Origin of the sequence: Streptomyces sp. OZ13, assembly GCF_052068155.1 — a bacterium.
GTDB lineage: Bacteria > Actinomycetota > Actinomycetes > Streptomycetales > Streptomycetaceae > Streptomyces.
On record NZ_JBQHCZ010000022.1, the window covers coordinates 1 to 54,704 of the forward strand.

Annotated in this window: 54 protein-coding genes and 3 pseudogenes (1 of these 57 running past the window's edge); 26 read left to right on the forward strand and 31 right to left on the reverse strand. The window is 70.7% G+C overall.

The window, feature by feature from the left end; genetic code table 11:
* Nucleotides 1-939 precede the first annotated feature (939 nt).
* The 3 genes and pseudogenes from ACTMTU_RS32840 to ACTMTU_RS32850 all read right to left on the reverse strand — a co-directional run.
* Nucleotides 940-1,998, reverse strand: a complete 1,059-nt coding sequence (locus tag ACTMTU_RS32840) for a type III polyketide synthase (protein WP_441267081.1) — start codon at nt 1,996-1,998, stop codon at nt 940-942.
* Between the two features lie 498 nt (nt 1,999-2,496).
* Entirely contained in the window at nt 2,497-3,702 is a 1,206-nt protein-coding gene (locus ACTMTU_RS32845; RefSeq protein ID WP_441267082.1) for a cytochrome P450, read from the reverse strand.
* A gap of 252 nt (nt 3,703-3,954) precedes the next feature.
* A pseudogene (locus ACTMTU_RS32850) lies at nt 3,955-4,086 on the reverse strand (hypothetical protein); the annotation flags it as partial.
* A gap of 41 nt (nt 4,087-4,127) precedes the next feature.
* Between ACTMTU_RS32850 and ACTMTU_RS32855 the strand changes: the two are divergent.
* From ACTMTU_RS32855 to ACTMTU_RS32865, 3 genes and pseudogenes are all read left to right on the forward strand, one after another.
* Nucleotides 4,128-4,496, forward strand: a complete 369-nt coding sequence (locus tag ACTMTU_RS32855; RefSeq protein WP_441267083.1) for a hypothetical protein — start codon at nt 4,128-4,130, stop codon at nt 4,494-4,496.
* A gap of 202 nt (nt 4,497-4,698) precedes the next feature.
* Nucleotides 4,699-4,839: pseudogene (locus tag ACTMTU_RS32860) on the forward strand (NADP-dependent oxidoreductase); the annotation flags it as partial.
* A gap of 17 nt (nt 4,840-4,856) precedes the next feature.
* Nucleotides 4,857-7,721 (forward strand): hypothetical protein, encoded by a 2,865-nt coding sequence (locus ACTMTU_RS32865; RefSeq protein WP_441267084.1) that lies wholly within the window; start codon nt 4,857-4,859, stop codon nt 7,719-7,721.
* Between the two features lie 145 nt (nt 7,722-7,866).
* On the opposite strand, the gene ACTMTU_RS32870 is transcribed toward ACTMTU_RS32865, so the two are convergent.
* The 4 genes from ACTMTU_RS32870 to ACTMTU_RS32885 are packed head-to-tail and all read right to left on the reverse strand — an operon-like array spanning nt 7,867 to nt 11,343.
* Complete coding sequence (locus ACTMTU_RS32870) at nt 7,867-9,099, reverse strand: cytochrome P450 family protein (protein ID WP_441267085.1); 1,233 nt, start codon at nt 9,097-9,099, stop codon at nt 7,867-7,869.
* Nucleotides 9,096-10,124, reverse strand: a complete 1,029-nt coding sequence (locus ACTMTU_RS32875; protein WP_441267086.1) for an amidohydrolase family protein — start codon at nt 10,122-10,124, stop codon at nt 9,096-9,098. Before ACTMTU_RS32875 ends, ACTMTU_RS32870 begins: the two co-directional genes overlap by 4 nt.
* On the reverse strand, nt 10,121-11,008 hold the full coding sequence (locus tag ACTMTU_RS32880) for an NAD(P)-dependent oxidoreductase (RefSeq protein WP_441267087.1): 888 nt from the start codon (nt 11,006-11,008) through the stop codon (nt 10,121-10,123). The genes ACTMTU_RS32875 and ACTMTU_RS32880 overlap by 4 nt, the downstream gene beginning before the upstream one ends.
* Nucleotides 11,005-11,343, reverse strand: coding sequence for an antibiotic biosynthesis monooxygenase family protein (locus ACTMTU_RS32885; RefSeq protein WP_441267088.1), 339 nt, complete (start codon nt 11,341-11,343; stop codon nt 11,005-11,007). Before ACTMTU_RS32885 ends, ACTMTU_RS32880 begins: the two co-directional genes overlap by 4 nt.
* Before the next feature lie 720 nt (nt 11,344-12,063).
* Between ACTMTU_RS32885 and ACTMTU_RS32890 the strand changes: the two genes are divergently transcribed.
* On the forward strand, nt 12,064-12,600 hold the full coding sequence (locus ACTMTU_RS32890) for a hypothetical protein (protein ID WP_441267089.1): 537 nt from the start codon (nt 12,064-12,066) through the stop codon (nt 12,598-12,600).
* Between the two features lie 136 nt (nt 12,601-12,736).
* Here the strand turns inward: ACTMTU_RS32890 and ACTMTU_RS32895 are convergent, their stop codons facing one another.
* Nucleotides 12,737-12,838, reverse strand: coding sequence for a hypothetical protein (locus ACTMTU_RS32895; protein WP_441267171.1), 102 nt, complete (start codon nt 12,836-12,838; stop codon nt 12,737-12,739).
* Here ACTMTU_RS32895 and ACTMTU_RS32900 point away from each other — a divergent pair.
* Nucleotides 12,837-13,178: a TetR family transcriptional regulator C-terminal domain-containing protein gene (locus tag ACTMTU_RS32900; RefSeq protein ID WP_441267172.1), complete on the forward strand. Its 342-nt coding sequence runs from the start codon at nt 12,837-12,839 to the stop codon at nt 13,176-13,178. The two genes, ACTMTU_RS32895 and ACTMTU_RS32900, sit on opposite strands and share 2 nt — an antisense overlap.
* Nucleotides 13,126-13,374: pseudogene (locus ACTMTU_RS32905) on the forward strand (ArsR/SmtB family transcription factor); the annotation flags it as partial. The gene ACTMTU_RS32900 and the pseudogene ACTMTU_RS32905, both read left to right, overlap by 53 nt.
* Nucleotides 13,375-13,643: 269 nt before the next feature.
* On the opposite strand, the gene ACTMTU_RS32910 reads toward ACTMTU_RS32905, so the two are convergent.
* Nucleotides 13,644-14,384: an alpha/beta hydrolase gene (locus ACTMTU_RS32910; RefSeq protein WP_441267090.1), complete on the reverse strand. Its 741-nt coding sequence runs from the start codon at nt 14,382-14,384 to the stop codon at nt 13,644-13,646.
* A 178-nt stretch (nt 14,385-14,562) separates the two neighbouring features.
* Here ACTMTU_RS32910 and ACTMTU_RS32915 point away from each other — a divergent pair, with 178 nt between their 5' ends.
* Nucleotides 14,563-14,754 carry an SRPBCC domain-containing protein gene (locus ACTMTU_RS32915; protein WP_441267091.1) on the forward strand — a complete coding sequence of 64 codons (192 nt, stop codon included), beginning with the start codon at nt 14,563-14,565 and terminating at the stop codon, nt 14,752-14,754.
* A gap of 222 nt (nt 14,755-14,976) precedes the next feature.
* Here ACTMTU_RS32915 and ACTMTU_RS32920 read toward each other — a convergent pair whose 3' ends face one another.
* The 4 genes from ACTMTU_RS32920 to ACTMTU_RS32935 form a co-directional block, all read right to left on the reverse strand.
* Complete coding sequence (locus ACTMTU_RS32920; RefSeq protein WP_441267092.1) at nt 14,977-15,387, reverse strand: RidA family protein; 411 nt, start codon at nt 15,385-15,387, stop codon at nt 14,977-14,979.
* 476 nt (nt 15,388-15,863) lie between these two features.
* Nucleotides 15,864-16,172, reverse strand: coding sequence for a hypothetical protein (locus tag ACTMTU_RS32925; protein ID WP_441267093.1), 309 nt, complete (start codon nt 16,170-16,172; stop codon nt 15,864-15,866).
* A gap of 137 nt (nt 16,173-16,309) precedes the next feature.
* The gene (locus ACTMTU_RS32930) at nt 16,310-16,576 is read right to left on the reverse strand and encodes a hypothetical protein (protein ID WP_441267094.1); all 267 of its coding nucleotides are present in this window, start codon (nt 16,574-16,576) and stop codon (nt 16,310-16,312) included.
* A gap of 325 nt (nt 16,577-16,901) precedes the next feature.
* On the reverse strand, nt 16,902-17,240 hold the full coding sequence (locus ACTMTU_RS32935) for a MerR family transcriptional regulator (RefSeq protein ID WP_441267095.1): 339 nt from the start codon (nt 17,238-17,240) through the stop codon (nt 16,902-16,904).
* Nucleotides 17,241-18,549: 1,309 nt separating this feature from the next.
* Here ACTMTU_RS32935 and ACTMTU_RS32940 point away from each other — a divergent pair.
* On the forward strand, nt 18,550-19,224 hold the full coding sequence (locus tag ACTMTU_RS32940) for an alpha/beta fold hydrolase (RefSeq protein ID WP_441267173.1): 675 nt from the start codon (nt 18,550-18,552) through the stop codon (nt 19,222-19,224).
* 31 nt (nt 19,225-19,255) lie between these two features.
* Complete coding sequence (locus tag ACTMTU_RS32945; protein WP_441267096.1) at nt 19,256-19,846, forward strand: alpha/beta hydrolase; 591 nt, start codon at nt 19,256-19,258, stop codon at nt 19,844-19,846.
* Nucleotides 19,847-19,913: 67 nt separating this feature from the next.
* On the opposite strand, the gene ACTMTU_RS32950 is transcribed toward ACTMTU_RS32945, so the two are convergent.
* Nucleotides 19,914-20,093 (reverse strand): hypothetical protein, encoded by a 180-nt coding sequence (locus ACTMTU_RS32950; RefSeq protein WP_441267097.1) that lies wholly within the window; start codon nt 20,091-20,093, stop codon nt 19,914-19,916.
* Nucleotides 20,094-20,530: 437 nt separating this feature from the next.
* Here ACTMTU_RS32950 and ACTMTU_RS32955 point away from each other — a divergent pair, with 437 nt between their 5' ends.
* Entirely contained in the window at nt 20,531-20,716 is a 186-nt protein-coding gene (locus ACTMTU_RS32955; protein ID WP_441267098.1) for a hypothetical protein, read from the forward strand.
* On the opposite strand, the gene ACTMTU_RS32960 is transcribed toward ACTMTU_RS32955, so the two are convergent.
* The 3 genes from ACTMTU_RS32960 to ACTMTU_RS32970 all read right to left on the reverse strand — a co-directional run bounded on the left by ACTMTU_RS32960 (nt 20,713) and on the right by ACTMTU_RS32970 (nt 24,430).
* Nucleotides 20,713-22,341: an IS200/IS605 family accessory protein TnpB-related protein gene (locus ACTMTU_RS32960; protein ID WP_441267174.1), complete on the reverse strand. Its 1,629-nt coding sequence runs from the start codon at nt 22,339-22,341 to the stop codon at nt 20,713-20,715. The two genes, ACTMTU_RS32955 and ACTMTU_RS32960, sit on opposite strands and share 4 nt — an antisense overlap.
* Before the next feature lie 348 nt (nt 22,342-22,689).
* A complete protein-coding gene (locus ACTMTU_RS32965) occupies nt 22,690-23,331 on the reverse strand; it encodes a dihydrofolate reductase family protein (protein WP_441267099.1) in 642 nt (213 codons plus the stop codon).
* A gap of 136 nt (nt 23,332-23,467) precedes the next feature.
* Nucleotides 23,468-24,430 (reverse strand): alpha/beta hydrolase family protein, encoded by a 963-nt coding sequence (locus ACTMTU_RS32970; protein WP_441267100.1) that lies wholly within the window; start codon nt 24,428-24,430, stop codon nt 23,468-23,470.
* Between the two features lie 168 nt (nt 24,431-24,598).
* On the opposite strand from ACTMTU_RS32970, the gene ACTMTU_RS32975 reads away from it, so the two are divergent.
* The 3 genes from ACTMTU_RS32975 (at nt 24,599) to ACTMTU_RS32985 (ending at nt 26,612) form a co-directional block, all read left to right on the forward strand.
* The gene (locus tag ACTMTU_RS32975; RefSeq protein WP_441267101.1) at nt 24,599-25,195 is read left to right on the forward strand and encodes a TetR/AcrR family transcriptional regulator; all 597 of its coding nucleotides are present in this window, start codon (nt 24,599-24,601) and stop codon (nt 25,193-25,195) included.
* Between the two features lie 500 nt (nt 25,196-25,695).
* Nucleotides 25,696-26,217, forward strand: a complete 522-nt coding sequence (locus ACTMTU_RS32980; protein ID WP_441267102.1) for a cupin domain-containing protein — start codon at nt 25,696-25,698, stop codon at nt 26,215-26,217.
* Nucleotides 26,187-26,612 carry a VOC family protein gene (locus ACTMTU_RS32985; protein WP_441267103.1) on the forward strand — a complete coding sequence of 142 codons (426 nt, stop codon included), beginning with the start codon at nt 26,187-26,189 and terminating at the stop codon, nt 26,610-26,612. Before ACTMTU_RS32980 ends, ACTMTU_RS32985 begins: the two co-directional genes overlap by 31 nt.
* 61 nt (nt 26,613-26,673) lie before the next feature.
* Here the strand turns inward: ACTMTU_RS32985 and ACTMTU_RS32990 are convergent, their stop codons facing one another.
* Together ACTMTU_RS32990 and ACTMTU_RS32995 are read right to left on the reverse strand one after the other, a co-directional pair.
* The gene (locus ACTMTU_RS32990) at nt 26,674-28,038 is read right to left on the reverse strand and encodes a hypothetical protein (RefSeq protein WP_441267104.1); all 1,365 of its coding nucleotides are present in this window, start codon (nt 28,036-28,038) and stop codon (nt 26,674-26,676) included.
* 278 nt (nt 28,039-28,316) lie between these two features.
* Nucleotides 28,317-29,669, reverse strand: a complete 1,353-nt coding sequence (locus ACTMTU_RS32995; RefSeq protein ID WP_441267105.1) for a glutamine synthetase family protein — start codon at nt 29,667-29,669, stop codon at nt 28,317-28,319.
* A 324-nt stretch (nt 29,670-29,993) separates the two neighbouring features.
* On the opposite strand from ACTMTU_RS32995, the gene ACTMTU_RS33000 reads away from it, so the two are divergent.
* Both ACTMTU_RS33000 and ACTMTU_RS33005 read left to right on the forward strand, forming a co-directional pair.
* Complete coding sequence (locus ACTMTU_RS33000; RefSeq protein WP_441267106.1) at nt 29,994-30,518, forward strand: VOC family protein; 525 nt, start codon at nt 29,994-29,996, stop codon at nt 30,516-30,518.
* A 70-nt stretch (nt 30,519-30,588) separates the two neighbouring features.
* Nucleotides 30,589-31,737, forward strand: coding sequence for a winged helix DNA-binding domain-containing protein (locus ACTMTU_RS33005; RefSeq protein WP_441267107.1), 1,149 nt, complete (start codon nt 30,589-30,591; stop codon nt 31,735-31,737).
* 37 nt (nt 31,738-31,774) lie between these two features.
* On the opposite strand, the gene ACTMTU_RS33010 is transcribed toward ACTMTU_RS33005, so the two are convergent.
* From ACTMTU_RS33010 to ACTMTU_RS33020, 3 genes are all read right to left on the reverse strand, one after another.
* A complete protein-coding gene (locus ACTMTU_RS33010) occupies nt 31,775-33,064 on the reverse strand; it encodes an RNA polymerase sigma factor (protein ID WP_441267108.1) in 1,290 nt (429 codons plus the stop codon).
* 5 nt (nt 33,065-33,069) lie between these two features.
* Nucleotides 33,070-33,420 carry a YciI family protein gene (locus ACTMTU_RS33015; protein WP_441267109.1) on the reverse strand — a complete coding sequence of 117 codons (351 nt, stop codon included), beginning with the start codon at nt 33,418-33,420 and terminating at the stop codon, nt 33,070-33,072.
* 257 nt (nt 33,421-33,677) lie between these two features.
* Entirely contained in the window at nt 33,678-34,430 is a 753-nt protein-coding gene (locus ACTMTU_RS33020) for an AraC family transcriptional regulator (RefSeq protein ID WP_441267110.1), read from the reverse strand.
* A gap of 54 nt (nt 34,431-34,484) precedes the next feature.
* On the opposite strand from ACTMTU_RS33020, the gene ACTMTU_RS33025 reads away from it, so the two are divergent.
* The gene (locus tag ACTMTU_RS33025) at nt 34,485-35,702 is read left to right on the forward strand and encodes an MFS transporter (RefSeq protein ID WP_441267111.1); all 1,218 of its coding nucleotides are present in this window, start codon (nt 34,485-34,487) and stop codon (nt 35,700-35,702) included.
* Between the two features lie 61 nt (nt 35,703-35,763).
* Here ACTMTU_RS33025 and ACTMTU_RS33030 read toward each other — a convergent pair whose 3' ends face one another.
* Nucleotides 35,764-36,297 carry a GNAT family N-acetyltransferase gene (locus tag ACTMTU_RS33030; RefSeq protein WP_441267112.1) on the reverse strand — a complete coding sequence of 178 codons (534 nt, stop codon included), beginning with the start codon at nt 36,295-36,297 and terminating at the stop codon, nt 35,764-35,766.
* Nucleotides 36,298-36,517: 220 nt separating this feature from the next.
* Between ACTMTU_RS33030 and ACTMTU_RS33035 the strand changes: the two genes are divergently transcribed.
* On the forward strand, nt 36,518-37,921 hold the full coding sequence (locus ACTMTU_RS33035; protein ID WP_441267113.1) for a DEAD/DEAH box helicase: 1,404 nt from the start codon (nt 36,518-36,520) through the stop codon (nt 37,919-37,921).
* Between the two features lie 136 nt (nt 37,922-38,057).
* Here the strand turns inward: ACTMTU_RS33035 and ctaD are convergent, their stop codons facing one another.
* Nucleotides 38,058-39,791, reverse strand: coding sequence for an aa3-type cytochrome oxidase subunit I (gene ctaD, locus ACTMTU_RS33040; protein ID WP_441267114.1), 1,734 nt, complete (start codon nt 39,789-39,791; stop codon nt 38,058-38,060).
* Between the two features lie 229 nt (nt 39,792-40,020).
* Nucleotides 40,021-41,649, reverse strand: coding sequence for an alpha/beta hydrolase (locus ACTMTU_RS33045; RefSeq protein WP_441267115.1), 1,629 nt, complete (start codon nt 41,647-41,649; stop codon nt 40,021-40,023).
* A gap of 355 nt (nt 41,650-42,004) precedes the next feature.
* Between ACTMTU_RS33045 and ACTMTU_RS33050 the strand changes: the two genes are divergently transcribed.
* Nucleotides 42,005-42,796: a class I SAM-dependent methyltransferase gene (locus ACTMTU_RS33050; protein ID WP_441267116.1), complete on the forward strand. Its 792-nt coding sequence runs from the start codon at nt 42,005-42,007 to the stop codon at nt 42,794-42,796.
* 194 nt (nt 42,797-42,990) lie between these two features.
* Here the strand turns inward: ACTMTU_RS33050 and ACTMTU_RS33055 are convergent, their stop codons facing one another.
* Nucleotides 42,991-43,599, reverse strand: a complete 609-nt coding sequence (locus ACTMTU_RS33055) for a superoxide dismutase (protein WP_441267117.1) — start codon at nt 43,597-43,599, stop codon at nt 42,991-42,993.
* 475 nt (nt 43,600-44,074) lie between these two features.
* Here ACTMTU_RS33055 and ACTMTU_RS33060 point away from each other — a divergent pair, with 475 nt between their 5' ends.
* The 3 genes from ACTMTU_RS33060 to ACTMTU_RS33070 all read left to right on the forward strand — a co-directional run bounded on the left by ACTMTU_RS33060 (nt 44,075) and on the right by ACTMTU_RS33070 (nt 46,233).
* Nucleotides 44,075-44,695: a hypothetical protein gene (locus ACTMTU_RS33060; protein ID WP_441267118.1), complete on the forward strand. Its 621-nt coding sequence runs from the start codon at nt 44,075-44,077 to the stop codon at nt 44,693-44,695.
* Nucleotides 44,692-45,345 (forward strand): helix-turn-helix transcriptional regulator, encoded by a 654-nt coding sequence (locus ACTMTU_RS33065; RefSeq protein WP_441267175.1) that lies wholly within the window; start codon nt 44,692-44,694, stop codon nt 45,343-45,345. The genes ACTMTU_RS33060 and ACTMTU_RS33065 overlap by 4 nt, the downstream gene beginning before the upstream one ends.
* A 126-nt stretch (nt 45,346-45,471) precedes the next feature.
* On the forward strand, nt 45,472-46,233 hold the full coding sequence (locus tag ACTMTU_RS33070; protein WP_441267119.1) for a MerR family transcriptional regulator: 762 nt from the start codon (nt 45,472-45,474) through the stop codon (nt 46,231-46,233).
* A 188-nt stretch (nt 46,234-46,421) separates the two neighbouring features.
* Here ACTMTU_RS33070 and ACTMTU_RS33075 read toward each other — a convergent pair whose 3' ends face one another.
* Nucleotides 46,422-47,405, reverse strand: coding sequence for an alpha/beta fold hydrolase (locus ACTMTU_RS33075; RefSeq protein ID WP_441267120.1), 984 nt, complete (start codon nt 47,403-47,405; stop codon nt 46,422-46,424).
* Between the two features lie 253 nt (nt 47,406-47,658).
* Here ACTMTU_RS33075 and ACTMTU_RS33080 point away from each other — a divergent pair, with 253 nt between their 5' ends.
* Nucleotides 47,659-47,988 (forward strand): hypothetical protein, encoded by a 330-nt coding sequence (locus ACTMTU_RS33080; protein WP_441267121.1) that lies wholly within the window; start codon nt 47,659-47,661, stop codon nt 47,986-47,988.
* Nucleotides 47,989-48,033: 45 nt separating this feature from the next.
* Nucleotides 48,034-48,570, forward strand: coding sequence for a hypothetical protein (locus tag ACTMTU_RS33085; protein WP_441267122.1), 537 nt, complete (start codon nt 48,034-48,036; stop codon nt 48,568-48,570).
* Nucleotides 48,571-48,596: 26 nt separating this feature from the next.
* On the opposite strand, the gene ACTMTU_RS33090 is transcribed toward ACTMTU_RS33085, so the two are convergent.
* Nucleotides 48,597-49,280, reverse strand: coding sequence for a class I SAM-dependent methyltransferase (locus tag ACTMTU_RS33090; RefSeq protein WP_441267123.1), 684 nt, complete (start codon nt 49,278-49,280; stop codon nt 48,597-48,599).
* Between the two features lie 369 nt (nt 49,281-49,649).
* Between ACTMTU_RS33090 and rox the strand changes: the two genes are divergently transcribed.
* From rox to ACTMTU_RS33105, 3 genes are all read left to right on the forward strand, one after another.
* Nucleotides 49,650-51,101: a rifampin monooxygenase gene (rox, locus tag ACTMTU_RS33095; RefSeq protein ID WP_441267124.1), complete on the forward strand. Its 1,452-nt coding sequence runs from the start codon at nt 49,650-49,652 to the stop codon at nt 51,099-51,101.
* A gap of 684 nt (nt 51,102-51,785) precedes the next feature.
* Nucleotides 51,786-52,211, forward strand: a complete 426-nt coding sequence (locus tag ACTMTU_RS33100; RefSeq protein ID WP_441267125.1) for a DUF2267 domain-containing protein — start codon at nt 51,786-51,788, stop codon at nt 52,209-52,211.
* Nucleotides 52,212-52,234: 23 nt separating this feature from the next.
* A complete protein-coding gene (locus ACTMTU_RS33105; RefSeq protein WP_441267176.1) occupies nt 52,235-52,504 on the forward strand; it encodes a 4a-hydroxytetrahydrobiopterin dehydratase in 270 nt (89 codons plus the stop codon).
* 49 nt (nt 52,505-52,553) lie between these two features.
* Here the strand turns inward: ACTMTU_RS33105 and ACTMTU_RS33110 are convergent, their stop codons facing one another.
* The 3 genes in view from ACTMTU_RS33110 to ACTMTU_RS33120 are tightly spaced (at most 30 nt apart) and all read right to left on the reverse strand, a layout consistent with a single transcriptional unit that may run on beyond the window.
* Entirely contained in the window at nt 52,554-53,450 is an 897-nt protein-coding gene (locus ACTMTU_RS33110) for a DoxX family protein (RefSeq protein ID WP_441267126.1), read from the reverse strand.
* A 30-nt stretch (nt 53,451-53,480) separates the two neighbouring features.
* Entirely contained in the window at nt 53,481-54,377 is an 897-nt protein-coding gene (gene sigJ, locus ACTMTU_RS33115; protein ID WP_441267127.1) for an RNA polymerase sigma factor SigJ, read from the reverse strand.
* Nucleotides 54,374-54,704, reverse strand: partial view of an NAD(P)/FAD-dependent oxidoreductase gene (locus tag ACTMTU_RS33120; RefSeq protein WP_441267128.1) — the final stretch only. 857 nt of this gene lie beyond the right edge of the window; the window shows 331 of its 1,188 coding nt (coding positions 858-1,188); its start codon lies beyond the right edge, outside the window — the gene reads right to left on this strand; its stop codon occupies nt 54,374-54,376. Before ACTMTU_RS33120 ends, sigJ begins: the two co-directional genes overlap by 4 nt.

Sequence of the window (54,704 nt, forward strand, 5' to 3'; positions counted from 1 at the left end):
CCACCTCAGCCTGCTCCAACTCGCCTGCAGCATCATCTGCTTGAGACGACTCCGAACCTCATTCTGAAACGATCAGTTAAGCCGGAGCCATTCGATCTCGGTGAGGAAGCCCGGGCGGCTGAGGATCCGCTTGGTGACCACCCGAGGTGCCGGCGGCTGTGCGGCAACTGGGCGGGGTGAGGTGCGCTTCTTCCTGATGTAGCCGCTGACGATGCCGTAGCTGCCCTTGTAGCCGAGTGGGACGGTCTCCTCCCACAGCTTCCAGGCGTTGGTGCAGCCTCGTTCCAGCGATTGTCAAGGTTGGGCTTGTACTCATCAAGAGCAGAGGCTCGGTTGAACTCGTACTGACCACTGAAAAGGTCTTCCGGCCTGGCGGCATCGGCAAAGCTTTTGACCGTACGGTGCGTCATGTGGAGCTGGCGGCCGATGGAGCGGCGGCTGTGGCCGTCTTCCAGCATCGCGGGGACGGTGGCGTGCCTGGTCCGGATGCGGTTGGCGAACCGGTCGCTCTTCCAGGGCGAGGCCGGGGCCTCCTCGGACAGTGTGGGCTCCTCGGCGGCTTTCTCCTCGACGGGTTCGGGGGTCAGGAGGCGCAAGCACTGACGGTGACGACCAACGGCCCGCGGCCTCGCTGAGGTTGTGCCACAGATGCCAACGGTCAGCGACCTGGATTGCTTGGTGTGCCCCGGCCGTCGCGCGGCCGATCCGAGCGTCTGCTGTCACTCAGCGTGTTCCCTTCACGGAAAGTGAGCCAGAACCCGTTCTCATGAACATAACCAGGGCGGCCGGACTCAGCGTCCCCGTCCTGCACAGCCTGATCGGCTGACCGCGAGGAAGCCCACGGTGGTGAGCAGGTTCTGCGAATCCAAGAACCACGACCACCCACAGCCACGGTATGGGCTGTGGGCGGCACTGGGGCACGTCCGAAGGCCGGAGATGTCAGGATTCGGACCCCGAGGTCCAGGTGCCCAAGGCGATCTCGGCGGTGATGCCTGGCCCGAAGCCGGCCATCAGGCCGCGGTGGCCGTCAAGGGCTGATGCCTCGTCGAACATGCGGGCCAGGGCGTCGAGTACCACCGCGCTGGCTATGTTGCCGTACTCGGTGAGGGTGGCGCGGCTGAAGCGGAACGCCTCGGGTGCCACGTCGAGGAAGAGGCTCAGGTCGTCGAGGATCCGCGGACCGCCCGCGTGGATGATGTAGAAATCCATCTTGCTGGCGTTCCATTGGTGCTGTTCGGCGAGTGCCTGCAGGGCTGGGGCGAGTGGCTCCATGGTCCCGGGCACGCGCTTGTCGAGCTGGAAGTGGAAGCCTGTGGAGCGGACCGCGTAGGAGATCCACTCCTCGGTGCTCGGGATGATGTACGAGCCGTTGCGTTCCAGGCGGACTCCCGTGCCGCCGTTGCCCCGGATCACGGCCGCGGCGATCCCGTCGCCGAACAGACCGTTGGACAGCAGAGATCCCACGCCGAGATCGGTGGGCTGATAGCACAGCGAGCAGAACTCGCAGGCAATGACGAGTGCGTTGGCGTCGGGGTACGCCGTGCAGAAGTCGTGTGCCCGGTTGATGGCCGCGCCGCCTGCTGCGCAGCCGAGTTGGGCGATCGGCATCTGTCGCGTCTCCGGCCGGAAGCCCATCGTGTCGATGAGCCATGCGGTCGGCGGAGGCATCATGAAGCCGGTGCAGGAGACGTAGATGATCATGTCGATCTGTTGCGGCTCAAGTTCCGCCTGGTCGAGTGCCCGGCGCACCACGGCCGGCACGCGGGCCTTGGTGTGCGCCTCGTAGGTGATGCTGCGGGCGTCGACGCCCGGGTGCTGCAGCACCTTCTCGATCGGCTGGATCAGATGCCGCTTCTGCACCCCGGTGTGTTCGATCAGGCTGAGGACCAGATCGAGCTGCGGATGGTCACCGTGCAACCGTTGTGCCAGCTCGAGGGTCTCTTCGTTGGTGATGACGTACTCGGGTACTTCGATGGCTGGCTTGCAGAGAACCGCCATGGAATGCCTCCCAGCGCACGTGGTCCACACAGCCGGGCCGTGACCAGATGCGGGCTGTTCGTCTGCCGGCGGAAGCCGCCCGGATCTGCCGCGCGGAACGGTGCGAAACAGATCGTTGGTGGGCTCCGGCGCCGGTTTCGATACCCTGGCGCGGCATGGCCGGGATGGACCGTCGAAGACTGAGTTCTCCCCGGTCGGGCGGACGGTGATCCGCCACGGCTTGGTCAGCCGTCCGCCCCACGCTATGACGGCAGGGTGACGGCCGCATGTCGAGCGCAGCGCTCGACGGGACGGCCCGCGTCAGGAGGGCCGTGGCCCTCCTGACGACGCATCGCTGATGAGAGCCTTGTTCCCAGCCACGATCGAAGGGGCGATTCGCCGAGCTTGCCCGGAGCACGCCGCCGCGAGCCTGGGCGAGCGCGGTGGGCGGCAGTCTCCCGAGGCCTACGAGTGGGCCCCGGAAGCACGGACTCTCTGCGCATCCGGGGCGCCGGACGGTCACCAGGTGACGGGTAGCGCGAGCGGATAGCGCCAGATCGACGTTTTGTTCCAGCGCACTTCTTCGGCCGGCTTCGCCAGCTTCAGGTCGGGGAAGCGCTCCAGAAGGGTTCCGAGTGCGACTTGGAGTTCCGTGGTGGCGAGCGGAGCGCCGAGACAGTGATGTCCACCCCAGCCGAAGGTCATGTGAGACGGACCGGAGCGTTCCAGATCCAGCTCGTCAGGCCGGTCGAACTTCCGTCCGTCACGGTTGGCCGTCAGATAGGAGACGTGCACGATGTCCCCTGCTTTGATCGTCACCCCGCTCAGTTCCAGGTCTTCCATGGCGACGCGGGGAATGCCGACGCCTTTACGGAAGGGGATGAAGCGCAACAGCTCCTCGATGGCCTGCGGGAGCATCCCAGGATCGGCGCGCAGCATGGCGAGCTCTTTGGGGCGGGTGAGCAGGACGTAGGCGATGTTCCCGATCTGGTAGGTGGTGGTGTCCTGTCCGGTGATGAGCAGGACCATGGCCATAACGGCCAGTTCCTGGTCGTTGAGGATCTCATCTCCGTCGCGAGCCGTGGCCAGCGCGCTGATCAGGTCGTCGCCGGGGTTCTCGCGCCGGATACCGGTCAATGTGCGGAAGTAGGCGCGGAGATCGGCCTTGGCCCGTACGGCGTTGTCACGGTTGTCGATGCCGGTGTCCATCATGGTCCGTGCGTAGGCGCGCAGTTGGGCCCGATCAGCCTCGGGGATGTCGAGGACCTCGCAGATGGTGGCCAGGGGCAGAGGATCGGCCAAGTGCTCGGTGAGGTCCGCGGGAGAACCGTGCTCCTCCATCCGGTCCAGCAACTCGTCCACGACATGCTGGGTGCGGACCCGCATGCGTTCCATGTGACGAGGCGCGAAGCCTTTGGAGATCAGACTGCGCAGGCGGCTGCTGGCCGGCGGGTCCATCACGTTGATCGCCTCGTCCTGAACAATGGGTTCAGGGGTCATGCGCGGAAAGTTCCGGCCGATGATGGCGCGGCGGCTGAAACGCCGGTCGGTAGTCACCGTGCGCACGTCGTCGTAGCCGGTGACGAGCCATGCCTCCCCGTCGCCGTGGGGCAGCTGGATGCGGGAGACGGGCTCTTCGGTCATCAAGTGCTTGAGCATGGGGTCGAACTCGAGGGCTTCGGCATAGTCGAACGGACAGTTCCGGGGGGTGGCGACTGGTTCCATGCGTGGCTCCCTATGGGAATCTGATAAGCGGTCCAGAGTGTCCGGGGCGGGACGGGAGATGGGTGCCCGATCACCTGCAAGGCACGCACCACGGCGGCCATTCGGCCTAGCCCCGGACTTCGCGGGTCACCGTGTCAGGTCTGTGGCCAGCGGGTTTGTCCGATGTCGGTATCCCGTAGGTCGAGGAGGTTGCCGCGGTGCGGGTTCATGGCCGGGGTGGCCCGGGTGGCGAGGTGATCGTGGGCGACGGGTTCACCGGGTCGGGCACGCTGGCGTCTCCAAGTCGGTTGGCTGTCGCGGGGGTTCGGCTACGGTGTGATGGCTCACATCACACCTAATGAATCGGCCGATCGTGGGGTCGTACTCCCGGGCACCGAGGTGGGCGAGGCCGGTTGTCGTGTCGGTGGTGCCGCCGACGTAGCTCCATGCCTCAGGCTTCGAAGGCGGAACGCGAACGCGTTCTCAAGGTTTTCCGCGCCGCCTACGAGGCCGGGGACCTGGCCGGCCTGGTCAGGCTCCTGCACCCGGACGCCGTCTACGTCACCGACGGCGGCGGCAAGGTCTCTGCGGCGCGCAAGCTCATCCACGGCGGTGAGCGTGTCGCCGAGGTCATGGTGCGGGTGGGGCGTCAGTGGCATCCGGATCGCATTGGCTTCGTCGAGGTCGGCGGCGAGCTCGCCTTGGTGTTCTACCGCGAAGGCCGGGTCTACTGCGTCGAAACCGTCCAGATCACGGACGGTCTGATCACCGCGTACCGCAGGGTCATCGACCCGGAGAAACTCGTGCGCGTCTGAGCTGTCACACCCGGAGGGGTTACCTCGTCTCCCTGATGAGAAAGCAGAACGGGCGACGAAGGAACACGTTCGAGCAGGTGAGATCGATGGTGCGGAACGGCATACATCCACCTGCTGCGTCTTCCCGACGAAGCGCCGCTAGGAGCCCTGCGTGTGGGGGGCTGCGTGCTCGAGTCGCCCCTCCGAGGTAAGGACCACTTGTATGCAAGCCATCACTGTGCGGGACCGTGACGCCGGTCTTGCCGGGATGTCCCTGACGGACATGCCCTACCCTCATGCGGCCGAGAACGACGTCGTCGTGCGGGTGCACGCCGCGGGCTTCACCTCTGGCGAGCTGGACTGGCTCTTTTGGTGCCGGTCATGCCGGAGTCGCTGGTGCGGCTTGCCGGTGCTCGTTTGGATCTGACGCGGACGGTGATCTGGCTCAACGAGCTGGATGTGTATGTCGGTTCGGGGGGACGGCAGGCTGAGGCGCTCGCTCAGCTGTTGGCCCGGTCGGAGAACCCGTTGGTCATCGCGACGATTCGTGCGCATCAGCTGTCCGACCTCGAGGAGGGTGCTTCGCAGGAGGGCGGCGACGACGAGCGGACGGCACCGCATGTGCTGTGGGACCGCAGGGCGGCGGCAGTGGTGAGCGGTTTGCTGGCGCGGGCGCGGCATGTGCGGATGGAGCGGATGTTCTCCGCTGCCGAGTTGGCGCGCGCGGAGCAGTTGCGTGAGGACACGCGCCTGGCCGACGCCCTGCGCGTGGCGGGTCGCTACGGTGTGGCGGAGGCTTTGGCCGCCGGTCCGGAGCTGTTGCGTCTGCTGCAGGCGCACACGGATGCCGCGGATGGCCAGTTCGGCGGGGCGGCTGTCGTCCATGCCAGTGTCGATGCCGCCCGGGTGGGCTGGCGCCGTCCTCTTGAGCCGGCGCTCCTGCGGGAGCTGCTGCCTCACTATGTGCCGTCAGCGCTGCGCCAGGACGTCGACGATGCACTGTTCGACCGGGCTCTGAAGTGGGCCCGCAGGCGGAGGCGAGGCTTCAGCCGGCTGCTGGTCGACGACGAGTCCGGTGCGGGTGTGCGGGCCTTCGACTATCTCGTCGACGACGCGCAGACGCGTATTCCTCAGGCCCCGGTGCCCGAGGCGCTGTGGTCGGCGCTGCTGGGGGCGGCCACGGCCGACGAGGCACTCGAGCTCGGGCATCAGGCGCAGCGCTGGGCGCAGGCGGACACCGCGATCGCCGCCTGGCGGATGGCCGCGTCGTCGGCGCGGCGTGAGGCGGCGTGCGAGGCGGCCGGGGCGCTGGGGCGTCTGCTCATGGAGCGGGCGGAGCCGGAGGCGGCGCTGCCGTATCTGATGCAGGCCGCTGAGGGCGGGGACTGGTGGGCAGGGTCCGTCGCGGGAGACTGGTACATCGCGCGGCGCCGGTTCGACGACGCCCTGCCTGTTTTCCGGTGGCGGGCGACAGAGCACAGCACCCGGGGCGCCAAGCGGGAGTTGTGCAACGTCCTGGCGGCCTTGGGCCGGTGGGAGGAACTGGCCACGGTCGCGGAGCGTTTTTGTGCTGCCGACGGTGAGATGGCCACAAGGGATGCGCTCCGGTGTTCCAAGGTGCTGGCGAAGTGGGATCCGCAGGGCCGTCACCGCGCCTGCGAGGACGAGCTGCTTCAGGTGTTCGCGGACCGCATCGACCGCCGGTGGTGGGAGCACCGGGTGCAGGATCTCGTCGAGCGCCTCGGCGACCGATCATCGGGCTCCGCCTCTCCTGCGGTGCCGGAACCCGTGGACGATGATCAGGAAACGCTGGTGCCGGCGGCGGTCTCCGCTCCCCCGGTGGCTCATGTGCCCAGCGAGGAGGAACTCCTCGTCGCCACCGCCCGTGGTGGGGCGTGGTCTGGATCTGTGGCCTGGCACGCGCTGATCTCCCTGCTGTGGTCCCAAGGACGTCTCGCGGAAGGGGAGGCGCTCTTGCGTCAGGCGGCCGTCGCCGACGACGTGGCGGCCAGCGAACTGGTGCAGCTCCTGCGGATCACCGGCCGGCACGCAGAAAGCACGGTGTGGCACCGGGACGGCGGTGATCGTCATCGTCTCGATCTGCTGGTGAAGCAGAAGAATCTCGGTGAAGCGATCCGGCTGGTGGCGCAGAACGATCGTCTGCGCGGCGATCTGGTCGAGTTGTGCGCTGTCCACGGTTTGGTGGAGCAGGCCAGGACGTTGGCTGACGGATGGGCCGGCGAAGGCGACCCTTCCCCTGCCCTCGAGCTCTACCGGCGTGCCGGCGAGTGGGAACAGGCCCTGGCTGTCCTGCCGTTCAACGCACCGGCCGAGGTGCGCGCCAGGTCCATCGGGGAGGCCGACTACGGGATCGAGGCCCTGGTGCATCTGGGCCGTCCGGGCGAGGCGGAGCAGGAGGCGCAGCGCCTGTTCGAAGCGGGCAACGGCTGGTATGCGTTCGTGCTGGCGGACCTCATGGTGCGGCGGGACAAGGAGGACGAGGCCGAGAGGCTGCTCGAGAGGATTCGGCAGGGGGGCGCTACCCGCCATGCCGAGCGGGCGCGGGCTCAGCTCGGCAGACTGCTGAGCAGCCAGGGCCGCCACGTGGAAGCGATCCGCGTCCTGCGTGACCGGTCTCTCGAGAGGGGGCCCGACACCACACCACCGACTGATCCGGTGGACCGGATCGCGCTGGCCCGTGCACTGGCCGGCAGCGGCGCTCTCGACGAGGCGCTCCGGGAGCTCCGCACGCACTTGGAGGACTACCGGCCCTATTCCACGTATTCCGTCTGGCTCACCATGGCGGAGCTCCTCGACGGGTACGGTCGCGCGGTTGAGGTGCCGGAGATGCTCCGGGCGGCGGCGAGCGCGGACCCCGGCGCCCGCTACGTGCTGGCCCGGCGCTACCAGGCTGCCGGGCAGCATGATGCGGCGATCGATCTCCTGGCCGATCATCTTGCCGGGGAGCGGTCGTTTCATGACGACATGCTCTGCTCGGTCGCCCTGGCGACGTTGCTGCGCGATCAGGGGCGGGTGGACGATTCCCGGCTCGTTCTGTGGAGCACAGCCCACCTCAACTGGCTCGAGGGAGCCGGAGAGCTCATGCACCACGGCATGTGGAACGAGCTGGACGACGTGGTCCGGGCGGTGGATGCCAGCGGCCTGGTCCTGCCGGACAACTTCCAGTACCTGCGCGGTCGTATCGTCCGCGACGACCTCGACCTCGATCCGGCTCGTGAGCCGTGACCACGACGCAGGCCGTGGACGGCGGGCGGAGTGCGCGAGGTCTTCCCGGCGCCTCGATGGCCGGGGCCGGCTCCCTTGGTGGGGAGCCGGCCCTTGGCGTGCGGTGCGGTGGTGGTGCCGGGTTGAACGGTGGCCGGGCTGCCGGTCACTTCTGCGGGTCGAGCACGACGGGCAGTTCCGCGAGGCCGCGGAAGGCCGGGAAGGGGACTTCCATCCACTTCGGGCCGGCCTCGGGAGCGGCCAGGGCGATCCTGGGGAACCGGCCGAAGAGGCTGGTGAGGGCCAGTTGCATCTCCAGCCGGGCCAGTGGTGCGCCCAGGCAGTAGTGGCTGCCGTGGCCGAAGCCCAGGTGCGTGTTTCCCGGCCGGTTCACGTCGAAGTCGTCCGGCGCGTCGAACTTCCGTGGGTCGCGATTCGCCGAAAGGAGCGAGATCTGTACCAGTGCGCCCTTGGGGATCCGCGTACCGCCGATTTCCACGTCCTCGGTCGCGAACCGGAACGTGGCGCTTTCCACCGAGCCGTCGTAGCGCACCAGTTCTTCCACCGCGGGGCCGATCAGTTCCGGGTTTTTCCGCACGGCCTGCAGCTGTGCGGGATGGGCCAGGAAGTGGTGGACGGCGTTGCCGATGAGGTACGCGGTCGTCTTGTGGCCGGCGAACATCAGCAGGAACGCCGTCGAGATCAGCTCGTTCTCCGTGAGGCCGCCGTCCTGGTCCTGGGCCTCGGTGAGCGCGCTGAGCAGGTCGTCGCCCGGGTGTTCGCGCTTGCGCGCGACGAGTTCGGTGAAGTAGGCGTGCAGGTCCTCTTCCGCCTTCTGCTGGGCCTGTTTGGCTTCCTTGCTGAAGCCTGTCTGCGCCACTGTGGTGGACAGGTGCTGCATGTGGGCCCGTTCCTCGGGCGGCACGCCGAGCAGTTCGCAGATCACGGTGATCGGCAGTGGGAACGCGAACGTGGGCAGCAGGTCCAGCGGTTCGCGGGTGGGGCATGCGTCGAGGAGCTGGTCGACGATTGTCTGGATCTTCGGCCGCAGCGCCTCGACGCGGCGCGGGGTGAACTCGGCGTTGACGAGTTTGCGCAGCCGGGTGTGTTTGGGCGCGTCGGCGTTGAGCATGTTGTCGTCCAGCGAGACCGAAGAGTCGCCGAAGATTCTCCGGTAGGCGTCCATGGCCCCGTACATGTCCTTGCTCAGCCGGGGGTCGGCGAGTGCGGCCCGGGCGTCCTCGTACCGTGTGATCAGGTACGTTTCGACGCCGTGCGGCGGCTTCATCGGGCAGACGGGCGCCGTGTCCCGGAGGGCGGCGTAGACCGGGTGCGGGTTGCGCCGGAACTCGGCGGTGCACTGCTCGGCTGTGGTGACGGGGTCCTGCGTGGTGGTCACGGACGGCTCCTGAGGTCGAAGAGGGTCTCGGCGTTGCCGCCGAGGATGAGCTGCTGGGACGCCTTGTCCACGGGCAGCTTCTCGATCATGCGGATCAGGTCCTCCAGCGGCGCGGACAGCGGCGGCGAGTCGCTGCCGAACAGCATCCGCTCGGGTCCGAGGACCTCCGCGTTGAGGCTCAGGTGCGCGGGGCTGAACGGGCTGGTGTCGACGTACATGCGCTGCAGGGCCGCGGCGGGGTCGGTCGACGGCGGGAGGGAGGGCGGCGCGGCGGGGGCCGGCCGGCCGGGTGCGGCCCCCGGCGCTGCGGGGGCCGCCGGCCGGGCGGCCGGGGCGGCGGAGGATGGTGCTCCGCCGCCCCAGTGCCGGGGGCTCGCCGCCGTCTGCAGGCGCTCCGGCAGCAGCGCCATCGCGCCGCCGCCGGTCGCGCCGATCAGCCGCAGGTCCGGGTACTTGTCCAGCCATCCCGCGAACGCGATCATGGCCATGCCCAGGGTGACGTCGCCGAACCGTCCGATCTGCTCGACGAAGCCGATGGTGTCCACCTTCTCCGTGCCGGCCGGTTCGGCCGGTGCGTGTACCAGGACCGGGACTCCCGCCTCCGCGGCCAGCGCGAAGAAGGAGTCCGCCCGCGGCGAGCCGAGCAGCTCGCCGTGGACGCTGGACGTGGTGATCAGGCCGACGAACGCGGGGTCCGCCAGGGTCTCCCGCACCCCTTCCAGGTGATCGTCGTCGCCGAACGGGTTGGCGTAGACGTACCCGCGCAACTGGTCCGGGAACTGGGAGATCAGACCCGACATCCAGGCGTGGAAACCACGCAGCCGGTCGCGCGGCTGCTTGTAGTTGTCCACGCCCGGGACCCGCGCCATCGCGCCGGCGCCCACCGGGCTGCCGATGATGGTGAGGTCGATCCCGGCCGCGGCGCGGGCCGCGAGCATGCCGTCGACGTCGGTCAGGCTCGGGGGCATGGGGAAGCGGCCGGCCGCCTGGGGCGGGGACAGATGTCCGTGGATGTCGATGATCATGTGTGGGTTCCCGGTTCCGGTGTGACTGCGCGGGTCACCGCGGCACAGTCCTCGTCGCCGAGCCCCTGCTCGGTGGCACGGGCGTGGGTCTGTGCGGCTGCGGCGGTGAGCGGAAGGTGCAGGCCTGCCGCGGCCGCCTGCTCCGTGGCGAGCATGAGGTCCTTCGCCATCAGGCGCAGCCGGAAGTCCGGCTCGTCGAAACGCCCGGTGGCCAGGCGCCGCGACTTGAACGACATGACCGGCGAGGCGAAGCCGCTGCCCGCGATGGTCCTGAGGACGAGCTGCTTGTCGAGGCCGCAGACGGCCGCCAGTTCGGCGGCCTCGGCCATGGCCTGCACCTCTATCCCCATGAGGAGATTGAGGAGCAGCTTCATCCGCATGCCGGAGCCGAGTGCGCCCAGATGGACGACCTCCTTGCCCAGCATCTCCAGCAGGGGCCGGCCGGCGGTGAAGACCCGCTCCTCGCCGCCGACGAACAGCCGCAGTTCGCCGTCGCGGGCGTGGTCGCGGTTGCCGAGCATGCCGACGTCCATGACGGAGGGGACGTCGTCGGCGAGGCGGACGACTTCCTCGGGGGCGACGGTGCTGGCGCAGATCAGGGCGCCGGGGTAGGTGCCTCTGGACAGGACACCGTCCGGGCCGCGCAGCACGGTTTTGAGGGCGTCGCCGTCGGCGACCGTGCAGATGACGGCGCTCGTGCCTTCGGCGGCTTCGCTGGGGCGGCCGGCGCCGAAGGCGCCGGCCCGGACGAGTGGTTCGGCCCGCTCGGGGGTACGGTTCCAGACCCGCACGGGTATGCCTTGCGCGAGCAGGCGTGAGGCCAGGCCTGCGCCCATCGTGCCGAGGCCGAGGACGGCGACGGGGCCGTTGGTGGTGTGCGTCATGACTTCTCCTCCACGGTCTCCTTGACGACCCGGAACCGCAGCGACTGCGTCGAGTCGACCCAGTTGCGGAGCGGGGCCACCAGTTCCTGGTGGTCGTCGCTCTGCTGCCAGGCGAAGAAGTGTTCGGGGGTCTCCCACTCGCTGGTGATCACCCACTGGCGGGAGCCGTCGACCGGCTCTCCCAGTCGTTCGACGAGGTGCCCGGGGGTTCGAGCGACGGATTTCCGCATCTGCTCGTACATCTCCAGGAACCCTTGCTCGCCGCCCTCGATCACACGGACCGCGAAAACGACGGACAGCCTCTCGGCCGTCTGGTTGTTCTGAACGGTGCCCATGTCTCCTCCTGATGGTGAGATCCGGCAGGACACGCTTTCCAAGGACTCATGGGCTCAGTGACGACGCAACTCCAATGGGTGCACGGGCCAGGCGGGAGAAGGGTCGTGCTCCGGCGTCTAGTCCGTCCGGGTGTATGGGGAAGGGGCCCCGGATGAGGCAGATTCGAACGCGCGCGTGGAGACGGGCCGACGGGCCGGCGCAGTTGTTTCCGGTGCGGCGGTGCGGGTCGGTTCCGCGGCCGTTCCCCTTTTGCCCGAGGGGCATGCCCCGTGAAAGGGAGTGCGGGCGGTCATCCCTTTCGACAGCGCGTCGGCGGTACAGGCGGTGCACTCCCGGACCGGCCGGGTGTGTGCCGGGGTGCCCCGGCGTCTGTTTCGCCGACGCGGCGATGAGCGCCTGGAGCGGGGACGCGGCCGGGTCCTGGGCGGACGCCGTGCCGCATGCCCTCGTTGAGCGCTGTGGCCGTAGGGCCGTGGGGTGGCGCTGGTCGCAGGGCGAAGGGGACTTCGGAGGCGGGCCGGTCGGGAATCGGTGCTGCGTGCGGGACTCGTCACCACGCCGCAGGAGCAGCGGGGTCGGGGGCGTATGCCTCGGGCTCTTCGCGGTTGGACCGCCTCCGGTGATGGGGCGAGTCGCAGCGTGCAGCCCTTGGTCATTCGCACTATTTTGGGGCGAGATTTCGCGTCGGCTTGTGGCCGGAGCCGCAGAACGGAGACACCGTGAACCGCCCCCGCCTCGCCCCCGCCGTCCTGGCACCGCTCATCGCCGTCTCACTGGCCGCCTGCGGCTCCGGCGACGACGAGGGGTCCGGTCCGACGACGACAAGCCCTCCCGGCGCGACCGAGTCCGCGTCCCCGACGGATACGAGCACCGCCACACCGCGCACCCAGAAGGACCTCGAGGAGTCCGCGTCCGCAGCGGAGGCACGCGTCCGGGCCTCCGCTGCCGCCGAGCTGCGCACGGTCGAGGGCCGCGGCAACGCCACGGGAGACGTGTCCCTGCAAGGAGTCGCCACCACCCGCTCGGACGGGCTGCGCACCGGTCTGGTCAGGGTCACCAACTCGACCGACAAGACGGCTTTCTACGCGGTCCAGGTGGACTTCGTCACCGGTGACGGGACAGTCGTCGACTCCGTGGTGGCCGGCTTCCCCGACGTCGGCCCCGGCGAGCGGGCCGAGCGGTACATCTCCAGCCGCAAGGCCGGGGAGTCGGACACCCCGACGACACCACGCATCGTCAAGGCCGAGCGCAGCTGATACGGCTGGGCGAGATGCCGCTGGTGCGGGACTCGCCGGAACTCCGGTCCGCGCGCGCCGGCCCGTGCGCGCGGCGGGCAGCCGCCGCCCCTTGGGCCGGGGCTTCTGGACGTCCGGCAGGATCGGAGTTTCCCGTTCAGGGATCCAGCGTGACCGTGCCCGTGGCGCCGTCGACGGTGATCAGCTGCCCGTTGCGGATGCGTGTGGTGGCGGCCGGGACGCAGATGACCGCCGGGATGCCGTACTCGGCGGGCGACGGTCGGTCCGTGGGCCATCACGGCGCCGGTGACGACACCCGACGGCTCGAGGGCCACGTCGGACTCGCGTTCCTCGCGTACGCCGCGGTGAAGCCGGCGATCCAGGCAGGACTGCGCGAGGACTCGGCGGGGATGCGCAGGTTCATCGCGGAGCAGCTGCGGGCGGCCGGAGCGGACAGCATCGACCCCGAACTCGCGGCGATCGGCCTGATGGCGCTCGTCGACGGCCTCGGCATGCAGCTGCTGTCACGGCAGTACGCGGAGAAGGATGCCGTCGCCGCACTGGACGCCCAGCTCGCCACGATCTTCGGTGCGGCCTGAGCGGCTGCTCGAGGCGTGGCGCCGGCGGATACTCGACGTCCTCGCCGACGGCGAGCGTTCCGTCACCGCCCTCGTGGAGGAGCTGGGGCTGACACAGCCGCAGGTCTCCAAGCACCCGCGCGTCCTGCGGGACGTCGGCGCCGTGAGTGTCCGGGAGGACGGCCGGCACCGGCTCTACCGGCTCAACGCCGAGGCACTGAAGCCGATCCACGAGTGGGTCGGCAGATACGAGCGGTTCTGGTCTGGCTTTGTTCGCGAGAACCGACAGCAGCTGTACACGAGTTTGGGCAGTACTCGAAGCTCTGCAGAAATCGAACCGTTCATGACTTCAGGCAGAACGGGCCCCTGCCGAGGTTCAGCAGAGGCCCACGGTGCAGAGAGCTGCGGAGGGCCGGTACCTGTCTTCGATGAGCGGCACGCCGGCCGACGTCGGCTACCGTCTGTTGCCGGTCCGACGGCCCGGCCTCACTTCAGATGTCGGGTGAAGAACTGGGCCGCGGCCTCCCCCGCGAACTGTGGGACGCCGGTGTGCCCGCCCATGTTGGCGTGCAGCGTCTTCTCCTTGGAGCCGAAGGCGTCGAACAGGTCCAGGGCCGCCTGCCGGTCGTTCCCTTCGTCGTCCCACTGCAGCAGGACATGCAGCGGAATGGTGACCTGCCGGGCCTCCTCGAACATGGCGCGAGGCACGAAACTCCCGGCGAAGAAAGCGGCGGCCATGATGCGCGGCTCGACCACCGCCAGCCGGATTCCGATGGAGATCACTCCCCCCGAGTACCCGACCGGGCCGCCGATCTCGGGCAGCGACAGGAGGGCATCCAGGGCGGCCTGCCATTCCGGGACCGACTTTTCGACCAGCGGGAGGATGAGGGCGTCGATGATCTCGTCGCCGACCGGCTCGCCGGCCTCCATAGCCCGGTGCAGGTCAGCGCGGGCCTGCTCGGCGGCGGGCCAACGAGGCCGGTCGCCGCTTCCGGGGAGCTCGATGGTGGCCGTGGCGAAGCCATCCGCCGCGGAATGCCGGGCCCGGGCCACCAGTCGGGGGTACATCTTGCGCAGCCCGAGGGGAGGGTGGCCGAGCAGGATCAGCGGCGCTGATGCGGATGCGGATGCCGATGCGGGTGTCCACAGGATGCCGGGGATCTCACCGAGGGTGAATTCGCGTTCGAGGACGCCGTCGTCGAGACGCTGCTCGGAAGTGAAATGCATGGTCGTGCCTTTCGGGAGTGCACTGGAACGGCGCTCCCGGACGACCTTGTCTATCGCCCGACCGTGACCCCGGAGGGGAGCACCCATGTCGATACTGCGTTCACGGGTACCACCTCCTCGATCTCTCGCACGGCCTCCTGGAACGTAGCAGTGGTCGCCCTCGTCCGCCTACGGGTTTTTGCGGAGTCTCCCTGGCGCCGCCGCAGAGCCGCCACTCGGGAAGTGGACCGGCTTCGACGCGCCCCGGCGGCTGCTCTACCGGGCGTGGACCACGCCCGAACCGGTCAAGCGCCGGTGGTGCGGCGAGCGCGGCACGATGGACACGGTCGAGCTGGACTTCCGGGTCGGCGGCACACGCAGGAGCAGATGACGGCGCTGGAGAAGCCGGCGCCTCGCTGACCGACCAGGAACTGCCCGGCCGATCACCACTGGTGTCGACCTGGACGCTCCTTGGGGACTGTGGAATCGGGCACCTGCCTTGGCGTCCCCTGTCGCGACGCACGGCAGTTGGCAGGCGAGCAGTGCAGGGCCGGAGCGCTGCCACCGTAGTTGAGCCGGAACCCGAACACCTGAACAGAGCCCGGTGAGCCCGTCAGACGTCGTGCACCGCGGCGACGGCCTCGATCTCGACGAGCTGGTCCTTGTAGCCCAGCACCGTGACGCCCATCAAAGTGCTGGGGACGTCATGGTCAGCGAACGAGTCCCGGACCACCTCCCAGGCAGTCACCAAATCCTCCCGGCGGGCCGATGCCACGAGGACCCTCGTGCTGATGACGTCCTGGAGGGACGCGCCGGCGGCGGTGAGAGCAGTCTGCATGTTCTCGACAGCTTTCAGGGCCTGGCCTGCATAGTCCCCGATCGCCGCCGTCGAGCCGTCGTCGTTCAGTGGACATGCCCCGGCGAGGAAGATCAGGCGGGCCTCGGCGGGCGCCGTGGCCGCGTAAGCGTACTCGGCGACGTCGGACAGGGAGGCGGAGCGGATCAGGGTGACGGCGCGAGCCACGGTCTTGGGTCCTTTCCCACGGGGTGTTGGGCCCGGACATCCTGCCAACGGCGCGTCGGCGCCGTCTTCTCCTTTTCGCCGTCCCACGGCACCGCCGTCGGGTGCGGAGTGTCGCCGTGGCGTCGGTCGGGTCAACGGGTTCGACGAGCCCGCCGGGTTGGTGACCCTCTTCCCAGCCGTCGGCCCTGCCTGGGGAATTGTTCCGGGCACCGCTTTCGCGGGGCGGTGCGGGCCGTTCCAGCCGTCGAGGAACGCGGCCAGGGCGCGGGCGCTGTTCGTCGGCGATGAAGTCCTCGCGGACCTGGCGGTCGGCGTAGAGGGCGAGGCTTTTCGTTGGGCAGGCGGTGACTTCGAGGGGGCGGGCTTCCCGAAGGCCGGGCGGTGACTTCGGGGGCGCGGTGGGGCTCGATGGGCACGCGGCGGCACGGCAGGGTGTCCCGCCGAGGCGGAGCCCTCAACGCGCTCCGCACTGACGGCTAGCGTTGTCGGTTTCCGCGTCGCGTGGTGATCCCATTGGTGATGAAGACGGCGATACCCAGGGCGCCGAGGCCCACCCCGGCGTAGCCGACGAGCTCTCCACGGGCCTCGTTCTTCTTCTCCTCGTCGTAGCTGAGGGATTCACCGCCCACCCTCACGCACCACTGACCGGGTCTCATCGGGCTGCCGTCGCACTCGACGGCCTTGCCGTTCATGAGGGCCTCGGCGTTGATGAAGAACGTGGTCATGCCGACGATGAACAGAGCCCAGCCCAGGACTTTGAGCGATGGCCGCCCTGAACTGCGCATTCAAAGATCCTTTCCGTCACGACGTCAAAAGGCGCCCCACGCGCGCCCACTGGCCACTGGCCCTGAGCCGTTTCTGCACCGTCTCGCGTGACCGGCACGCTTGTACGGAATCCTGCCCGAAGGGGCCGAGCCGTACGTCACCCGACGGGTTCGATGCGAAGGACGGCGGTGGCGTCGAGGATTTCGACGACCTCCAGGCTCATGGCGTCGTTGATGGTCGCGGCGGGTCCCTTGCCGCAGCTGAGCCCGACGCCGCCGCTGCCCTCCGAGGACACGCTGCCGCCGCCGGAGCAGCCTGAAACGCTGTAGCCCGATCCCGTCAGCGGCGCGGCCATCTCGACCTCGCCGCCGGTGATCGCCGTCACCTTGATCGGTCCGAGCCCGTACTTTTCCGGCACGGTCACGACGTCCCCTACGGCGACCTCGATCTCACATGTCCCGTCAGCGCACGGCCCGGTCGGTGAGGGCGACGGCGTGGCCGTCTCTGTGGGAGTCGGCCCGGGGTCCGACGCCGGTGCCCCGGCGCCTGACCCGCTGGGCCGGCCCTCGGCGGGCGGCCCGTCCGAAGAATCCGAGGAACACGACGTGAGAGCGGCGAGCACGACCGCGGCAACAACGGCAGCGATGGCGGTGGTCGGGGTTCTACGCGTCATGGCCGCCATTGAACCGCGCCACGACCGGATCCGGGCAAGAGTGGAGGGCCGGTACGCCAGTAAGGGGCCGGCTGTCTCAGGCGGCAGCCGTGGGGTTTGCCGAATCGGCAGTGCGGCGGTGTTCGGCGTTGATGCGCTGGGCTTCTTCGAGCTGGTCCTCGAGGATGATGATGCGGCAGGCGGCGTCGATGGGGGTGCCCTGGTCGACGAGTTCCCGGGCGCGGGCGGCAATGCGCAGCTGGTAGCGGGAGTAGCGGCGGTGTCCGCCTGCGGAACGCAGTGGTGTGATGAGGCGGGCTTCGCCGATCGCGCGGAGGAAGTTCGGTGTGGTGCCAAGCATTTCGACAGCCAGGCCCATGGTGTAGGCGGGGTAGTCGTCGTCATCGAGACGGCCGTATGAGTCGTCTGCTGTCATTGCACCTCTCTGGGGGACACGCTGGAGGGGCCCTGGTGCCATATGACACCAGGACCCCGGAGGAACTGCTACACCATCTGCCGGCCCTTGTACTGCGCCGGCGTTCTGTTTCCGCTGAGCCGACCGAAACGCTGTCGGCGTTTGCGGGGATCGCGTTGCTGGACCGGAGACCACCTCACTATCGATGTCCTGCGGTACCCGGATTCGAAGACTTCCGTCCGGGCGATCCTGATGGCGCCTGGCTCCTCCGTTCTTCCCTCGGCGATCAACTGCTTACCAAGCGGGGGCACTGCGTACTGCTGGTGATGCGAACTGATCAGTGGCCTGTGACAGCGCCACTTCGGCAGCCAGTCCGGTCGCCCGTTCATGCGTCTGCTCTGGCTCAGAACCCGCTGCCGAACTTCCCGATGCGCGCGTCCGCAGCCCGACGCCTTCATCGAGGTGCTGCTCACTTACTTCACTGCTGAGCACTGCGAACTGCATTGTGCGGATACTGCCACTGCGTCAACTGCGGCACTGCTCACGGCGGCCCCTGATCACTGCGGGCCGCCCGGTCCAGTCGTCAGTCCCGTCGCCGTCCTGCATCAACCCTGGCTTCGGAACTCCACCACCGCACCGTCCTGCGAACTGCAACTGCGGGTACTGCTGCCCGGCAATTCGTCTCTGCCAGGCCCTGCGGTCTCTCTGAGCTACGAGAGAAACCATAACCACACCACCATCCAATGTCTACCTTGGCCAACATAGATTTCCGCGTGTTCGGCAGTGAAGTAATCACACTCGAACAGCGACGCCAGCAGGGCGCAGCCGGTCATCGCGGGGTTAACCGCCGCAGGGAGGGGCGGCGTTGACGATGCAGTGACCAGGGGTGGTGAGGGACACGATGAACGTCAGCAGAGCGGCGGCACGCTGGGATGCAACGGTTGCGGCTGCCGTATCAGCGGGCAAGGCTTGAGTCGTTTTCAGTTCATATGTACCCGCTCCGCCGCATGCCCGCCCAAGGGCGCCCGATGAGTGAGAACGGAGCCCATGATGCCGACGCATGCAGCGCGACGCGCGAGTGTCGGTCTGCCGGTCCTCGCAACGCTTCTGACCGCGCCTCTCCTGGTCCTCCCAGCGACCGCGGGGGGAGGCGAGGGCGGCCCGGGGCGAATAGCCTGGACCGCATGCCCGGGAGGCCCTGGGCTATGGAGCGCGCGTCCAGTGCGCGAGCATCGAGGTCCCTCTGGACTGGAGCAACCCGGATGGGCGGACCGTACGCACAGGGATCAATCGGCTCCCGGCCGCACGGCCCTCCGCCCGCATCGGAAGTCTGGTCTTCAACCCCGGCGGGCCCGGCGGCTCAGGCACTCAGTGGGTGGCGGCTGAAGCAAGGGCAGGCGGCATGTTCGGTCGCCCGGTGCGCGAACGCTACGACATCATCGGCCTCGACCCCCGGGGTGTGGGCACCAGTAAGCCGGTCGTGCGCTGCGATCCGGCGCTGTGGAATTCACCGGTTGCGCTGTTTCCGGAGTCGCCGGCCGCATACGAGGCCCTGGAAGACAAATACGCCGCCTTCGGCCGCAGCTGTCAGCGGATGACCGGCCCTCTCCTGGCACACATGGACACCGTCAGCGTCGCCCGCGACCTGGAGGTCCTGCGGCAGCGTCTGGCCGAGGGGAAGCTCAACTTCCTCGGCCTCTCGTACGGTACGGAGATCGGCCAGGAGTACGCCCGGCGCTATCCGGGCAATCTGCGCCGCCTCGCGCTGGACGGGGCGCTGGTCCACTCACTCCAAGCGTCCACACTGAACGAGAACGAGTCCGTCGCCTACGAGCGCACCCTCGAGCAGTTCGCTGCCTGGTGCCGCACAGCCGATGCGTGTGCCCTTCGCGGCAAGGACCCGCTCGCAGCCTTCTCCGCCCTGGTCAAGAGGGCCGACAGCGCCCCGATCCCCGCACCTGCGTGCAGGCGGGGACCGGTCCTGCCGCCCCGAGGTCACCGGTGAGGACGTCCGCCTCAACGCCCAGGAGTTCCTTTTGTTCAAGGACGGGCTGCCGCAGCTCTCCGTCCCAGGGTGGAAGGAGCTCGGCCAGGCCGTCGCCCGTGCCGGAAAGGGCGACGCCAGTGCGCTGTCCACGCGGGTGGTCGCGACGGCGGACGATCCGGCGTTCTCCGGACCGGCCGTCGGCTGCCTCGACATGCGGGCGAACTTCCGGGGGTATCCGGCGCTCAAGACCCAGATGGCTCTGGACGGCGTTGTCGCTCCTCACACCCGCGGCACAGGACAGTCGTACCAGTACATCGCGCAGTGCCTGCGCTGGCCCGTGCCGTTCAGCAATCCGCCCCGCCCGGCAGCCGGCATCACCCCTGGCGTCACCCCGTTGATCGTCAACGCCCTCTACGACCCGTCGACGGCGTACGCCTGGGCGCAGTTGATGCTGACCGAATTCAAGGACGCGGTCCTCCTGACCCGGGACGGAGCCGGGCACACGTCGTACATGTATCCGGGCCCTGCGCGGGATGCTGTCGACCGGTACCTGATCACGGGTGAGACCCCGCCCCCGGCATGGCCGTCGACTGAAACCGCTGCTTTCGGAAGGAGGTTCACAGCCGCCGCAGGCAGATGATGCTGCAAGCCAGGGGCCGTGCGCTCCGGGCCGCTCCGGGGCCAGGGCCGGTCAGGCCCGGGGCGGCTCAGTCGCCGCCTCCCCCGCCGCCGCACGAGGAGCCGCCGCCGCAGCCGCAGCCGTAGCCACCGCCGTCGCCGCCTCCGCCCCGGCGGCTGTCCCGGCCTTTCGTCTTCTTCTTCCCGCCCGCCCCGACGAGCAGGATCACGATCACGGCGAAGCCCGCGATGATCAGGAAGTCGGTCATGTCGTCCCCCGTGTGTCTCCGGCACGCGTGCGTGTCGCGTCGCGTGTGCGTGGACGATGCCCCTGGCGACCGGCGGCCCAACCGGACTTGAGCAAGTCCAGAGCTTGGGCCGCCCGGCCGCCGCTTCGCCGCCCCTGGCGGGCGCGGCGAGCAGCACGCCTGCCTTGATGGGGGGCGAGGTGCACCGCGTTCCTGGTGCCGGGTCGGTGAGTCCGGCGGGCCGGGCGGGTGGACGGAGCGACCGTTGGCGCGGCCCTCCACCCGCCCCGGGGCGCCCTCGCGGGCTGACGGATTCAGTAGGCATGGCCACGCCGGCTGCGGGCCGCATCGCCCGGGCCGGGCGGGCTCTGTCGGCGTCGGTATGTCCGGGTGCGGGGAGTATGGGCCTGTGTGAACCTGGCCGCGGAACCATGTCGTCGATGACCAGGGAGCGGGTCGTGAACCAGCTCGGAGACAAGCCGGAAGAGGTCCGCAAGCAGCTCGAGGTGGAGAAGCGCCGGGGCGGGAAGGGCCGGCCCGATGGAGAGAAGAGGGGCGACGCGGCGGAACGGGCCGGCAAGTCCGGCGATGCGTCCGCCTCCGAGGGAGAACCTTCGGGGAACGAGGACCAGAACCGTTCCTAATCAGTGAGCAGGAGTGAGTCTTGGACCCATTCCTGGTCACTGCGGGCACCCCGAACGGTGGTGGGTGTCCTGGTCGCCCGCGTTCGCTCCGCGTCCGGTGGCACGCATCCGGTGCGTGGTCCGGGGATGCGGGGGCGGGGTTCCTCATGCCCAGGGGTGCCCAGGTCGGCCTGGACGGTCCGATGCCCGCACCCATCGCTCTGGTGGGTACGGGGCGGTGCCGTCCGACGCCGGACCGGGTGCCCCTGGGCGCGCCTGCCGATCGCGATGCTCGCCGCATCATGCCGGCTGATGGTGCGGGTGGTGCTGGTGAGGGGCTTCTGCCAGTGCTGCGCGCCCCACTTCGAGGTGTAGGCCGGGTCGACGGCGATGACCGCGATACCCGTCGCATCAGCCATGGAAGCCAGCCGCGCTCGGAGCCGACCGGTGGGCATGCCGGAAATCAACTGCCGGAACCGTCGCCTGCGGCCGTGCTTCTCTCGGGTTTTCTCCGCCTGGAAGTCGAGATCCTCTACCGCGACGGCCTTCACCCCGCAGGCCCTGGCCCAGTGCAGGAGGCGGGTGAGGGCGTGGCGGACCTGCGCATCGCGGTGCGGGGCACTGCCGGACAGGTCGTAGAAGAACCGGCGCGGTTCACCGCACGGGTTGCCGTGGGGGTCCAGGCGCCAGGCGGCGAGGTGGTCAGCGTTCATGTCGACCCCGATCACACCCTGGGCGAGGGCAGCTTCAAGCGAGACGGTTTTGGTGGGCGGGATCTGCCAGGACGCGGTCACGTACCAGCGTCCACGTCCGGTGTCGTGGTGGATGCGGTAGGCCACGGCCCGGTTCGCTCCCACCCGGTCCGCCCACTCGGCGCCCCGGTGCGCGAACCGCACCCGCGCAGGCAGGACGTACCGGCCGTGCGCAGCGTTCGCCAGATACGCCAGCGGTACCGGGAGCTTGATGCTGACTTCGCCGTCGGGGGTGATGCGGATCGTCTCGTTGCCGCACCTCTTCCCCGACTCACCGTCCGCCTGGAGGAACCAGCGCTCGGCCTCCCACCGCCGGCGCCACTCGGCTGCGGTCAGCCCCGCGTCGGCAAGATGGTGACGGGTACGGGCCAGAACTCTGCCGCCGCGCACCACGCGCACCCGGCCCGCGTCCCGCTCGGCCCGCACCCGCTCCAGCCGGTGCTCCAGCACCCGCAGGCGCCGTGCCTTGGCATGCCACTCCCGCCGCGAACGGTAACCACCCGGAGCCCGCTTGGAGCCCTTCGCCCCGACCGGCAGCGACAACCGATGCCGGATCGTCCTGACACCGGTTTCAAGGCTGTGGATGTGGGCGGCCTGGCCGCGCCGGGCCAGTGCCCACTGATCGTGCGTGGCCTTCGTGATCGACCCCGCCCACCGCGACGACGACACACCCGTCAACTCCCGCTTGCGCACCGCCCACGACCCGCTGTCGTGCTCCAGGCCGTCCATGCACCGCGCTTTGAGATCCTTCGAGGCGAGCGAGCCCAGATGCGCACCCACCAGGCGCAGCACCGTCTCGTCCTCCGGAGTGAGGCCCTTCAGCCGGGTACGTACCGCCACACCCGAAGGTCCGGTCACCACGAACGGCGCCGCCACCTCCCGCAGACCGCCCACAGCGATCACCCCCTCCGCACCGGCACTCACGCACCCGCCACCACCCAAACGACCACAACCCGCAAAGGTCACCCATTCGACAGACGAACCCCGTCCACCACACCGAACCCCGCACACAGCAGCCCACAACCCGCACCCGAACACCAGAACTCACTCATACGCAGTGACACACCAGCAGTTCACAACCCCTTGTGAGGTCGCGGTCAGGGCCCGGACGCCGCCGTGACCGCCGACGGAAACCCTGCCGCCGCTGTTCTTCTCCTCGCTGGGTCGCCTTCGGGCGAGAAGTGCCGCCGGTTGTGGGCGAGTACCACGGTGTGCAGTGGTGGCTCGCCCACAACGTGGCGTTCAGCGCCAGAACAGGTGGTGTGTCACGCCGCTCGGGCTGGGCACGACCTCGAGGTGGAACCGGTCGAGGAGTTCATCGGGCGACTCCCAGAGGCGCAGGCCCGACCCGAGTTTCACCGGCGAGACCGCTACGTGCATGGTGTCGACGAGGTCGGCATCAAGGAACTGCCGGATGGTGGTGACCCCGCCGCCGAGTCGGACGTCCTTGCCCCGCGCCGCTTCCCGCGCCTGCTCCAGGACCGTGATCGGGCTGCCGTCGACGAAGTGGAACGTGGTGTCGGAGAGCGTGATCGAGGGGCGGTGGTGGTGGGTCATGACGAACACCGGGGTGTGGAACGGGGGCTCTTCGCCCCACCAGCCCTGCCAGTCGTGGTCGTGCCAGGGCCCGCGCTGGGGGCCGAACTTGTTGCGGCCCATGATCTCGGCGCCGATGTTGCGTGCGAAGTCTCGCGTGAAGTAGTCGTCGAGGCCGCGGCTCCCTCCGGGGTCGGTGCGCATGGGCCAGCTCGCCGTGGCACCGGCCCAGGCGAACAGCCTTTCGGGATGGACGTGGCCGAACGGGCTCTCGAGGCTCTGGTGCTCACCGGCACCGATGCCGTCACTTGAGACGCTGAAGTTCATCACTCTCAGTAGCTGATCCATGTTTTCCCTCATCCGGTCCCCGCGCATCCCTCGTACGGCAATGCGCTCTCCATCAATGCGTCGAACGGGAGGTGGCCGGATCGACAGCGGCCCTTAAGTTCTTCCGAGGAGTCGCCGGGAGGGCGCCTTTGGGGGCTCACTTGGATTCGACTCGTCCTACCGGGTCGGGGCCGGTCGTCAGTGCCGCGCACGTGGTGTGCCACGTGGGGGCGTCGGGGTGGAGCCGGGTGTGGAGGTAGGCCGCGGTGAGACGGGCGAGGGCGGCGACTCGCTCGGGGTTCTCGTCCGTGGTCTCGGCGGCGTCGTATCCGGCGATCCCGCCGAGTCCGTGCTCCGCGTCGAACAGGGTGAGCAGGGTCTTGGGGCCGGGGGCGAGGGTGTAGGGGTCGGCGTGCCAGTGCGGCCCCATGTCGGTGAAGTGCCGGGAGTCGTCCTTGTCGCCGGCGACGACCAGCGCGGGTGTGGTCATGGTGGAGAAGTCGACTGCTCCGATGATCGGCCACTGCTCGGCCATGGGCCCGTTGAGGACTTCGCCGCCTCTGCCGGGCGCGGCGAGCAGTACGCCTGCCTTGATGCGGGGTTCGAGGAGGTGCACCACGTTCCCGGTGTCGGGGTCGGCGAGTCCGGCGCCGAGGAGGAGGGCGGCGGTGAAGCCGCCGAGCGAGTGTCCGGCGAGGGCGACCTTGGTGGGGTCGATTCGTCCGGCGAGCTGCGGCACGGTGCGTTCGATCGTGTCGAGCCGGTCGAGGATGTGGGTCATGTCCTCGGCGCGGGAGCGCCAGAAGTCGGGTGCGCCGGGTGCGTCGGCGACCAGGTGGCTCAGTGTCCGGGAGGTGAGGTGGGTGGGCTGGATGACGGTGAATCCGTGGGCGGCCCAGAAGTTGGCGAGCGGTGCGTAGCCGTTGAGGGAGGAGAGGTGGTGCGAGGGGCCGTGGCCGTGGGAGAGGAGGAGGACGGGGAGGCCGGTTCCGGTCGCGGGTGCGGAGACGCGTACGTGGAGGTCCACGGGGCGTCCGGGCACGGTGAGGACTACGGGGCTGTAGGACAGGACCGGGGCGGGCGTGCTCATGGTGTCGGTGCTGGTGGTGGGTGTGCTCACGATGTGGGTTTCCCTTTCGGTGGCGCCTGCCGGTGCCGGTCTCCTGCGGGCGGTGGCGGGCAGGGCGGTCAGGAGCGTCCCGTTTCGGCTAACCTGAAACGGAACACTGCTCCATTTAGTATTCGGAGCACTGCTCCGTTTTGTCAATCGGTGTGGAAGGACTACGTGATGGCCACCGACAGCCCTGCCGGGGAGGCGCCGTCCCGAGGCAAGCGGGCCGACGCGCAGCGCAACCGGGAGACGGTGCTCGCTGCCGCCGCCGAAGTGTTCGTGACCTCCGGCGTCGACGCGCCGATCCGCCAGATCGCGGCCCGGGCGGGCGTCGGGATGGCCACGATCTACCGCCACTTCCCGACCCGGGCGGATCTCGTCACCGCCGTCTACCGCCACCAGATCGAGGCCTGCGCCGAGGCCGGCCCGCACCTGCTGGCCGGCGCCGACTCCCCGTTCGACGCGCTGAGCGAGTGGATCGACCTCTTCGTCGACTTCCTGGTCACCAAGCACGGCCTCGCCGACGCCCTGCAGTCCGACAGCGACCGCTTCGCCGCTCTGCACGCCTACTTCCTCGACCGCCTGCTGCCCGTCTGCGCCCAACTGCTCGACGCCGCGGTGGAGGCCGGCGACATCAGGCCCGGCCTGCAGCCGTACGAGCTGATGCGCGGCATCGGCAACCTGTGCATCGGACGCGACGACGACCCCCGCTACGACCCCCGACGCCTGATCGCCGTCCTCCTCCAGGGGCTGCAGCCACCTCACGCGTCCTGACGCCGGCGAGGACCATCGCGGCCTGGTGCCTCCGCAACCTCCACGCGGTCCGAGCGCCCGCCTCTCGACCGGGCGACGACGGCGCCGGGCGGCAGTGCCCCTGCGCTGGACGCCGTCACGTCCCTCGTGGGCCCTGTCATTGCCGCCATGCCGCGCCTCCGGCGGTCAGGGCGAACAGGACTGCATTACTCGCGCATTGACGGGTCGAACACGCGTGGCGATCCCTTCGGTGTCCCATGCTCCCAGCTGACGAGCGATCACTCTCTGCCGGTCTCGGCGCCGGGGAGCTCTCCGCTCCCCCACCGGTTCCACAGTGCGCGGCGCCCCTCGTCGGCGCCCGGGCCGGGCGGCGGCGCGGTGGGGACGGGGCAGGGGGCCACCGGCGACGAACGCCTGGATCCCGGGTCTCGTCCCCCATCGTGACCGGTACGGATTGGCCCAGGGTCTCGGCGTCGAAATGACCCGCGCCGCAGGGCACTTCGGGCCGTAGGGTCGTGATCATGACCGAGGAAACGCCCACCGGATCCCTGTCCACCACTCCCCTTCAGGCGGTGCTGACCCGCCGCGCGGACGCCGAGACCTGTGCCGACCCGAGCAGCGTGATGACACTGCTCGGGGAGTCGGACAAGGCCCTTGGCGGCTTCACGAGTTACCGGTCCACCTTCGCCGAGGGAGCCGTGGGGGCCCCGGCCCACTTCCACACCAGGGCGACCGAGCTGTTCTTCGTGATCAGCGGGTCTCTGCGGGTGCTGGTGGGCGAGGAGATCACCGTCCTGGACGAGGGCGACTTCCTGGCCGTGCCGCCGGGCACCCCGCACGCCTTCGCCGCGGCGCCCGGCGCGAAGGCGGACGCGCTGTTCGTGTTCACGCCCGGCATGGGCCGGTTCGACTACCTGCGCCTGCTCGGCCGGGTGATGCGCGGTGAGGCCGATCCGAAGGAGATCGCCGAGTCCGCGGAACGCTTCGACAACCACTACGTCGACAGCCCCGTATGGCGTGCCGCGCTGGAGACGTCGGCGTGATCGACTCCTCGACGCACGTCCGTGTGGCCCGCCCTTCGCGGGACCTCGCCGCCGCCGAACGCTTCTACGTGGACGGGCTGGGGCTCGCGGTGCTGTGGCGGAGCACCGAACGGGTCCCGGGCGAGCACGAACTGCTGATGGTCGGCCCCGCGGGCGCCTCCTGGCACTTCGAGCTGACCCGCGACCCCGAGCGCCCGCTGGAGCCGGCTCCGACCGTGGACGACCTGTTCGTGCTCTACCTGGGCGCCCCCGTGGAGGAGAGCCTGGTCGACCGGCTGGTGGCCTGCGGCGGCACCCGGGTGCGCGCGCACAATCCGTACTGGGACGAGCACGGCGTGACGGTCGCCGACCCGGACGGCTACCGGCTCGTCCTGTGCTCACGCACCTGGGGCTAGCGTCGGTCCGGTCGCGCAGGGCCCCGGCGCGCTGTCAGAGGCGACGAGCGGTCGACCACGGTCAGTCGGCGCATTCCGGGACCGCGCCTTGCGGACTGCAGTTGTTCGGGACGTTCTTCACGACCTGGGTGCTCATCAGAGTGAGGGTGCCGGAGGCCTTGAAGATGCCTCCGCCGTCTCCGGCACGGTTGTGCTGGACGAGGTTCCTGTCCAGCGTGGTCGTTCCGACGGCGTGGTAGAGGCCACCGCCCTGAGCGGTGCCGTTCTCCGCACGCACGGTGTTGCGGAGGATCTTCGTGCGTGTGCTGGTCACGGTGCCGCCGTCGGGATTGTCGAGGCCGCCGCCCTGGGCCGTACCGTTCTCGGCCTCGGCGGTGTTGCCGGACACCCGGCTGTCCACCAGGTCGAGGATGCCGAAGGGGCCGTTCCTGATGCCGCCGCCGCGTGCGGTACCGCCGGGGGCGAGGGCCCGGTTGCCGGTGATGAGGGTGCGGGTGACGGTCAGCGGAGAGTTGCTGGCGATGGCGCCGCCCTGTGCGACACCGTTCGGGGCCTTGGACGTGTTGTTCCGGATGACGCTGTCGGTCACGTTCATCGAGGCGGGCGGAACAGCGCCGTTGGTCAGCGCGGCGCGCGCGAATCCGCCCTCGGCGACGGCCCGGTTGCCGGTGAGTGTGGTGTGGCTGATGTCCGTCTGCGCGAATCCGGCGAGACCGACGCCGAACGCGATGCTGTCGGTGTTCGGTGTGACGTGCACCGTGTTGTCGGACAGCCGGCTGCGGGTGAGCGTCAGCGGACCGTCGTTGGCGATGCCGGCTCCTGCCGCGGCGCCCGGCTCCGTTCCGGTGTGGACGGCCGTGTTGCCTTTGAACTCGGTGTTGCGCACGATCCCCGTGCCGGGGTTGTCGAGGCCGCCGCCCTGGGCGAAGAGCGCCGACTCGGCCCTGTTGTCGAGGAACTGACTGTCCGTCACTGTGATGATTCCGGCGTTGGAGATGCCACCGCCACAGACGAGACCGGGGAACTGCGGGCAGTCCGGAGCATCGCCGCCTCTGATCGTGGTCCGGGTGAGGGTCAGGTCACCGGCCGGCCCGACGAAGAGAATGCGGAACTTCTCGGTGGCCTTCCAGTCCCGGACGATCGTCGCCCCGCGCCCCTCGATCGTGATCTCGCTGCTGATCACGGGCAGCCCATTGCCCTGATGGACCGGATCCGGCGCCGTCAGCCGATACGTGCACCCACGCGCCAGCCGGAGCGTGTCCGCTCCCGGCGACGCGTTCGCCGCGTTGATCGCCGCGACGAGCGCCGGGACCGAGCAGCGGACGCGCACCGCTGCCTCGTCATCGGCGTGGGCGGCCGGGGCGGGGGCCGCCACCAGCGCCACCGCCACGAGGCCGACGACGGCCGGGACATACTGACGGGACATCGAGAACTCCTCTTGAGCACCGGCGGGTCGGCCTCCGGTGCAGGCACACCGGCGCGGATCCAGCCGAACATGTGCGGCCGCCGCCGGCTCTCCGGCTTGATCCGTACGGGGCGGACCCACGCCCGTACGGAGGCAGGGCGAGGTGTGGAGGATGCGACGGTTTCGCGGCACTCCGCTCCCCCGATGCGGCGATCAGGTCGACGGGCAGGTGGAGCGCCCGCAGCGGGCCGGCCGCCCGGCGACCTCGGGTGCCGTCGGTCCGGCTCGACCGGCGCCCGTCACCAGCGCCATCGAGTGGCCTCGGCGAGCGCTTCCGGACTGTGCTCGGCCAGGGCCTCCGCCTCGGCGCGCCGAACAGCCAGCACTGCCCCGTACAACGCCTCCCCGAGTGCCGCGCGCAGCGTTCCGCTCCGTTCGAAGTGGGTGAGCGCCTCGCCGAGCGAGGTCGGCAGCCGCTCCTGGTCGCCGCGGCCGGCGGGGTCGCCGCTCACGGGGGCGGGCAGCGCGGGGCCGCCGTCGTCGAGGCCCTGAAGACCCACCGCGATGACGGACCCGACCAGGAGATAGGGGTTCGCCGCGGCGTCGAAGGGCTTGAGCTCGGCGTGCCCGCCCTCGAGGTCGTCGGGCTCGCCGAGCACCAGACGCAGCGCGGCCTCGCGGTTCTCGATGCCCCAGCAGCGGTGGACACCCGCCCAATGGGAGGGAATCAGGCGCAGATAACTGGCAGGGGAAGGGGCGCCGATGGCGCAGAGGGCGGGCATGGCGTCCAGGACGGCGCCGAGGAAGATGTTCGCCGTGGCAGCGAGGCCGTGGGCGGCGGTGGGGTCACGGTGCAGGTTCCGCCCGTTCTGGCGCAGGCTCAGGTGCAGGTGGCAGCCGTTGCCGACCTGGCGGGCGACGACCACCGGCGCGAAGGCGGCACGCAGGCCGTGTGCCAGGCTGACCGCCCGTACGCTCTCGCGGACGAGGACGAGCTCGTCGGCGGCACGGACGGGGTCGGCCGGTACGGTGGAGACCTCGAACTGGCCCGGTGAGTACTCGGGATGGAGCTGCAGGACCTCGATACCTTGCGCGGCGAGCGTGTCGTGGACCGCCAGCAGATAGTCCGACAGCTCGGCCACCCGGGTCAGTCCGTAGGCGGGACCCCGGCCGGCATGGCCTTCGGTGCCGTCGTCCTTGAGGACCACCCATTCGGTCTCGAAGCCCATCCGCATTTCCAGGCCTTGCGCTTCGGCCAGCCGTACCATGCGCCGGGCGAACTGCCGTTGGCACGCCGGATACGGGAGGCCGTTCTGGTCATAGCGGTCGGCCGGGGCCCAGGCCCAGCCCGGCTGCGCCGCCAGGATCGTGAGCCGCTCCAGGTCGGGCAGGAGCCGCAGGTCGCCGTCGGGGCCGCCGATGTGCGGGGAGGTGGCGACGGCGTCGTCCGAGGTGTAGACGTCGAACACCGGGGACATGCCGACGCCGCGGTGCGCCGCCTGCGGCAGTCTGCTGGTGGGCACTGTCTTGACCCGGCTGACGCCCGCGTTGTCGACCCAGCTGATCGCGACGGCCCGTACGCCTTCGGCGGCAAGCCGCGCCGCTTCGTGGCGGGCCGACAACCGCCGCTCGTCCCGTTCTGCCGCTTCCACCGAACGCCTCCTCACACCGCGCGGTGTCCATCGCTGGGACACCCGCGTTCATGGTTGCCGATTCGCGCTCCCCGGCCCCGTCTCATGCGCGAGCCGCGCGTCGCACCGCGCGCATGCGCGACGGGGTGACGGTCGCGGCCCGGACGGCTGCCGGCTCGTCCGTTGCTCGCGCACCGTGGGTCGGCGTCCGTCCGGTCGCGTCCGGGGTCGCGTCGCGGGAGGCGCGTAGGGGCCGGTACGTCCCGCGGGCATTTAGGACGGAATCTGACCTGTTCGGGTTCTACGGTCGTCATGTCATGCAGGACCGGACGAGAGGACAGGCCGATGCACCGCACTGTGCCCGAGGGATATACGAGTGTCGCGCCGTGGGTGGTCACCGATGACACCGGCGCGCTGCTCGACTTCATCACGGCCGCGTTCGGGGGTGAGGAGCTCGCGCGGGTGCCGGTCGAGGACGGCACCATCGGTCACGGTGAGATCCGTGTCGGCGACACTGTCGTGCTCGCCTTCGACCGGCGGCCCGACTGGCCCGTGATGCCGTCACTGCTGCGGATCTACGTCCCCGACGCGGATGCCGCCATGGCCGCCGCCGTTGCCCACGGGGCACGAGTGGTCACCGAGGTCGTCGACAGTGCGTGGGGCGACCGTGGCGCCAGGGTGCGGGATCCGTTCGGCAACATTTGGTGGGTGACGAGCCGGACCGAGGACGTCGCACCGGACGTGGCCTGGCAGCGGATGTCCGAGCCGAAGTACGCCGAGTCGATGCGCATCGCCCAGGAGACCCTGGACGCGGAACTCAGCGGGCGGGAGTCGGGGGTGGCCAGTGCCCCGCAGCGCCCGGCCCGTTGAGCCCTTCGTCCCGCCCGGCCCGAAGTTTTCCGCCTGGCCGGGCGGCGGCCGCACCCGGCACAATCCCCGCATGAAGATCACCGCGCGCGGGCTCAACCGTGCCACTCTCGCACGGCAGTTGCTCCTCGGCCGTGAGCCGCTCGGCGTGGCGGAGGGGGTGCGGCGGGTGGTCGCCCTGCAGGCGCAGCAGCCCGTTTCGCCGTACATCGCCCTGTGGAACAGGCTGAGCGGCTTCGACGCGTCGGCGCTCGACGCGTCGGTGGCCGGTCTGCGGACGGTGAAGGCGACGCTGATGCGGCTGACCCTGCACGCGGTCCGTGCCGAGGACTACCGGACGTTCCGTGAGGCGATGGAGCCGACGCTGCGCGGCTCCCGGCTCGGCGACTCCCGGTTCACGGCATCCGGGCTCAGCGCGGACGACGCCGGTGAACTGGTCGCGGATGTGCTGGAGTTCGCCGACCGGCCGCGGACGGTGGCCGAGATAGGGGGCCTGATCGAGGAGCGGCTGGGCGCGCCGATGGAGTCGGCGGCGCAGCGGATGCTGCGCCAGTACGTGCCGCTGTGGCACGCGCCGACGGGAGGGCCGTGGTCGTTCGGTACGCGGCCGTCGTACGTGGCGGCGGGTGAGCGGCCGGTGCTGGCGGATCCGGATGTGGCCGCGGGGAGTCTGCGGGAGCTGGTGCGGCGCTACTTGGAGGGTTTCGGGCCGGCGTCGGTGGCGGACATGGCGCAGTTCGCGATGGTGCAGCGGGCCCGTATCAGGGCGGCGGTGCGTTCGCTGGACGGTGGGCTCGTGCAGGTGGAGGGGCCTGACGGAACGGTGCTGTACGACGTTCCCGGTGGGCTGCTTCCGGCGGAGGATGTTCCGGCGCCGCCGAGGCTGATGGCGATGTGGGACAGCGTCCTGCTGGCCTATGCCGACCGGAGCCGTGTCGTCCCGCCCGAGTGGCGCAGGCACGTGACGCGGGTGAACGGTGACGTGCTGCCCACGCTGCTGGTCGACGGTTATGTCGCCGGTGTGTGGCGTGCGGTGGAGGGCGGGATCGAGGCCACGGCCTTCCGTCCGCTTCCCGGTCATGTGTGGGAGCAGCTGGGCGGGGAGGCCGCGTCGCTCGTCGCGTTCCTCGCCCCTCGTGACCCGGCGGCCTACCGGCGCTTCGACCACTGGTGGGTCAAGGGGCTGCCGGCGGCCGAGGTCCGGCTGCTTGCGGGTGGGTGAGCCGGGGAGCGTCTCGAACGCCGTCGCAGCCGGGGGGTCATGGGTGGGTGGTGGTGTCCGGGCCGGCCTGTTCGACGGCGTCCAGTCTGCGGCGCAGGTGGGCGCGTTCGGGTTCGGTGCCGGCGAGTTCGAGTGCCTGCCGGTAGGCCGCCGCGGCTTCGGGGAGTCTGCCGAGGCGTTGGAGGAGGTCGGCGCGGGCGGCCGGGTAGGGGTGGTGGCCGCGTAGCCGCTCGTCGTCCGCCAGGTCGTCGAGCAGCGCCAGGCCCGCTTCGGGGCCGTCGCGCATGGCCACGGCGGCGGCCCGGTTCAGGGCGACGACCGGGGAGGGGGTGAGGGTGAGCAGGACGTCGTAGAGGGCGACGATCTGCGGCCAGTCGGTGGTCGTGAGGTCGGCTGCCTCGTCGTGCAGGGCGGCGATCGCGGCCTGCACGCCGTAGGGGCCCGGTGGGCCGCCGGCCAGGGCCGGGGGGACGAGGGCCAGGCCTTCGTCGATCATTGGGCGGTCCCAGCGATCGCGGTCCTGGTCCTCGAGGAGGACGAGTTCGCCGTCGGGGCCGGTGCGGGCGGCGCGGCGGGCGTGGACCAGGAGCATGAGGGCGAGCAGTCCGGTGACTTCTCGTTCGGCGGGCAGCAGCCGGTGCAGGATGCGGGCGAGGCGGACGGCTTCCTCGGCGAGGTCGAGCCGTTGGAGTCGGGGGCCGGAGCTGGCGGTGTAGCCCTCGGTGAAGATGGAGTAGAGGACCTGGAGGACGCCGGGCAGGCGTGCGGGCAGTTCGTCGGCGCCGGGTACCCGGAACGGGATGCGGGCCTCGCGGATCTTCTTCTTCGCCCGCACGATCCGCTGGGCCATCGTGGCGGGCGGTACGAGGTAGGCGCGGGCGACCTCGGGTGTCGTCAGTCCGGCCAGGCAGCGCAGGGTGAGGGCTCCGCGGGCCTCGGGCAGCAGGGCGGGGTGGGTGCAGGTGAAGAACAACTGGAGCCGTTCGTCGGGCAGTTCACTGTCCGTGACGCCGGTGTCGGGGGCGGGGGCGGGGCCGGCCCGGTCCGCGTCCACCTGGAGGACGGCGAGGCGGGCGGCGTACGCCTGGTCGCGGCGGAGCCGGTCGACGGCCTTGCGCCGGGCCGTGGTCAGCAGCCAGGCGCCGGGCTTGTCCGGCACGCCCTGGACCGGCCAGTGCACCAGCGCCGCCTCGACCGCCTCGGAGGCGACTTCCTCCGCGAGGTCCAGATCCCCGAACCGGCGCACGAGGGAGGCGAGCAGCCGGCCGTGTTCCTCGCGGAACACCGCTTCGACCGCCCTGTCCGTGCCGGCCGCCCGCGCCTCCATCGCTGTCAGGCCCCGAAGTCGGCGACCGGTCGCACCACGACGGATCCGCTGCCGCGTGCTCCGGGGCAGCGGGCGGCCCAGTCGAGGGCGATGTCGAGGTCCGGTACGTCGATGACGTAGAAGCCGCCGAGGACTTCGCGGGTCTCTGCGAACGGCCCGTCGGTGACGGTCCGTTCGCCGTCGGCGCCGACCTGGACCCTGGTGGCGGTGACCAGGTCGGCCAGCGATTCGCCCGAGACGAGGATGCCGGCGTCGCGTACGGCCTTGTCGTAGGCCATCCAGTCCTCGACGGTGCATTCGGCGGCACCGCCGTTCGCGTCGGTCGCGCCGCTGTTGATCAGCATCATGTACTTCATGGTCGAACTCCCTCAGGGGCTGTCGTCTTCTCGTGCGGCGGGTGCCGCACATGATGACGACGAACGGGGCAGGGCCGTATCGACACGGTCCCCTCATTTTCTTCCGGCTTTCTTGGCGACCTTGCCGGCTGCTTCGTGTGGCGGGCCGGTCGCGGGGTCCGTGAGGCGGCGGGTGCGGGTCCAGTACGAGCGGGCGGCGACGGTCAGGGCTCGCGGTGCGGCCGGCCTTGGCGAGGGGGTGCGGTGCCGGGCCGGGGTCAGTGGGGCCGGTGGCGGTGGTGTGTGCCGGGGGGGTGGCCGAAGGTCCGGCGGAAGACGTCGATGAACGCGCTGGCGGACGACCAGCCGCACCGGTGCGCCACGGTGGTCACGGGGGTGTTGTGCGCGAGCAGGACCAGTGCGTGGTGCAGGCGCAGCTGGGTGCGCCACTGCGGGAAGGTCATGGCGAGGTCGGACTTGAACAGCCGGGACAGGGTGCGGTCGCTCGCGCCGACGGTCCTGCCCAGTGCGGCCAGGGTGCGGTTGTCGGCGGGGTCGGCGCGCAGCAGGTCGCACAGTTCCCTCAGCAGGGGGGAGGTGGGTGTGGGCAGGTGGAGCGGTTGCTGGGGCGAGGCCCGTAGTCGGTCCAGGAGTACGGCGCGCAGGCGGGTGCGTTCGGGGCTGTCGTCGAGTGGGGGGCGGGTGTGGGCGAGGATGAGTTCGCGGAGCAGGGGGGCGACCGCGAGCACGGTCGGCCGGTCGAGGCCGAGGGGGTTGTCGGTGGCGGGCAGGCCGACGAGGTGCAGTTCCAGGTCGCCGTGGGCCTGGTGGGCGTGGACGGTGCCGGCCGGGATCCAGATGGCGCGGGTGGCGGGTGCCACCCAGGTGCCGGTGCCGGTCGTGACGGTCAGCACTCCTCGCCCCGCGTAGACGATCTGGTGGTCGTCGTGCTGGTGGGCGTCGATCCGGGTCCCGGTGGCCAGGCTCTGGGTCCGGGTGGGAGCGACCGGCTGGTGGCGGATCTGCGGCATCGGCGGGCAGTTTATTGGAAGTACGACAGCCGGTGTGCCGTCGACGATGGTGGCGTGCGGAAGAAGTCGGTGGTCCTGCTGTCGGTCGGGCATGCCTGCGTGGACGTGTACCAGGGCGCGGTGGCGTCGCTCGTGCCGTTCTTCGTGGCCGAGCGTGCCTACAGTTACGCGGCGGTGTCCGGCATCGTGCTTGCCGCGTCGGTGCTGTCGTCGGTGGCCCAGCCGGTGTTCGGGGTGCTGACCGACCGGTGGGCGATGCCGTGGCTGCTGCCGGTGAGCACGCTGGTGGGCGGGGTGGGTATCGCCGGGAGCGGTGTGAGCGGCTCCTACGGGTGGACGCTGGTGTTCGTGGCGGTGTCGGGGCTGGGGGTGGCCGCCTATCATCCGGAGGCTGCTCGGGTCGCGCGGCTCGCCTGCCGGGGCAGTCACAAGGGGATGGGCTGGTTCTCCCTCGGCGGGAACCTCGGCTTCGCGCTCGCGCCCCTCATGGTCACCGCGGTCGTCGCCGGTGCAGGGCTGCGGCTGTCGCCGCTGCTCGTGGTGCCGGCTCTCGTCGGCAGCGTGCTGTGCCTGCCGGTGCTGAAGGCGCTGGAGAAGGACGGGAGTGTGCGTTGCGGCCCGGTGGCGGCGAGGGGGGCCGACGACCGGGTGTCGTTCGTGAAGCTGTCGCTGGCGGTGATCTGCCGGTCGGTCGTCTTCGTCGGTCTGAGCACCTTCATCGCGCTGTATGCGCGGCAGCGCACGGGAGGCGGTGCGGCGGCGGGCACCGCGGCGCTGTTCGTGCTCTATCTCGGCGGCGCGGTGGGCTCCGTGGTGGGCGGGCACCTGGCCGAGCGCTGGGACCGGGTCGTCGTCTCCCGCTGGTCGTACCTGGCCACGGCCGTCGCGGTCGCGGGGATCGTCACCGCCCCGGGGCCGGTGCTCTACGTGTTCGTGGCGCTGGCGTCGGCCGGTCTGTATGTGCCGTTCTCGCTGCAGGTCACCCTCGGTCAGGACTATCTGCCGTCGCGGGTCGGTACCGCCGGCGGGATCACCCTCGGTCTCACCGTCAGTGCCGGCGGTCTGGCCGGCCCTTTCATCGGGCGGCTCGCCGATGCGACGTCCCTGCGGACGGCGCTGGCTCCGCTGGTCGTGATGCCCGTGCTGAGCTGGTTGCTGCTGCGCACCCTGCCGGAACCCGCGGTGCCGCGGCGCGTCACGGCGACGGCGGGGCAGGCCGGGGAGGGGACGGAGGCGGCGGGGCGGGGGCGGGGTGACGCGGGGCGGGGGTGACGCACGGCGGCGCCCGGCGGATCGGGGGCCCGGCGAGGGCGGCGCCGGGCGCCCGGCGGGCTCAGGCCTGGAATTCGGTGAGGTCGATGCTGTGGACGCGCAGCGGAAAGCCGTACTCGGGGTGCACCGTCTCGCGCTCGAGCACCATGCCGAGCTTGCGGATGACGTTCTCGGACGCGTCGTCCCCGGCGCGGCTGATGCTGATGACGCGGTCGAGTCCGCGGTCCTGGAGCGCGAACTCGAGCGTCGCCTGGGCGGCTTCGGAGGCGTATCCCTGGCCCCAGAACTGGGAGCCGAGGCGCCAGCTGATCGCCACGGCGGGCATCACTTCCGGCAGGAACTCGGGCACGGACAGTCCGGTGAAGCCGGCCAGTTCGCCGGAGGCGAGCAGTTCGACGGCGAAGAGGCCGAAGCCCTCCTCGTCCCATTCCTCTTCCCACTGCTCGATCGCCTCGGCGGTGCGCTCGAGATCGTGCGGGGAGGAATCGTCGACCCAGCGCATGACCTGGGGGTCCGCGTTGATGTCCGCCATCGGTACGAGGTCGTCGTCGTCCCAGCGGCGGAGGATGAGGCGGGGGGTGCGGATCTCGGTCATGGGTGCTCATCCTGCCGGAGGCAGGGGGGTCACCGTTAATCGGTGCCCGTGCCGGTCTGCGGGGGCCGCGGTGCGGGGCCGGCGCCGGGCGGGGTGGGCGGGCCCGGCCGGGTGGGTGGCGTCTGGGTAAAATGGGGTCACGCTTCGTCGTTCCGGGGGCCCGTACCAAGGGGTGCGGGCCCCGGCTCGTTCCGGGCGCCAGACCACGGAAGGGTCCCCCATGAATGCGAAGCCGTCAGCCGCCGGGCGCCTCGGTGCCGGCAAGACCCGGCCGGCGGCCGTGCAGGGTGAGCTTTCCGCGGTGACGCTGACGCCCGGTTCGCCGCCCGCGCAGTCCTTCGCCGAACTGGGCCTGCCCCCGGAAGTGGCGCGGGTGATGGCCGGCTCCGGGGTGACGGAACCGTTCCCGATCCAGGCGGCCACCCTGCCCGACGCGCTGGCCGGCCGGGACATCCTCGGCCGTGCGCGGACCGGGTCCGGCAAGACTCTCGCCTTCGGGCTGGCCCTGCTCACCCGTACCGCGGGCCGGCGTGCCGAGCCGAAGCGGCCGCTGGGGCTGGTCCTGGTGCCGACCCGGGAACTGGCGCAGCAGGTGAGTGACGTGCTGGCCCCGTACGCGTCGGCGCTGGGGCTGCGGCTTGCGACGGTGGTCGGCGGGTTGTCGATCGGGCGGCAGGCGACGGGGCTGCGGGCCGGCGCCGAGGTGGTCGTCGCGACCCCGGGCCGGCTGGCCGACCTGGTGGGGCGCCGGGACTGCCACCTGGACCAGGTGCGGATCACGGTGCTGGACGAGGCGGACCAGATGTGCGACATGGGGTTCCTGCCCCAGGTGTCGGAGCTGTTGGACCAGGTGCGGCCGGGCGGGCAGCGCATGCTGTTCTCGGCCACCCTCGACCGCAACATCGATCTTCTGGTGGGCCGCTACCTCCATGACCCGGTGCTCGCGACGGTCGACCGGGCGGCGGGCGCGGTGACCACGATGGAGCACCATGTGCTGAACATCCATCCGGCGGACAAGTACGCCACGGCCACGGAGATCGCCGCCCGGGACGGGCGGGTGCTGATGTTCCTGGACACCAAGCACGCGGTCGACCAGTTCACCCGCCATCTGCGCGGCAGTGGGATCCGGGCGGCCGCGCTGCACAGCGGGAAGTCGCAGCCGCAGCGCACGCACACGCTCGCCCAGTTCAAGAGCGGTGAGGTCACCGTGCTGGTGGCCACCAACGTGGCGGCGCGGGGCATTCATGTCGACGCGCTCGACCTTGTCGTCAACGTCGACCCGCCCGCCGACCCCAAGGACTATCTCCACCGGGGCGGCCGTACGGCGCGTGCGGGTGAGTCGGGCCGGGTGGTCACCCTGGTCACGCCCGGTCAGCGGCGTGAGGTGAACCGGATGATGTCCGATGCCGGGATCCGGCCGGTGGTCACCCAGGTGCGTTCCGGCGAGGAGAAGCTGACGGGCATCACGGGGGCGAAGCGGCCGCCTGTCGCCGACAAGTCCGCCGGCGGCAACGCGCCGTTCCGGGGTCTGGGCGCCCGGGCCCCGAAGGAGTCGCGCAGGACGGCCGAGGCCCGGGGTCTCGCGGAGGCCCGTAAGGCGGCCCGGGTCCGCAGAGGCCGCTGACGGCTCTTCAGCAGCAACTGCGGTCGCAGGAAGAGCGGTTCTCGTTCCTGTGACCGCCCTTCGGCGCTCCCGCTTTCGCTCGGCGGGGTTCCCCAGTGCCGGGTGCTCGCACCCGCCGTGAGGTGCGGGATGCGTCTCATTCTTCTGTGCTGTTCTCGTCCCGGCTCAGAGGTGCCACGCCCTTGCCCGGTTCGACGACGTCGCGCCGGCCGGTGGTTTCGGCCGCGTCGAGCTGGGTGACGGCAGGGTGGTGGAGGTCGAAGGCGGGCGACTCGGAACGGATCCGGGGCAGCGTGGTGAAGTTGTGCCGCGGCGGGGGGCACGAGGTGGCCCACTCCAGGGAACGGCCGTAGCCCCAGGGGTCGTCGACGTCGATGCGCTTGCCGCTCCTGGCCGTCTTCCAGACGTTGTAGAAGAAGGGGAGCGTGGAGGCGCCCAGGAGGAACGCTCCGATGCTGGAGAGGGTGTTGAGGGCGGTGAAGCCGTCGGCGGCGAGGTAGTCGGCGTAGCGCCGCGGCATGCCTTCGGCGCCGAGCCAGTGCTGGACGAGGAACGTGGTGTGGAAGCCGGTGAACAGCGTCCAGAAGTGGATCTTGCCGAGGCGTTCGTCGAGCATCGTGCCGGTCATCTTGGGCCACCAGAAGTGGAAGCCGGCGAACATGGCGAACACGACGGTGCCGAAGACGACGTAGTGGAAGTGGGCCACGACGAAGTAGCTGTCGGTGATGTGGAAGTCGAGCGGCGGCGAGGCGAGGATGATGCCGGTCAGGCCGCCGAAGAGGAACGTGACGAGAAAGCCGACGGACCACAGCATCGGCGTCTCGAAGGACAGCGACCCCCGCCACATGGTGCCGATCCAGTTGAAGAACTTCACCCCGGTGGGCACCGCGATGAGGAACGTCATGAAGGAGAAGAACGGCAGCAGGACCGCGCCGGTCGCGAACATGTGATGGGCCCACACGGTCACCGACAGGCCCGTGATCGCGATGGTCGCCCCGATCAGGCCGACGTAGCCGAAGATCGGTTTGCGGGAGAAGACGGGGAGGATCTCCGTGACGATGCCGAAGAACGGCAGGGCGATGATATAGACCTCGGGGTGGCCGAAGAACCAGAAGAGGTGCTGCCAGAGGAGCGGGCCGCCGTTCTCGGGGTTGAACACCTGTGCGCCGAAACGCCGGTCGGCCTCCAGGACCAGCAGCGCGGCCGCGAGGACGGGGAAGGCGAAGAGCACCAGGACCGAGGTGAACAGGATGTTCCAGGTGAAGATCGGCATCCGGAACATCGTCATTCCCGGGGCGCGCAGGCAGATGATCGTCGTGATGAAGTTGACCGCGCCGAGGATCGTGCCGAACCCGGACAGCGCCAGGCCCATGATCCACAGGTCGCCGCCGACGTAGGGTGAGCGCTCGCCGCCGCTGAGCGGTGTGTAGGCGGTCCAGCCGAAGTCGGCGGCGCCCTGGGGGGTGAACAGGCTGCTCAGCACGATCAGTCCGCCGAAGAAGAACAGCCAGAACGACAGCATGTTCAGCCGTGGGAACGCCACGTCGGGAGAGCCGATCTGCAACGGCATGACGGCGTTGGCGAAACCCGCGAAGGTGGGCGTCGCGAACAGCAGCAGCATGATGGTGCCGTGCATGGTGAACGTCTGGTTGTACTGCTCGTTCGAGAGGATCTGGATGCCCGGCCGGGCCAGTTCCGCACGGAGCAGCAGGGCCATCACCCCGGCGACGATGAAGAACAGGAACGACGCGACCAGGTAGAGGTGCCCGATCTTCTTGTGATCCGTGGTCGTCAGCCACACGATGACGACCTGGCCCCGCGTGCGGCCCTTCACGGGAACGGGCGCCGGCGTGCGGGTGGATGTGACCATGTGTGTGACCCCCGGGCGGTTCTGGCGGTTCCTTCGTGCGCGGTTCGGAAAGCGGTGGAGTGCCCAGCCAACGCGATGCCACACGTAAAGCCGCGAAGCCGCGCCCGGGGCATGCGGACATGCCCTCTGCCGGGTCAGCGGGGCTTGGACCGGCGGATGGCCCCGGAGATCTGCAGAGGGCACGTGCGCCCTTGTGGAGGGAGAATCCGCGCCGGCGTGCCGTGCCGGGCTACTTGCCTTGCGGCAGCGGCTCCGCCTCGCACACCGCGCCGCTCCCCGGGAGCTTCCCGTCGAGCAGATACGCGTTGACGGCGCTCTGCACGCACGCGTTCCCGCTGTCGTAGGCGCCGTGGCCCTCGCCCTTGTAGGTGAGTTCGAAGCCCACTCCCTTGCCGAGCTGCTCCGCCATGCGGGCGGCGCCCTCGTAGGGGGTGGCGGGGTCCCCGGTGTTGCCGACCAGCAGGATCGGCGGCGCGCCGGGCGCGCTCACCTCGGGGTGTTCGGCCTCTCCCGGCACCGGCCAGCCGTCGCAGGCGAGTGTGCCCCACGCCAGGGCGGGCCCGAACAGGAGCGACGTCTCGACGAACTGGGGCATCTTCGCCTCCACGTCCGCCACGGTGTAGCGGTCGCTGGAGTCGTCGCAGGTGATGGCTCTGAAGGCGTCGTCCTCGTTGCTCTCGTCGTCGTTGCCGGCGGTGTCGCCGCCGGCGCCGCGCTGCCCCAGCTCCTCCGCCAGGTCCAGCAGGATGTCGCCGTTGCCGCCGGCGGCAGCTTCCAGGCCCACCAGGAGGGCGGGCCAGAACTCCTGCCGGTAGAGCGCACTGATGATGGCACCGGTGAGCTTGTTGCCGTCGAGTTCACTGCCGTCGGAGGTGGGGAGCGGAGCGTCGTCGAGGTCGGCCTCGAGCTCCACGGTGGTGTCCACGATCTCCTCGCCGCTGTCGCCGAGCGTGCAGCCCTGCTCGGCGCACCAGGCGGCGAAGTGCTCGAAGGCGAGCTGGAACCCTCCGGCCTGCCCGAGGGCTTGCTCCATCATGTTGCGGGTGGGGTCGACGACGCCGTCCAGAACGGCCCGGCCGACGTTCTTCGGGAACAGGTGGGCGTACACGCCGCCGAGCTGGGTGCCGTACGAGATCCCGAAGTAGTGGAGCTTCTTGTCGCCGAGGACGTGCCGCATCAGGTCCATGTCCCGGGCGGCCTCGGTGGTACCGACGTGCGGGAGGATGTCGCCGGAGTTCTTCTTGCACGCCGCGGCCGTCTCGCGGTTGAACGCGACCAGCGCGTTGTTCTCGTCGCCGCCGTCGTCGGGGGTGTCGTCCACCTCGTCGTCGTCGGCGGCGCCGGCGTCCAGGCAGCGCACGCCCCGGCTGTTGCCGACGCCGCGCGGGTCGAAGCTGACCAGGTCGTACCGGGAGCGGAGCTTCTCGTAGTCGGGGGCGAGGCCGGGCAGGGTGGCGACTCCCGATTCCCCGGGGCCGCCGAAGTTGAAGAGGAGCGAACCGATCCGGTCGCCGGCGCCGGCGCTGGAGCGGGCCCGGATCAGCGCGATGCCCATCGACTCCCCCGAGGGCTTCCGCCAGTCCAGCGGCGCCTGCAGGGTGGTGCACTGCCACCGGGTGCCGTCCGGCAGGGGCTCGGGTGCCCTGCCGCCGCCCTGGACGGGCGAGGGCGCCGGGCAGTCCTTCCAGTCCAGGGACTGCTGCCGGAACCGGCCCGTGGCCTGTCCGTCGGCCGCTGTGCCGCCGCGGCCGCCCTGGTCGCCGTCCTGTGCCGCCGGCGTACAGGCCGTCAGGGAGCAGGAGAGCAGGGTGGCGGTGGACAGCAGGACAGCGGCGGACATCGCTCGTGTGGACGGCATGGCTTCACCCTCTGGCGGCCCTGCCGGAGACGCACGGCACGGCGTCCGTTCGGGGGCCGTGCGCGGGCCTCCGTGGAGGCGGCGCCCTGTGCGGGCCGGGGTTCGCCGCGAGCGGGTCAGCGCGGGAGTTCGCCGAGCGGTACGCGCAAGGGTTCGAGAACCTGCTCGGCCGGCCGGTGCGGCGTTCCGGTCCTGGCGGCGTGCAGCGGGAGCGCGCACCGCCTGCGGCAGAAGGACGGCCGGGGCGTCGGGTCCCGGGTGGAGTGTGTGCCGAACGGGTGAGCCCGCGGCCATCGGGGCCGCCCGTGGTTAGCATCCGGGAAGGGGGACGCCCACCGATGGCACGGAGGCCGTCATGCCGCAACGACCCGCATCCCGCCTGTCGACGAACCGGTCGAGCCTCGGCCACAAGGCGCAGTACGCGCTGCGGCATCCGCAACGCGTGCTGCCCTACCTGCGCCGGGCGGGCCGGGACACATGGCTGCGGCTGCGCCACCGCGGCGGCCACGTCGCCTATTACCGGGCGGTGATGGCCTCCGACACCGCGAGGAGCCCGGAGGCGGCGGTCGGAGGCGGGCCCTCGCACGACCGCTGGCTCGCCATCGGGCAGATGCAGTTCGACTACCTGCGCGAGCACGGGCTGAAGCCGCAGGACCGGATGCTGGAGATCGGCTGCGGCAATCTGCGGGCCGGCTGGCGGTTCATCGACCATCTGGAGCCCGGCCACTACTACGGGATCGACATCTCCCCCGACATTCTCATCGAGGCCAAGAAGACCCTCGTCCGCTACGGGCTCCAGCACAAGCTTCCGTATCTGACGCCCGTCGACAACCTGACGCTGGACTTCCTCCCCGACGCCGCGTTCACGGTCGTGCACGCGCACAGCGTCTTCTCGCACTCGACGCTGGAGATCATCGACGAATGCCTGGCGAACGTGGGGCGGGTGCTCGCACCGGGCGGATTCTTCGACTTCACCTACGACCGCACCGAGACGCGCGAGCACCAGGTACTGGGCGAGGACTTCTACTACCGCACCCAGACGCTGGTCCGGCTGGCCGCCCGGCACGGCCTCACCGCCCGCTTCATGGACGACTGGGAACAACTGCCGCACGGCCAGTCGAAACTGCGGGTCACCCACGCCGCGTGAGCGGCGCCGCGCCGCGTGAGCGGCGCCGCGCCGCGTGAACGAGGCCGGTCCGCGTGAACGAGACCGCACCGCGCCGAACGAGGCCGCGCCGCTCCCCCGGTGGCCGGTGCCGACCGGCGGTGCGGGACGGCGGCGCCGGGCGGCTGCGGAGGCGGACGCGGGTACGGTGCGGTCGCGCGCGGCCCGCGTGAAGGTCAGGCGCCGGCCGCTGCCGCGTAACGGGCGGCGACATCCTCCCAGTTGACCAGGTCCCACAGCTTGGTGACGTAGTCCGGGCGGACGTTCTTGTACTGCAGGTAGTAGGCGTGCTCCCAGGCGTCGAAGACCAGCAGCGGGGTGCTGCCCAGGCCCACGTTGCCGTGGTGGTCGTAGACCTGCTCTACGATCAGGCGGCGGCCGAGCGGCTCCCAGGCCAGCACGCCCCAGCCGGACCCCTGCACCGAGGTGGTGGCGACTGTGAGCTGCTTCCTGAACGCCTCGAAGCCGCCGAGGTGTTCGTCGATGGCGTCGGCGAGGGCGCCTACGGGGCGGTCGCCGCCGTCCGGGGAGAGGTTCTGCCAGAAGATCGAGTGCAGGGCGTGCCCGGAGAGGTTGAAGGCGAAGGTCTTCTCCAGGCCCACCAGCCCGGTGGGGGTGATCAGGTCCTTCTCCCGGGCCTCGGCGAGCTGTTCCAGGGTGTCGTTGGCGCCCTTGACGTAGGCGGCGTGGTGCTTGGCGTGGTGCAGCTCCAGGATCTCCGGCGTGATGGCCGGGGCGAGCGCGGAGTAGTCGTACGGCAGGTCGGGAAGCGCGTAGGTGCCCATCAGGCACGTCCCCTTTCGTTCCGTGTGGGTGATCGTCCAGGGACACCCAACCTCTATTGCACATTACTTGCAACAACGTATCTGGTGCATCAATATGGCCAGGGGCGGGGTCGACACGTCAGCTTTCGGCGGTGCGGCATTCGACGTGCTGCCGTTCCTCCCGAGAGGTGATCGTCTTCTCGCCGGCGCCCGCCGGACGCCGACCCCGCCCCCCGGCGTGCACGGCATCCGTCCGGGTTCACGCCGACCCGGCAGCGGCCCGGCGCGGGGCGCCCGCCGCCGGGACCTGCGCGCCTCGTCGCGCCGGTCCGCGCGACCTGAGAGCGACCACGGGTCCGCCGAACGGCCGAGGCCGGCGCGGGGAGTTGCCGCTCAGGGCCGATGGCCCGGGAGGGGACGGCGTGAAGGATGTGATACGTCGCAACACACCGACTCCCGGGAGATCACCGTGCTTTCTCCGTCACCACGCAGGACCGTGGCCGTGCTGACCGCGGCCGTCGCAGCGCTCGCCGTGAGCGGCGCCTCCAGCGCCTCGGGGGCCTCCGACGCCTCCGCCGGGGGCCGTGGAACGCCGTCGTACGCGAGTGTCACCGGCCGTGCGGATTTCGTGCTGCCCTACCACCAGGACGACGACGTCCGCTCGTTCAGCTTCGACGCGGTCGCCGCTCCGTACAGCCGGCCGCTGCCCGGGATACCCACGGGTCTGCCCACCGACGCCCGGGGAACGGTCAGGATCTCGCACTACTCGGCCGCGCGGGACGTCACCTACACGGCCGAGGGGCGGGTGGACTGCCTGGTCACCGGTCCCCGTTCGGCGACACTGACGGCGGTCATCACCGAGGTGGGTCCCGGCGGCCCCCTCGACATCGGCCGGCGGCTCGGATTCAGCGTCTACGACGGGGGCAAGGACGGCAAGAACCGCTCCGGCGACCGTGTGGGCTTCTCGTGGAACGGCGTGAATCTGCTGCCGGGCGGTGCGACCGCCCCCGAGGATGCCCCTGTCGGTACGTGCATGGCGCCGGCGCCGTACGCCCCGGTGACCAAGGGCGGCTACACGGTCGTGCACGCCGAACTGCCGCCCCCGGCACGCCCCTGATCTGCCCGCGCGGCGGGCCCGGGGCCCCGGCCGTTCCGGGGCCGGGACCGGTCAGCCGTGACGAGGCCGCCGAAGCTCTCGGCCTGGCCCGGCAGACGGCCGCCTTCCACCTGGACCGCCTGGCCGACGAATCACTGCTCGACGTCGTCTACGAGCGGCGCAGCGGACGCACCGGTCCCGGGGCGGGCAGGCCCGCCAAGCTGTACAAGCGCTCGGCCAAGCAGGTCGCCGTCAGCCTGCCCGAGCGACACTACGAACTGGCCGGGCGGCTCCTCGCGCAGGCCGTGGAGGCGTCCGAGGCCACCGGCGAACCGGTCAGGACCGTCCTGCACCGCGAAGCGCACCGGCTCGGCGCACAGCTCGCCGGGCAGGACACCACGGACGTGCTCGACCTGCTGGAACGGTACGGATTCGAGCCCCGCCACGACGGGGACGCCGTCGTTCTGGGCAACTGTCCCTTCCACGCGCTCGCCCGCGAACACACCGAGACGGTGTGCGGCATGAACCTCCACCTGCTGCGCGGCGTGCTCCAAGGGCTCGGCGAGGACGGCCTCCAGGCGTGCCTGGCGCCCGCCCCCGGCCAGTGCTGCGTCCGCCTGGAGCCGGCGCCCGCCCCGTCCACGGAGCCTTCTCCCCGGGCCGGGCGCTGACCGTCCGACCGCACAGGGCCGAAGCCGGGTTCGGACGATGGGTTGCAGTTGCCGCTGCGGCAGCTTCTACCGTCCTGACCAGGGCCGGAGAAACCGGCCCGGTGACGCACTCGTGAGGGAGCGGCGATGGAATGGCCGATCGCGGAGGTGGCCCGGATGTCGGGCGTGACCGCCCGGACCCTGCGGCACTACGACGAGATCGGTCTGCTGCCTCCGGCCCGGATCGGTGCGGGTGGCCACCGCTACTACGAGGAGCACCAGCTCCTGCTGCTGCAGCAGATCCTCGTACTGCGGGCCCTGGGCGTCGGGCTGCCCGAGATCGGCCGGATCCTGGCCGAGCAGGTCGACGAGGTGGAAGCCCTGCGCGGCCACCACCGGCGGCTGCTCGCCGAGCGGGACCGGCTCGACGCACTGGCCGGCACCGTCTCCCGCACGATCGCCGAACTGGAACAGTCCAGGAAGGACGGCAGACACATGACCGCCATCAACCGACCGGAGAACCTGTTCGAGGGCGTGCAGCCCTCCCAGTACGGACAGAACATGCGCGACTTCCCCGAACTCGCCGAGGATGTCGGCCGGCGGGCCGCCACGATGAGCCAGGCCGAGGCGGAGGCGGGGCATCGCGAGCGCACGGCGCAGATGATCCGGCTGGCCGAGCTCATGGCCGCCGGCAACCCGGTCGACGCCGAACCCGTGCAGGCCGAGATCGACGCCCAGTACCGGGCGCTGTCGGAACTGCGCGCCGTCTCTGCCGACGAGTACCGCGCGATCGGGCGCTCCTGCGTGGACAACGACGCCTGGCGCGCCGCGTACGAGGCGATCGCCCCGGGCCTGGCCGCCTACCAGCGTGACGCCATCGAGGCGTACGCGACGTCCGAGCTCGGCTGAACCACGACAGAGCCGCCGCCGGGGGACGAACCCCGGTGGCGGCTTTCGTCGGTTCGCCGAGGCCCGTAGCGGAACATCGGGGCTCGCGCCTCGGCGGGGTCGGGTGCCGGTCGGCGCCGTCCCGGCCGGCGCTCCGCGACAGCCATGACCGTCCGGCCGTACCTCGGCAGCCGTACGGACCGCAGACGTCAGGCGGGCAGTGCGGCGAGCCAGCCGGTCAGGAGCCGGTTGACCTCGGTGGGGCGTTCCTGCTGGATCCAGTGGCCGCAGCCGTCGAGGAGATGTGAGGAGACCAGGCCGGGCAGCGTGGTGGGGTAGGCGTCGATCGCGTCGGCCATCCACACGGTGGAGGCGTCCAGGGCGCCGCCGATGAACAGGGACGGCTGGGTGAGGGGCGCGCCGTCGAAGGCTGCGAGGTCCTCCCAGTCCCGGTCCATGTTCCGGTAGCGGTTCAGTGCCGGGCCCAGGCCGGTCCGCTCGAACTCGCCCGCGTAGACGTCGAGATCGTCCTCGCCGAGCCAGCCGGGCAGCGGGCCCGCGGGGAACCGGGCGCGCAGCGTCCCGCCCCTGCTCACGAAGTGGGGGTCCGGGGCGCCGGGTGCGGGCATGGTGTCGGCGGACAGCGCGGCGTAGAAGCCGGCGAGCCAGCCGCGTACGTCGGGTTCGATCTCGGCCTCCGCACGGCCCGGCTGCTGGAAGTAGGAGACGTAGAACTCCTCCTCCCCGCCCATCCGGGCGAAGACGTCACCGGGCCGCGGACCGCCGCGGGGGGCGTAGGGCACGCTGAGCAGGCCCACCGCGCGGAAGACGTCCGGCCGGAGCAGGGCGGAGTTCGCGGCGATGTTCGCCCCCCAGTCGTGTCCGACGATCACTGCGGACCGCTCACCGAGGGCGTGCACCACCGCGGCGTTGTCCTCCACCAGGTGGACCATCCGGTACGCGTCCGTGGCGGCGGGCTTGGACGAACGGCCGTAGCCGCGGACGTCGACGGCGACCGCGCGGTATCCGGCAGCGGCCAGCGCCGGCAGTTGGTGACGCCAGGAGTACCAGGATTCCGGGAAGCCGTGCACGAGCAGCACCAGCGGGCCGCTCCCCTGCTCCACCAGGTGGATCCGGCCCGCAGGCGAGGGGACCAGTCGGTGGGTGGCGTCGGTGGCCTGCTGCTGCGGCATGAGTCCTCCACGGGTCTCCGGTGTGCGCGCCCGGCCTTCGGGTCCGCGGGCGCACGGCTCTTCGCCGATCATGCGGCGTTCGTGTCGGGCGCGGCCAGCCGTGTTGCCGCTTCGGCAAATCGGCGGCGGCCCGCCGGTCGTTGCGGCGGCATTCCTGGCGTGCGGGCCGGGCGCAGGCCGTGCTGTTTTCGAACTGCTCGCGCTGCTCGTACAGTTCGCGGGATCCGCAGGATCCGCAGGGAAGGGCGTGGCGATGGCACTGGCCAGGAAGGGGGCGCGGCGCATCACCGTCGACGGCGCCGTCTACCGCTGGAGGGTGCGCGGAAGGCCGACGTACGGCCAGGGAATGGTGTGGTCCCCCCTCACGTACGCGGTGGAGCTCGCGGACGGTCCGGGCGCGATCCTGGTGGTCACGACCGGTCAGCCGCATCCGGGCAACTGGGTGGGAAGAACGGCCGCGCCGCTCCTGCCCTCGCACGTCGCCGACGGCATTCGCACCGCCCGCGCCGGCGGTTGGACGCCCGGGGCAGCCGGCTCGCCGTTCCTTCTCGACCGGTCACAGGGTTTCATACCGTTCCGCTGACCCGTCTGCCGAGGGAGTCTTGTCCATGACCAGGAGCGAGGATCGTTGAGCACCGGCGCGGGCCAGGAGCAGCCGGGGCCGGATCTCTGCGGGTGGAGCTTCGAACGGCTTCGGGCGACGGCCGTGAACGAGCACGGCAGGCACCTTGAGGCCGTGCGTCTCGTCGCGCAGGAGCGTGCCTACTACAGCGACGAACCCGCGGATGCCCGTCGGCAGTGGGCCAAGGTCTCCCTGCTGGCGAACCGGCGTGCGCACGGTGACAGCCCGGAGGATCGGACACGTGCGGCCACGCAGGACTTCATGCTCCGGATGTGGGTCATCGACCATCTCGGTCCCGACGACGATCCCGACTGGAGCCCGGACACACTGGCGTCCGACACGCTCGATGCCTTGCGTCTGACGCCCTCACAGGCCGATGCGCTCGCCGTCGGCCGGCGTGAATCGGCCATCGGGCAGACCCGCGAGCTGCGGCGGCACAAGAACCTGACGGCTCATCTGGCCGGACTCGCCGGCTATCTGGAGCCCGGCCCGACGCGGGACCTGCTACTCGCCTGGGTCGAGGTCCGCTCTCGCCTCCCCTGAGGCGGGTGGTGCCGCGTCCGGCCGCGTCAACTTGCGGGGGTGCCGGGCGTGTTCGGGGGTGCGGGCTTTCGGGCGAGGAAGGTGGCGACCGTTCTCTTCGTTCCTTCGCCGGGCGGCTGCACCAGTTGCGCGGTGATCTCGAGGCCGGCCGCCTCCAGCAGTTCGGCGGTCCGGTCCGGCGGGGTCAGGTAGGACTCGTAGGTCACCGGGCGGCCGCCGTACGCCTGTGTCGGGCGCAGATGTTCTCCGGTTCCGGCATGGCCGGCCAGCATCAGGCAGCCGCCGGGGGCGAGCGTGCGACGGAACTCGCCGAACACGACCGGCAGCAGCTCCGGTGGCGTGTGGTGGACGGAGTAGTAGGCCAGGATGCCGCCGAGTTCGTCGTCGTCGATCTCCAGCGCGGTCATCGACCCGACGGTGAAACTCAGTTCCGGGTACGCCTGACGGGCCAGCTCGACCATCGCGGGCGACAGGTCGATGCCGAACGCGGACACCCCCAGTCCGGCCAGGTGCGCGGTCACCCGGCCGGGACCGCATCCCACGTCCGCGACGGGCCCGCGGCCGGCCGTCCGTATCTCCTCGGCGAACGCCGCCAGCACGGCGCGTGACAGCGGGTCCAACTCGGCCGGGAACTTGACCTGTCGGGCGTATTCGGCGGCGACGGTGTCGTACGACTCCCGGACGGCCGTGAGGTAGGAGAGGTCGGTCACGGGCGTGACTCTAGAGCTGCCGCTTTCGGGGACCCGTCGCCGGGGCTGGCTTTGCCGTGCGCAGCGGCCAAGCAAAGGGAAAGGCAAGGAGGTTACTCACTCCTTGCCACTCTCAACGTATAGCGCGCCGGGGGGCTTGCGGCAAGGCCCGGGGCGTACCGCAGAATGATCGACCTGGGCCGGAACCTGCGAAAATGACTGATTCGCGATGCATGCGGGCTTTTGTTGCTGTTCGGGTTGCGCGGGTGCCGAACCGCCGGTGGGACTCGCGGTGCGGTGGGGGGCTCGGTGCGCAGGTGCGGGAGTTGTGTGCCGCCGGCCGCGCGGGCTGATGACCGGAATCCAATCTCGTTGAATGGGCGTTCTCTTGTGATTGACGTGATCGTGGTCGGCGGCGGACCGACCGGCTTGATGCTGGCCTGCGAGCTGCGGCTGCACGGCGTGCACGTGGTCGTGCTGGAAAGGTTGGCCGAGCCGACCCGGGAGGGCCGCGGGCAGGGTCTGCACACGCGCAGCGTCGAGGTGATGGACCAGCGCGGTCTGCTGGACCGGTTCCTCGCGGTCAGTGAGAAATTCCAGGTCGGCGGCCTGTTCGGCGGCATCGTCAAGCCGTGGCCGGACGGGCTGGACACGGCGCACCCGTACGGCGTCGCCACCCCGCAGCCGGTCACCGAGCGACTGCTGGGCGAGCGTGCCGTCGAGCTGGGCGTGGAGATCCGGCGCGGCTGCGAGGTGGTGGGGGTGAGCCAGGACGGGGACGGGGTGAGTGTCGAACTGGCTGAGGGGGGTGCCCGCGCCGGCGGGGGCGGTACGCGCCTGCGCTCGCGTTACCTCGTCGGGTGCGACGGCGGCCGCAGCGTGGTGCGCAAGCAGCTCGGTGTGGGTTTCCCCGGCGAGCCCGCCACGGTCGAGACGCTGCTGGGCGAGATGGTGCTGACCGAGGATCCGGCGACGATCGCCGCCGTCGTGGAGGAGGTCCGCAGGACCCAGCTGCGGTTCGGGGCCCTTCCCCTCGGGGAGGGGGTGTACCGCGTCGTCGTGCCGGCCGACGGCGTGTCCGAGGACCGTACGAGCGGGCCGACCCTGGAGGAGTTCCGGCGGCAGCTGCGGGCCGTCGCCGGCACCGACTTCGGCGCGCACTCGCCGCGCCGGCTGTCCCGGTTCGGTGACGCCACCCGGCAGGCCGAGCGCTATCGGGTCGGCCGGGTGCTGCTGGCGGGCGACGCGGCGCACATCCACCCGCCGACCGGCGGGCAGGGGCTCAACCTCGGTGTCCAGGACGCGTTCAATCTCGGCTGGAAGCTGGCCGCCGAGGTCGACGGCTGGGCGCCGGAGGGCCTGCTGGACAGCTACCACGCCGAGCGGCACCCGGTGGGCGCCCGGGTGCTGGACAACACCCGCGCGCAGATCACGCTGCTGGGGACCGATCCGGGTGCGACCGCGCTGCGGGAGCTGTTCACGAGGCTGATGGACTTCGAGGAGGTGAACCGGTACGTGACCGGGATGATCACCGCGGTCGAGGTCCGCTACGACTTCGGCGAGGGTCATGAACTGCTCGGCCGGCGGATGCGGGACGTGCGGCTGACGCGGGGGCGCCTCTACGAGCTGATGCACGAGGGCCGCGGGCTGCTGCTCGACGGGACGGGCCGGCTGTCGGTGGAGGGCTGGGCGGACCGGGTCGACCATGTCGTCGACGTCGGCGAGGAACTGGACGTGCCGGCGGTGCTGCTGCGGCCGGACGGGCATGTGGCGTGGGTCGGTGAGGACCAGCGGGATCTGCTCAGCCGGCTGCCCGTGTGGTTCGGCGCTGCCGCCGGCTGAGGGCGGGGCGCGGCGGCCGGGGGCGCGCGGGGCGCGGCGGCCGGCTGAGCGCGGGGCGCGGCCCGGGAGGGCACGCGGGCTCGTGGTCCGGCTGAGCGTCGCGCGGGCTGGTGTTCTGTGCGGGCCGGGAGACGGGAGCGTCTCCGGCCCGGGTCGGCGCGGTCCGGTGCCGTGCCTCCCGCTCTGGGTGCCGTGCCGCCGGGGCCGGTCCGGTCACTGTCCGCTGTGGTCGTATCACGGTGCGGTCGGGCGTGAGGGCGCGTCGGGTGGCCGGGGCCGGTGGGGCGGGTGGTGCGGTTGCCGGGAACAACCCGGGATGGTTTACCGTTCATCTGTATGTGGTCGCGGAGGGGACAGTGTCCCCGGGCCTCACCTGTAGCCCATGGGGAAGATCGTTCGGCTGAAGCCCTGTGGAGCCCTCGCCGAGAGGCGACCGCCCTCCGTGTCCACCCTGTACCGATCCCGGCTGGTCCCCCCCGTCCAGCCGGGATCTTCCTTTTCCCGGGGCCGCCGCCTTCGCGGAAGGCCCGGCCCGGAGCCGGATTCCGGAGGGCCGGAGGGCGGGCGCCGGAGGGCGGGCGCCGGAGGGCGGAGGCGCGCGGGCGGGCGGGACGGCAGGAGCCGTGTAGCGGGTGCGCCGACGGGTACTGGGGCAGGGCACGACCGGCCCCCTCGGGAGACGTGATGATCACTCACGAGCACCTGACCGAAGAAGTCCGTCGCATGGCGGCCCTCCCGGACACCGACGCGGCCACCCGGGTGACCAGGGTCGTCCTGGGCGCTTTGAGCCACCGGCTCGAGATGCCGCAGCGCCGGCATCTGCGACAGGCCCTGCCGGGCCCGGAGCAGGACGCCGCGTATGCCACCGTTCCCCCGTCGGGGGACGGGGTCACCGACCTGCTCGCCGAGGCCGGCCGTCATCTCGAGGTGCCGCCGGAGCGGGCCCTCCTCCTCGCCCAGGCGGTGCTGGCCGAGATCGCCGAGGCCGACCCGGCCCTGGGGCGGGAGCTGCGCGACCACTTGCCGGGCGACTACGCCCCGCTGTTCTCGCCCCGCCGGCCACCTACCCGGAGCGCAGGCACTCCGCGACCGATGCCCCCGCGCCCCTGACGTCCGCGGAGCTGGCCGCCGAGCTGGGCCGCCGGCCCGCGTGGAGCGGCGACACCGGCCGTCTGACCCGGACCGTGGCCCTGCCGGAGGACCGGCTTCCCCCGCTGGTCGACGCCGTGCGCCGGGCCGGGGCGGACCTGAGTCACCGGGCGGACTGGGAGCTGACCGGGGACGGCGTCGTCTTCAGCCTCCGCACCCGTTCCGTGGATGCCGTCACCCGGCTCGACCTGGAACTCGCGGACCGGATCGACGCCGCGGTGGAGGCCGTGGGGTCCGGCGGCCGTCCCGGATGACCCGTACCGGCCGCCCGCCGGGCCCTTCGCGCCCGCGCGGCGGGCCGGATCACGGCCGTTGTCCGCCGACCCAGCCGCGCTCGACTGCCCACTCGCCCGTGAGGTCCTCCGCGGCGGGCAGCGTGAGGAGCGAGACGGCAGACAGGACGACGACGATCCCGATCGAAACGGCCCAAGCGCGAGGACGGGTCTCCGGCCGGCCCGTGCTGTCCCGGCCGGCGTCAGCAGAGCGGTCCCGGCGAAGCCGTGTCTCCTGGAGTCGGCGGTCGGCCGGCCTCAGTGCCCACGACGCGACGGCAAAAGCCAGGAACATCAGCGGCGGCCCCCACGACACAAGACCGTCGCCCTGTGCCAGATGTGACACCACGGCACCTGACCATGTGAAGAAGATACCCGCGTACGCCCATTCCTTGATCATTCGGAACCCGGGCACGACGATCGTGACGGCCGCACCGAAATGACACACGCCCAGAATGTAGGCGAAGTAGTCGGGGTAACCGAGGTGGTCCATCTGGGCTTCGATCCAGTCGATCGTCAGGAGGTTCCACGCCGATCCGGCGATCAACTCGAAGACGATGACGATGGTGGTGAACCAGAAGGCCACGAGGCGGATACGGTTCCCCTCGGTGTGTGCGGCGGTGACCGGCCGCCGGCCGGTTGCGTGCTGTGGGCTGTCGGTCGTTTTGGTGTGCATCTCGGTTTCCTTGTCGGATTGATCGCTGGTTCGCTCGTACATCGGCCGGGGGGCAGGGTCCGCGAAGCGGCGCAGCAGGGCGATGGCGATCCACGTCTCCACCCGTGCCGGCGGCGCTCCAAGGCAGTGGTGGACACCGTGATCGAAGGCGACATGGCCGGCGGTTCGGTCAGGGATCGGCGCTTGTGTCCGGCTGAACCGGGGCGGATCTGACAGCACCCGGCGAACATCCTCATGAAGACTGATCAGCATCCGGGCATGGCCAGGGGATGCCGGCTCCTGCTATCGGCTGATCCGGCGTGGCACCGTCAACGCGAGGAGCTTGTCCGGGTTGCGGATGACGTAGATGTGGGTGATCTCGTCGTCGGTGATCTCGATCAGGAACACGCCCTCCAGGTGATCGCCGCGGTAGGCGACCAGCGCGGGCGCGTTGTTGCAGTTGACCCTCTCGATCCGCAGGCCCGGTACTGACCGCCCCTTATGGAAGAGATTCACGAGACGTGCGGCCACGGCCTCTGCGCCCACCACCGGCCGGCGTGCCGCGGGGATCTTCCCGCCGCCGTCGGCTGTGAAGGTGGCGCCCTTCGCGAGCAGCGCCAGCAGCCCTCGCATGTCACCTGTGGTGGCCGCGGTCATGAACTGAACGGTGATCCGTGCGGTCGTCGCGGTGTCGGCGGGTTCGAAGCGCCTGCGCCGCGCCTGGACGTGTTTGCGGGCGCGGTGCGCTGTCTGCCGTACCGTCGCCACGGGTTTGCCCGCCGCGGCGGCGATGTCGTTGTGGGTGAAGTCGAACACCTCGCGAAGCACGAACACCACACGCTCGTCGGGTGTGAGTGTCTCGAGCACCACGAGCATCGCCATGGACACGGACTCGGTCAGCACCACGTCGGCCGACCCGTCGTGCTCGTCGAGCAGCACGGGCTCGGGCAGCCACGGGCCGACGTAGTCCTCGCGCCGGCGTGCGCTCGCACGCAACGCGTTGAGGGCCTGGCGGGTCACCAGCCGCGCCAGGAACGACCTGGTGTCTCGCACTGTCGCGAGGTCCACTTCGGCCCAGCGCAGATAGCTGTCCTGCAGCACGTCGTCGGAATCGGTTGCCGAGCCGAGCATCTCGTAGGCGATCGTGAACAGCAGCGGCCGCAGCAGGGTGAACCGCTCGGCATGCTCGTCGGTGGTCATGGCGACGTGACGCCCCGCAGTGCGGTAGCCGGCCGCGCGGGACGGGAGCCGCCCTTGGGCCAGTTCAGGGAACCCGGCGTGCGGGCCTCGCGGCGTATCTTTCCCACCCCGAGCTTGCAGGTGAACTCCTTGATCGCCGCGCCGGCGCGGCCACCGACGTAGAGGTTCACCGGGCTGTCGTCCTTGCCGGCGAGCCGGCGGACGGCGCTGCGCCTGCCCAGACTGACGCACGCCCCCGAGAAGGCCACGTCGAGCATCTCCGGCTCAGTCCCGGCGATGCGGCTCAGCACGGTGTTGGCGGCCTGCGCGCCAAGGGGCCCGGCGGCG

Bases quoted from the DNA above. Each gene is read 5' to 3' on its own strand.
- ACTMTU_RS32840 (WP_441267081.1), bottom strand. From the start codon at position 1,998: ATGGCGGTTCTCTGCAAGCCAGCCATCGAAGTACCCGAGTACGTCATC.
- ACTMTU_RS32845 (WP_441267082.1), bottom strand. From the start codon at position 3,702: ATGGAACCAGTCGCCACCCCCCGGAACTGTCCGTTCGACTATGCCGAA.
- ACTMTU_RS32855 (WP_441267083.1), top strand. From the start codon at position 4,128: ATGCCTCAGGCTTCGAAGGCGGAACGCGAACGCGTTCTCAAGGTTTTC.
- ACTMTU_RS32865 (WP_441267084.1), top strand. From the start codon at position 4,857: ATGCCGGAGTCGCTGGTGCGGCTTGCCGGTGCTCGTTTGGATCTGACG.
- ACTMTU_RS32875 (WP_441267086.1), bottom strand. From the start codon at position 10,124: ATGATCATCGACATCCACGGACATCTGTCCCCGCCCCAGGCGGCCGGC.
- ACTMTU_RS32880 (WP_441267087.1), bottom strand. From the start codon at position 11,008: ATGACGCACACCACCAACGGCCCCGTCGCCGTCCTCGGCCTCGGCACG.
- ACTMTU_RS32885 (WP_441267088.1), bottom strand. From the start codon at position 11,343: ATGGGCACCGTTCAGAACAACCAGACGGCCGAGAGGCTGTCCGTCGTT.
- ACTMTU_RS32900 (WP_441267172.1), top strand. From the start codon at position 12,837: ATGCCGTACTCGGCGGGCGACGGTCGGTCCGTGGGCCATCACGGCGCC.
- ACTMTU_RS32910 (WP_441267090.1), bottom strand. From the start codon at position 14,384: ATGCATTTCACTTCCGAGCAGCGTCTCGACGACGGCGTCCTCGAACGC.
- ACTMTU_RS32925 (WP_441267093.1), bottom strand. From the start codon at position 16,172: ATGCGCAGTTCAGGGCGGCCATCGCTCAAAGTCCTGGGCTGGGCTCTG.
- ACTMTU_RS32935 (WP_441267095.1), bottom strand. From the start codon at position 17,240: ATGACAGCAGACGACTCATACGGCCGTCTCGATGACGACGACTACCCC.
- ACTMTU_RS32950 (WP_441267097.1), bottom strand. From the start codon at position 20,093: ATGACCGACTTCCTGATCATCGCGGGCTTCGCCGTGATCGTGATCCTG.
- ACTMTU_RS32965 (WP_441267099.1), bottom strand. From the start codon at position 23,331: ATGGATCAGCTACTGAGAGTGATGAACTTCAGCGTCTCAAGTGACGGC.
- ACTMTU_RS32975 (WP_441267101.1), top strand. From the start codon at position 24,599: ATGGCCACCGACAGCCCTGCCGGGGAGGCGCCGTCCCGAGGCAAGCGG.
- ACTMTU_RS32980 (WP_441267102.1), top strand. From the start codon at position 25,696: ATGACCGAGGAAACGCCCACCGGATCCCTGTCCACCACTCCCCTTCAG.
- ACTMTU_RS32985 (WP_441267103.1), top strand. From the start codon at position 26,187: ATGGCGTGCCGCGCTGGAGACGTCGGCGTGATCGACTCCTCGACGCAC.
- ACTMTU_RS32990 (WP_441267104.1), bottom strand. From the start codon at position 28,038: ATGTCCCGTCAGTATGTCCCGGCCGTCGTCGGCCTCGTGGCGGTGGCG.
- ACTMTU_RS33000 (WP_441267106.1), top strand. From the start codon at position 29,994: ATGCACCGCACTGTGCCCGAGGGATATACGAGTGTCGCGCCGTGGGTG.
- ACTMTU_RS33005 (WP_441267107.1), top strand. From the start codon at position 30,589: ATGAAGATCACCGCGCGCGGGCTCAACCGTGCCACTCTCGCACGGCAG.
- ACTMTU_RS33010 (WP_441267108.1), bottom strand. From the start codon at position 33,064: ATGGAGGCGCGGGCGGCCGGCACGGACAGGGCGGTCGAAGCGGTGTTC.
- ACTMTU_RS33015 (WP_441267109.1), bottom strand. From the start codon at position 33,420: ATGAAGTACATGATGCTGATCAACAGCGGCGCGACCGACGCGAACGGC.
- ACTMTU_RS33020 (WP_441267110.1), bottom strand. From the start codon at position 34,430: ATGCCGCAGATCCGCCACCAGCCGGTCGCTCCCACCCGGACCCAGAGC.
- ACTMTU_RS33030 (WP_441267112.1), bottom strand. From the start codon at position 36,297: ATGACCGAGATCCGCACCCCCCGCCTCATCCTCCGCCGCTGGGACGAC.
- ACTMTU_RS33035 (WP_441267113.1), top strand. From the start codon at position 36,518: ATGAATGCGAAGCCGTCAGCCGCCGGGCGCCTCGGTGCCGGCAAGACC.
- ctaD (WP_441267114.1), bottom strand. From the start codon at position 39,791: ATGGTCACATCCACCCGCACGCCGGCGCCCGTTCCCGTGAAGGGCCGC.
- ACTMTU_RS33045 (WP_441267115.1), bottom strand. From the start codon at position 41,649: ATGCCGTCCACACGAGCGATGTCCGCCGCTGTCCTGCTGTCCACCGCC.
- ACTMTU_RS33050 (WP_441267116.1), top strand. From the start codon at position 42,005: ATGCCGCAACGACCCGCATCCCGCCTGTCGACGAACCGGTCGAGCCTC.
- ACTMTU_RS33055 (WP_441267117.1), bottom strand. From the start codon at position 43,599: ATGGGCACCTACGCGCTTCCCGACCTGCCGTACGACTACTCCGCGCTC.
- ACTMTU_RS33070 (WP_441267119.1), top strand. From the start codon at position 45,472: ATGGAATGGCCGATCGCGGAGGTGGCCCGGATGTCGGGCGTGACCGCC.
- ACTMTU_RS33075 (WP_441267120.1), bottom strand. From the start codon at position 47,405: ATGCCGCAGCAGCAGGCCACCGACGCCACCCACCGACTGGTCCCCTCG.
- ACTMTU_RS33080 (WP_441267121.1), top strand. From the start codon at position 47,659: ATGGCACTGGCCAGGAAGGGGGCGCGGCGCATCACCGTCGACGGCGCC.
- ACTMTU_RS33100 (WP_441267125.1), top strand. From the start codon at position 51,786: ATGATCACTCACGAGCACCTGACCGAAGAAGTCCGTCGCATGGCGGCC.
- ACTMTU_RS33110 (WP_441267126.1), bottom strand. From the start codon at position 53,450: ATGCTGATCAGTCTTCATGAGGATGTTCGCCGGGTGCTGTCAGATCCG.
- sigJ (WP_441267127.1), bottom strand. From the start codon at position 54,377: ATGACCACCGACGAGCATGCCGAGCGGTTCACCCTGCTGCGGCCGCTG.